General features: G+C 71.7%; 52 protein-coding genes (1 of these 52 running past the window's edge). 26 read left to right on the top strand and 26 right to left on the bottom strand.

Features of this window, described 5'->3' with window-relative positions; translation table 11 throughout:
* The 4 genes from G514_RS0102930 to G514_RS0102945 form a co-directional block, all read left to right on the top strand.
* Window positions 1-671, top strand: a 671-nt coding sequence (locus tag G514_RS0102930; RefSeq protein WP_028650546.1) for a cytochrome c oxidase subunit I, incomplete at its 5' end; no start/stop codon positions are given.
* Window positions 668-1,084, top strand: a complete 417-nt coding sequence (locus tag G514_RS0102935) for a cytochrome c oxidase subunit 4 (RefSeq protein ID WP_028650547.1) — start codon at window positions 668-670, stop codon at window positions 1,082-1,084. The genes G514_RS0102930 and G514_RS0102935, both read left to right, overlap by 4 nt.
* Before the next feature lie 132 nt (window positions 1,085-1,216).
* Window positions 1,217-2,485: a L,D-transpeptidase gene (locus G514_RS0102940; RefSeq protein ID WP_245582083.1), complete on the top strand. Its 1,269-nt coding sequence runs from the start codon at window positions 1,217-1,219 to the stop codon at window positions 2,483-2,485.
* A gap of 513 nt (window positions 2,486-2,998) precedes the next feature.
* A complete protein-coding gene (locus tag G514_RS0102945; RefSeq protein WP_028650549.1) occupies window positions 2,999-3,943 on the top strand; it encodes a hypothetical protein in 945 nt (314 codons plus the stop codon).
* 538 nt (window positions 3,944-4,481) lie between these two features.
* Here G514_RS0102945 and qcrB read toward each other — a convergent pair.
* The 4 genes from qcrB to ctaE are packed head-to-tail and all read right to left on the bottom strand — an operon-like array spanning window position 4,482 to window position 9,074.
* Window positions 4,482-6,245 carry a cytochrome bc1 complex cytochrome b subunit gene (qcrB, locus tag G514_RS0102955; protein ID WP_036563437.1) on the bottom strand — a complete coding sequence of 588 codons (1,764 nt, stop codon included), beginning with the start codon at window positions 6,243-6,245 and terminating at the stop codon, window positions 4,482-4,484.
* 21 nt (window positions 6,246-6,266) lie between these two features.
* Window positions 6,267-7,412, bottom strand: a complete 1,146-nt coding sequence (gene qcrA, locus G514_RS24520; RefSeq protein ID WP_036563439.1) for a cytochrome bc1 complex Rieske iron-sulfur subunit — start codon at window positions 7,410-7,412, stop codon at window positions 6,267-6,269.
* Window positions 7,409-8,416: a cytochrome bc1 complex diheme cytochrome c subunit gene (gene qcrC / locus G514_RS0102965; protein WP_084151740.1), complete on the bottom strand. Its 1,008-nt coding sequence runs from the start codon at window positions 8,414-8,416 to the stop codon at window positions 7,409-7,411. Before qcrC ends, qcrA begins: the two co-directional genes overlap by 4 nt.
* A gap of 19 nt (window positions 8,417-8,435) precedes the next feature.
* Entirely contained in the window at window positions 8,436-9,074 is a 639-nt protein-coding gene (gene ctaE, locus G514_RS0102970) for an aa3-type cytochrome oxidase subunit III (RefSeq protein WP_028650552.1), read from the bottom strand.
* A gap of 74 nt (window positions 9,075-9,148) precedes the next feature.
* On the opposite strand from ctaE, the gene G514_RS0102975 reads away from it, so the two are divergent.
* From G514_RS0102975 to trpD, 3 genes are read left to right on the top strand one after another with little or no spacing between them, the layout of a single operon-like run.
* Window positions 9,149-10,048 (top strand): cytochrome c oxidase assembly protein, encoded by a 900-nt coding sequence (locus G514_RS0102975; RefSeq protein WP_245582084.1) that lies wholly within the window; start codon window positions 9,149-9,151, stop codon window positions 10,046-10,048.
* 10 nt (window positions 10,049-10,058) lie between these two features.
* Window positions 10,059-10,481: an Rv3143 family two-component system response regulator gene (locus tag G514_RS0102980; protein WP_028650554.1), complete on the top strand. Its 423-nt coding sequence runs from the start codon at window positions 10,059-10,061 to the stop codon at window positions 10,479-10,481.
* Window positions 10,482-10,488: 7 nt separating this feature from the next.
* Entirely contained in the window at window positions 10,489-11,517 is a 1,029-nt protein-coding gene (gene trpD / locus G514_RS0102985; RefSeq protein ID WP_028650555.1) for an anthranilate phosphoribosyltransferase, read from the top strand.
* A 2-nt stretch (window positions 11,518-11,519) separates the two neighbouring features.
* Here the strand turns inward: trpD and G514_RS0102990 are convergent, their stop codons facing one another.
* Genes G514_RS0102990 through G514_RS0103000 form a run of 3 tightly spaced genes read right to left on the bottom strand, consistent with a single transcriptional unit; the run spans window position 11,520 to window position 14,042 of the window.
* Window positions 11,520-12,926: a hypothetical protein gene (locus tag G514_RS0102990; RefSeq protein WP_028650556.1), complete on the bottom strand. Its 1,407-nt coding sequence runs from the start codon at window positions 12,924-12,926 to the stop codon at window positions 11,520-11,522.
* Window positions 12,927-12,963: 37 nt separating this feature from the next.
* On the bottom strand, window positions 12,964-13,344 hold the full coding sequence (locus G514_RS24525; RefSeq protein ID WP_051246599.1) for a DUF2304 domain-containing protein: 381 nt from the start codon (window positions 13,342-13,344) through the stop codon (window positions 12,964-12,966).
* On the bottom strand, window positions 13,341-14,042 hold the full coding sequence (locus G514_RS0103000) for a glycosyltransferase family 2 protein (RefSeq protein WP_028650557.1): 702 nt from the start codon (window positions 14,040-14,042) through the stop codon (window positions 13,341-13,343). Before G514_RS0103000 ends, G514_RS24525 begins: the two co-directional genes overlap by 4 nt.
* A 162-nt stretch (window positions 14,043-14,204) precedes the next feature.
* Here G514_RS0103000 and G514_RS0103005 point away from each other — a divergent pair, with 162 nt between their 5' ends.
* Entirely contained in the window at window positions 14,205-15,767 is a 1,563-nt protein-coding gene (locus tag G514_RS0103005; protein WP_028650558.1) for a DUF2142 domain-containing protein, read from the top strand.
* Here the strand turns inward: G514_RS0103005 and G514_RS0103010 are convergent.
* The 6 genes from G514_RS0103010 to G514_RS0103035 all read right to left on the bottom strand — a co-directional run bounded on the left by G514_RS0103010 (window position 15,764) and on the right by G514_RS0103035 (window position 26,112).
* Window positions 15,764-17,014 (bottom strand): hypothetical protein, encoded by a 1,251-nt coding sequence (locus G514_RS0103010; RefSeq protein WP_028650559.1) that lies wholly within the window; start codon window positions 17,012-17,014, stop codon window positions 15,764-15,766. The two genes, G514_RS0103005 and G514_RS0103010, sit on opposite strands and share 4 nt — an antisense overlap.
* Window positions 17,011-17,817 carry a glycosyltransferase gene (locus G514_RS0103015; RefSeq protein WP_051246601.1) on the bottom strand — a complete coding sequence of 269 codons (807 nt, stop codon included), beginning with the start codon at window positions 17,815-17,817 and terminating at the stop codon, window positions 17,011-17,013. The genes G514_RS0103010 and G514_RS0103015 overlap by 4 nt, the downstream gene beginning before the upstream one ends.
* Window positions 17,818-17,849: 32 nt before the next feature.
* A complete protein-coding gene (locus G514_RS0103020; RefSeq protein ID WP_028650561.1) occupies window positions 17,850-19,184 on the bottom strand; it encodes a class I SAM-dependent methyltransferase in 1,335 nt (444 codons plus the stop codon).
* A gap of 99 nt (window positions 19,185-19,283) precedes the next feature.
* A complete protein-coding gene (locus tag G514_RS0103025; protein ID WP_028650562.1) occupies window positions 19,284-23,894 on the bottom strand; it encodes an Ig-like domain repeat protein in 4,611 nt (1,536 codons plus the stop codon).
* A gap of 141 nt (window positions 23,895-24,035) precedes the next feature.
* Window positions 24,036-24,314: an Lrp/AsnC family transcriptional regulator gene (locus G514_RS0103030; protein WP_028650563.1), complete on the bottom strand. Its 279-nt coding sequence runs from the start codon at window positions 24,312-24,314 to the stop codon at window positions 24,036-24,038.
* Between the two features lie 25 nt (window positions 24,315-24,339).
* On the bottom strand, window positions 24,340-26,112 hold the full coding sequence (locus G514_RS0103035) for a DEDD exonuclease domain-containing protein (protein WP_028650564.1): 1,773 nt from the start codon (window positions 26,110-26,112) through the stop codon (window positions 24,340-24,342).
* An 87-nt stretch (window positions 26,113-26,199) separates the two neighbouring features.
* Between G514_RS0103035 and G514_RS0103040 the strand changes: the two genes are divergently transcribed.
* The 6 genes from G514_RS0103040 (at window position 26,200) to G514_RS0103065 (ending at window position 33,537) form a co-directional block, all read left to right on the top strand.
* A complete protein-coding gene (locus G514_RS0103040) occupies window positions 26,200-27,879 on the top strand; it encodes a ribonuclease J (protein ID WP_028650565.1) in 1,680 nt (559 codons plus the stop codon).
* A gap of 253 nt (window positions 27,880-28,132) precedes the next feature.
* Window positions 28,133-29,323 carry an NYN domain-containing protein gene (locus G514_RS24530; protein ID WP_036563445.1) on the top strand — a complete coding sequence of 397 codons (1,191 nt, stop codon included), beginning with the start codon at window positions 28,133-28,135 and terminating at the stop codon, window positions 29,321-29,323.
* Window positions 29,324-29,376: 53 nt separating this feature from the next.
* Window positions 29,377-29,583 (top strand): hypothetical protein, encoded by a 207-nt coding sequence (locus G514_RS0103050; RefSeq protein ID WP_051246606.1) that lies wholly within the window; start codon window positions 29,377-29,379, stop codon window positions 29,581-29,583.
* A gap of 384 nt (window positions 29,584-29,967) precedes the next feature.
* Window positions 29,968-30,960, top strand: coding sequence for a C40 family peptidase (locus tag G514_RS0103055; RefSeq protein ID WP_028650567.1), 993 nt, complete (start codon window positions 29,968-29,970; stop codon window positions 30,958-30,960).
* 46 nt (window positions 30,961-31,006) lie between these two features.
* Complete coding sequence (locus G514_RS28890) at window positions 31,007-32,266, top strand: hypothetical protein (RefSeq protein ID WP_051246608.1); 1,260 nt, start codon at window positions 31,007-31,009, stop codon at window positions 32,264-32,266.
* A gap of 47 nt (window positions 32,267-32,313) precedes the next feature.
* Window positions 32,314-33,537: a M48 family metallopeptidase gene (locus tag G514_RS0103065; protein WP_245582085.1), complete on the top strand. Its 1,224-nt coding sequence runs from the start codon at window positions 32,314-32,316 to the stop codon at window positions 33,535-33,537.
* Between the two features lie 84 nt (window positions 33,538-33,621).
* On the opposite strand, the gene G514_RS24540 is transcribed toward G514_RS0103065, so the two are convergent.
* The 10 genes from G514_RS24540 to G514_RS0103115 form a co-directional block, all read right to left on the bottom strand.
* Entirely contained in the window at window positions 33,622-33,831 is a 210-nt protein-coding gene (locus G514_RS24540) for a Flp family type IVb pilin (RefSeq protein WP_036563447.1), read from the bottom strand.
* A gap of 96 nt (window positions 33,832-33,927) precedes the next feature.
* Window positions 33,928-34,134, bottom strand: a complete 207-nt coding sequence (locus tag G514_RS0103075) for a Flp family type IVb pilin (RefSeq protein ID WP_028650569.1) — start codon at window positions 34,132-34,134, stop codon at window positions 33,928-33,930.
* Window positions 34,135-34,423: 289 nt separating this feature from the next.
* Window positions 34,424-35,080, bottom strand: coding sequence for a response regulator transcription factor (locus G514_RS0103080; protein WP_028650570.1), 657 nt, complete (start codon window positions 35,078-35,080; stop codon window positions 34,424-34,426).
* Window positions 35,077-36,669 carry a sensor histidine kinase gene (locus tag G514_RS28895; protein WP_051246611.1) on the bottom strand — a complete coding sequence of 531 codons (1,593 nt, stop codon included), beginning with the start codon at window positions 36,667-36,669 and terminating at the stop codon, window positions 35,077-35,079. The genes G514_RS0103080 and G514_RS28895 overlap by 4 nt, the downstream gene beginning before the upstream one ends.
* Window positions 36,666-37,586 (bottom strand): type II secretion system F family protein, encoded by a 921-nt coding sequence (locus G514_RS0103090; RefSeq protein ID WP_028650571.1) that lies wholly within the window; start codon window positions 37,584-37,586, stop codon window positions 36,666-36,668. Before G514_RS0103090 ends, G514_RS28895 begins: the two co-directional genes overlap by 4 nt.
* Window position 37,587: 1 nt before the next feature.
* Window positions 37,588-39,498, bottom strand: a complete 1,911-nt coding sequence (locus G514_RS28900; RefSeq protein WP_051246613.1) for a type II secretion system F family protein — start codon at window positions 39,496-39,498, stop codon at window positions 37,588-37,590.
* Window positions 39,495-41,066 (bottom strand): TadA family conjugal transfer-associated ATPase, encoded by a 1,572-nt coding sequence (locus G514_RS24550; RefSeq protein ID WP_084151741.1) that lies wholly within the window; start codon window positions 41,064-41,066, stop codon window positions 39,495-39,497. Before G514_RS24550 ends, G514_RS28900 begins: the two co-directional genes overlap by 4 nt.
* A gap of 2 nt (window positions 41,067-41,068) precedes the next feature.
* Complete coding sequence (locus tag G514_RS28905; RefSeq protein ID WP_051246615.1) at window positions 41,069-42,259, bottom strand: CpaE/TadZ family protein; 1,191 nt, start codon at window positions 42,257-42,259, stop codon at window positions 41,069-41,071.
* Between the two features lie 6 nt (window positions 42,260-42,265).
* On the bottom strand, window positions 42,266-43,021 hold the full coding sequence (gene cpaB, locus G514_RS0103110) for a Flp pilus assembly protein CpaB (RefSeq protein WP_084151742.1): 756 nt from the start codon (window positions 43,019-43,021) through the stop codon (window positions 42,266-42,268).
* A 217-nt stretch (window positions 43,022-43,238) separates the two neighbouring features.
* Window positions 43,239-45,029 (bottom strand): AMP-dependent synthetase/ligase, encoded by a 1,791-nt coding sequence (locus G514_RS0103115; RefSeq protein ID WP_028650574.1) that lies wholly within the window; start codon window positions 45,027-45,029, stop codon window positions 43,239-43,241.
* 156 nt (window positions 45,030-45,185) lie between these two features.
* Between G514_RS0103115 and G514_RS0103120 the strand changes: the two genes are divergently transcribed.
* The 5 genes from G514_RS0103120 (at window position 45,186) to G514_RS24560 (ending at window position 49,254) form a co-directional block, all read left to right on the top strand.
* On the top strand, window positions 45,186-45,626 hold the full coding sequence (locus G514_RS0103120) for an SRPBCC family protein (RefSeq protein WP_028650575.1): 441 nt from the start codon (window positions 45,186-45,188) through the stop codon (window positions 45,624-45,626).
* 11 nt (window positions 45,627-45,637) lie between these two features.
* Complete coding sequence (locus G514_RS0103125) at window positions 45,638-46,837, top strand: ArsA family ATPase (RefSeq protein ID WP_028650576.1); 1,200 nt, start codon at window positions 45,638-45,640, stop codon at window positions 46,835-46,837.
* Window positions 46,834-47,169: a hypothetical protein gene (locus tag G514_RS0103130; RefSeq protein WP_028650577.1), complete on the top strand. Its 336-nt coding sequence runs from the start codon at window positions 46,834-46,836 to the stop codon at window positions 47,167-47,169. The genes G514_RS0103125 and G514_RS0103130 overlap by 4 nt, the downstream gene beginning before the upstream one ends.
* Entirely contained in the window at window positions 47,166-48,107 is a 942-nt protein-coding gene (locus G514_RS0103135; protein WP_028650578.1) for an ROK family glucokinase, read from the top strand. Before G514_RS0103130 ends, G514_RS0103135 begins: the two co-directional genes overlap by 4 nt.
* A 100-nt stretch (window positions 48,108-48,207) precedes the next feature.
* Entirely contained in the window at window positions 48,208-49,254 is a 1,047-nt protein-coding gene (locus tag G514_RS24560) for an ROK family glucokinase (RefSeq protein WP_245582097.1), read from the top strand.
* 9 nt (window positions 49,255-49,263) lie between these two features.
* On the opposite strand, the gene G514_RS0103145 is transcribed toward G514_RS24560, so the two are convergent.
* Window positions 49,264-49,707 carry a hypothetical protein gene (locus G514_RS0103145; protein WP_028650579.1) on the bottom strand — a complete coding sequence of 148 codons (444 nt, stop codon included), beginning with the start codon at window positions 49,705-49,707 and terminating at the stop codon, window positions 49,264-49,266.
* 86 nt (window positions 49,708-49,793) lie between these two features.
* Between G514_RS0103145 and G514_RS0103150 the strand changes: the two genes are divergently transcribed.
* The 7 genes from G514_RS0103150 (at window position 49,794) to G514_RS0103180 (ending at window position 56,279) form a co-directional block, all read left to right on the top strand.
* Window positions 49,794-50,546, top strand: a complete 753-nt coding sequence (locus G514_RS0103150; protein ID WP_028650580.1) for a lysophospholipid acyltransferase family protein — start codon at window positions 49,794-49,796, stop codon at window positions 50,544-50,546.
* A gap of 8 nt (window positions 50,547-50,554) precedes the next feature.
* Window positions 50,555-51,715 (top strand): MacS family sensor histidine kinase, encoded by a 1,161-nt coding sequence (gene macS, locus G514_RS24565; RefSeq protein ID WP_084151743.1) that lies wholly within the window; start codon window positions 50,555-50,557, stop codon window positions 51,713-51,715.
* Window positions 51,712-52,227: a flavin reductase family protein gene (locus G514_RS0103160; RefSeq protein ID WP_028650581.1), complete on the top strand. Its 516-nt coding sequence runs from the start codon at window positions 51,712-51,714 to the stop codon at window positions 52,225-52,227. Before macS ends, G514_RS0103160 begins: the two co-directional genes overlap by 4 nt.
* Before the next feature lie 45 nt (window positions 52,228-52,272).
* On the top strand, window positions 52,273-52,926 hold the full coding sequence (locus tag G514_RS0103165) for a response regulator (RefSeq protein WP_036563518.1): 654 nt from the start codon (window positions 52,273-52,275) through the stop codon (window positions 52,924-52,926).
* The gene (locus tag G514_RS24570; RefSeq protein ID WP_084151744.1) at window positions 52,913-53,776 is read left to right on the top strand and encodes an arylamine N-acetyltransferase family protein; all 864 of its coding nucleotides are present in this window, start codon (window positions 52,913-52,915) and stop codon (window positions 53,774-53,776) included. The genes G514_RS0103165 and G514_RS24570 overlap by 14 nt, the downstream gene beginning before the upstream one ends.
* A 23-nt stretch (window positions 53,777-53,799) precedes the next feature.
* Entirely contained in the window at window positions 53,800-54,684 is an 885-nt protein-coding gene (locus tag G514_RS0103175) for a hypothetical protein (protein WP_028650582.1), read from the top strand.
* A 293-nt stretch (window positions 54,685-54,977) separates the two neighbouring features.
* Window positions 54,978-56,279, top strand: coding sequence for an HNH endonuclease signature motif containing protein (locus G514_RS0103180; protein ID WP_028650583.1), 1,302 nt, complete (start codon window positions 54,978-54,980; stop codon window positions 56,277-56,279).
* Between the two features lie 502 nt (window positions 56,280-56,781).
* Here G514_RS0103180 and G514_RS0103185 read toward each other — a convergent pair.
* Window positions 56,782-57,105: a hypothetical protein gene (locus tag G514_RS0103185; RefSeq protein WP_028650584.1), complete on the bottom strand. Its 324-nt coding sequence runs from the start codon at window positions 57,103-57,105 to the stop codon at window positions 56,782-56,784.
* A gap of 151 nt (window positions 57,106-57,256) precedes the next feature.
* Window positions 57,257-57,671 carry the 3' portion of a glycerol kinase GlpK gene (glpK, locus tag G514_RS0103190; protein WP_028650585.1) on the bottom strand. Its footprint extends 1,055 nt past the window's final position, so the window shows 415 of its 1,470 coding nt (coding positions 1,056-1,470); its start codon lies beyond the right edge, outside the window; its stop codon occupies window positions 57,257-57,259.

The following is a 57,671-nucleotide window of genomic DNA, read 5'->3' on the forward strand; positions in this document are numbered from 1 at the left end:
GCATCATCCTGGCGAGCCCGCCGCTGGACTTCCACGTGTCCGACTCCTACTTCGTGGTCGCGCACTTCCACTACGTCGTCTTCGGCACCGTGGTGTTCGCGATGTTCGCCGGCTTCTACTTCTGGTGGCCGAAGATGACCGGCCGGATGCTCGACGAGCGGCTCGGCAAGGTGCACTTCTGGCTGCTGTTCGTCGGCTTCCACACGACCTTCCTCGTGCAGCACTGGCTGGGTGTGGAGGGCATGGCCCGGCGCTACGCCGACTACCTGCCCGACGACGGCTTCACGACCCTCAACCAGGTCTCGACGATCGGTGCGTTCCTGCTCGGCGCGTCCACGCTGCCGTTCCTCTACAACGTGTGGATCTCCCGCAAGGGGCCGCTGGTCGAGGTCGACGACCCGTGGGGCTGGGGCCGCTCGCTCGAGTGGGCGACGTCCTGCCCGCCGCCGCGCCACAACTTCGTCACGATCCCGCGGATCCGGTCCGAGTCGCCGGCCTTCGACCTGCACCACCCGGAGATCGCAGCCATCGAGCTCGAGGAGAACGACGCGGCCGCCGAGGGCAGGCCCGCCGACGCGCCCGACATGGAGGGTCGCGACAACCTCGTGGCCGACCACAACACGCGGTCCGACGCCGACCCCGACGAGTCCACGGAGGATGAGGGCCGATGAAGGCCGAGGCCTGGATCTTCGGCGCCTGCACGATCTTCCTCGTGCTGGTGACCCCGGCGTACTGGCTGGTGACCGACGCGAGCGACCACGGCGGCGACTGGACCGGCACGTCGGCGCTGGTGATGACCACGCTGCTGACGCTGATGGTGACCATCTACCTCGGCTTCCACGCCAAGCGGATGGACCCGCGGCCCGAGGACCGCTCCGACGCGCTGATCGCCGACGGAGCCGGCGAGCTGGGGTTCTTCCCGCCGTACTCCTGGTGGCCGATGTGGACCGCCCTCACCCTCGGCGTCTGCGTCTTCGGCATCGCCGCCGGCGCCTGGTGGCTCTTCATCATCGGTGGGCTGCTCGGCGCGATGGCGCTGGTCGGCTGGATCTTCGAGTACTACCGGGGTGAGCACGCTCACTAGGCGCAACTCAGTGCCGCCACACGCCGTCTGAACGACATGCGTGATTTCGTGGGTTGTCTGCGCCACCGTCTACTCTGGAAGCGTCCGAGCCGGACGGTTCGGGCGTCTTCGTGGGAGCTCTGGGAGTCGAGCATGTCCTCTCGCACTCGTCGGGTGCGCGGCCTGGTGGTCCTGTCCGCCCTGCTGCTGGGCGTGTCGATGCTGAGCGCCTGCGACAACGGCGACGACATCGCGGGCGGCGGGTCGGCCGACGACACCACCGGCGCCTCCGCCGGCAGCGACGCGTCGTCCGGCGGCTCCGACGACTCCTCCGACTCCGACGACGACGCCGAGGTCGGCACGGTCTCGACCAACATCAAGCGCAAGGCCGACGTCCCGGTCTCCACGCGGCTCCAGGTCTTCGCCCACCACGGCCGGCTCAGCACCGTCACGGTGAGCGGGTCCGGCGAGGTCGGCGCACTGACCGGCGCGATCGCCGGTGACGGCAGCGCCTGGAAGGCCGACGACCTGCTCGAGCCCGGCACGACGTACACCGTCAAGGCGAGCGTCCGCGGCGACGACGGCGACCTGGTCACCAAGCGCCAGAAGTTCACGACCCAGGCGCTGTCGCTGTCGCAGCAGACCTACCCGTCGGTGGCGCCGCTGCCCGGCGAGACCGTCGGCGTCGGCATGCCGGTGATCGTGAGCTTCGACGTGCCGGTCACCGACCGCGCCAACATCGAGAAGCACCTCCACGTCACCACTGCGCCCGAGCAGCCCGGCACCTGGCACTGGATCAGCGACAGCGAGGTCCACTACCGGCCGAAGAAGTACTGGAAGACCGGCACCCAGGTCGACGTCGACGTCGACATCAACGGTGTCGACGCCGGCAACGGCATCTACGGCCAGGAGGACCGCGACGTCCAGTTCCAGGTCGGCGACGCCCACGTCTACAAGGTCGACACCCGCACCGACCAGATGAAGGTCTTCTCCAACGGCAAGCTGCTCCGCACGATCCCGATCACGACCGGCCAGCAGCCCAAGTTCACGACCCGCTCGGGCATCAAGGTCATCATCGAGAAGTTCGACTCCAAGCGGATGAACTCCGAGACCGTCGGCATCCCCGTCGACAGCGCCGACGGCTACGACATCGACAACGTCCAGTGGGCCATGCGCGTCACCTACTCCGGCGAGTTCCTCCACGCCGCCCCGTGGTCGGTCGGCTCCCAGGGCCACGCCAACGTCTCCCACGGCTGCACCGGCATGAGCACCGACAACGCCGACTGGCTCTACCACATGACCATCCGCGGCGACGTCGTCGACTACGTCGGCACCGACCGCCCGATGGAGCCCACCAACGGCTACGGCGACTGGAACATCCCCTGGTCGGAGTACCAGCAGGGCTCCGCCCTCGTCGGCTGAACGTCGACCCGGCTTGGGTCTAACCGCTGCCGGGGGGAGCGGTCAGTAGGCAACCTGCGGACCCCGTTTTCGGGGTGGTGGGGTTGCGGGCTGACCGCTGGGTGGTGGCCCGGGCGCGTGGGCGGTCAGTAGGCAACCTGCGGACCCCGTTTCGGCGTGGTGGGGTTGCGGGCTGACCGCTGGGTGGTGGCCCGGGCGCGTGGGCGGTCAGTAGGCAACCTGCGAACCCCGATTTCGAGGTGGTGGGGTTGCGCGCTGACCGCTGGGTGGTGGCCCGGGCGTGCGAGCGGTCAGTGGGCAACCTCTGAGGTCGGGATTCGAGGGGCGGGGGTTGCGGGCTGACCGCTGGGTGGTGGCCCGGGCGGGCGAGCGGTCAGTAGGCAACCTGTCCTGCGCCGAGATGCCGCGTGGGGGTGGCCACCGATCGCGCACATGCTGCGTCCGCTAGGAGATCCTCCACAGGTGCCGAACGGCGCCCAGCACTGAGAGGCCGGCTGGCGTTCGATCAGCGGCATGAGCGATGACGTGATACTCGGGCCGTTCACGCGAGCCCAGGGCAAGGCCATGGGAGTGACTTCCAGGATGCTCCAAGGGCCGCGCTTCGAGCGGCTGCACCCGAGGGTCTGGAAGTCCACCGACCACGAGATGACGGACGAAGACTGGCTGCTCGCGGCGCGACTGGCTCTCCCGAAGGACGCCCACCTCACGGGCATCACCCGTCTGCAGCAGCTGGGGCTCCACTACGGACCGCGACGCCCGTTCAGGTTCGTCGTCGATCGCGATGTCCATCGAGTGGTGACCCAGGTCTTCCTCCACCGTACGAAGAAGCTGCCGCCCGTCGACGAGGACGGAGTGTGCGTCGAGGCCGCCTTCATCTCCTACTGCTCGCTGTCCCGGGTGATCGACGCGATGAAGGTCGGAGACTGGCTGCTGCACAACGGCCACATGGACCTCCGTCGGCTCGAGGCGCTTGCGGTAGCGGAGCCGTGGCGAGCGGGAGCCCAGGAAGCGATGTGGATCCTGCCGCACCTCGATCCCAGGTCCCGATCGATGAAGGAGACGGAGCTTCGAGCGATCCTGACCTTTGCGGGCCTCCCGCGACCCGAGTGCAATGCCGAGCTCGGCATCTCGGAGGCACAGCGACTCTTCGGCGATCTGGTCTATCGCGAGTGGCGGACGATCGTTGAGTACGAAGGCGAGCAACATCAGGACGACCGCGCGCAGTACTCCAGCGACATCGACAGGTACGAGCTGCTCCGGGACCACGACCGGTCGTACGTCCTGGTGACCAAGGAACGGCTGGCCAACCCCAGGGCGGTGGTGCTCCAGGTCGACCGCACCTTGCGTCGCAACGGGTACGACGGCCCAGCTCCCGTGTTCGGCGAGCGCTGGAAACAGCTGTTCGGGTCGCTCTCGATAGCTGTCGGCCCTCGCGAGTACCCGCGAGCCGCTGGCTGACAGCCGGACCGATCCGGGGTGGCAGTCGAGGTTGCTGGCTGACCGCTGCTCTGCCCGCGCCCCGGGGTGGCGGTCAGTGGGCAACCTCACCGGCCGTCGCGAGGCTGTCCGAGGTTGCTGGCTGACCGCTGCCCGGCCCGCGCCCCGGGGTGGCGGTCAGTGGGCAACCTGGCGGGGCGTCGAGAGGGTGTTCGAGGTTGCTGGTTGACCGCTGGCCTGCCCGCCCCACGGGGTGGCGGTCAGTGGGCGACCTGGCGGGACGTCGTCGGGGTGTTCGAGGTTGCTGGCTGACCGCTGCGCGGCCCGCGCCCCGGGTGGCGGTCAGTAGGCAACCTCGCGGGGCGTCGAGAGGGTGTTCGAGGTTGCTGGCTGACCGCTGCCCGGCCCGCACCCCGGGGTGGCGGTCACTGACCAACCTCACCGGCCGTCGCGAGGCAGTCCGACGTTGCTGGCTGACCGCTCGCCCGGGCAGGGGGCGCCCACGAAACACGACGGCCCGCCCCCAACCAGGGAGCGGGCCGTCGTGGTCGAACGTCGGTCAGTCGTCGGCGCGGAGCTTCTCGCCTTCGACCAGGTGGTGGCCGTCGAACTGGTGTCCGTCGGCGGCGTGGCCCTCCATCGGGGCCTGGAGCTCGTGCTCGTGCTCGGCGTGGTGGTGCGCCGCCTCGAGCTCCGCGGTGGACGGCTTCTGGACGTTGTCGGCGTACATGAGCTTCCGCAGGCGGTGGCGTACGCCGGCGAGCCGCGAGGCGAGGCCGCCCTGGGGCTCGACTCCGTTGGCGTCGGGGCCACCGGGCAGCTCGCCCAGCACGTCGGGGTCGCGGTCGCGAGCCGTCAGCGTGTAGGCGCGCGCCGGGGAGAGCGGCAGGTGCCGCTCGGTGTAGCCACCCTCGGGGGAGCGCATGATGATGCCGGTCTCGTAGCCGTGCAGGAGGTCCTGCTCGTCCTTGCGCTGGAGCGAGATGCACCAGCGCCTGGTGATCATGAAGGCGATCACCGGGCCGATGAACACAGCGGCACGCATGAAGTACGTGATCTGGTTGATCGACAGGTGCAGCCGGATCGCGATGATGTCGTTGCCGCCGGCCGCCCAGAAGAGGCCGTACATCGTCATCAGCGCCACCATCGTGGCCGTGCGGGTCGGGGCGTTGCGCGGCCGCTGGAGCAGGTGGTGGTCGCGCTTGTCACCGGTGATCCACGACTCGATGAACGGCAGCATCAGCAGGATCGTGAACATCAGCATCGGGAGCACGATGATCGGCAGCAGCACGTTCCAGGAGATCGTGTGGTGCCAGATGTGCGTCTCGAGGTTGGGCATGATCCGCAGCGCGCCGTCCGGCCAGCCCATGTACCAGTCGGGCTGGGAGCCCGCGGTCACCTTGGACGGGTCGTAGGGCCCGTACATCCACACCGGGTTGATCGACAGCAGGCCGCCCATCAGCGCGGTGGTGCCGAACACGATGAAGAAGAACCCGCCGGCCTTCGCGGCGTAGACCGGCAGCATCGGGAAGCCGACGACGTTCTGCTCGGTGCGGCCGGGGCCGGGCCACTGGGTGTGCTTGTGGTAGACGAGCAGCAGCATGTGCGCGGTGATCAGCGCCAGCAGCAGGCCCGGGATCAGCAGCACGTGGATGATGAACAGGCGCGGGATGATGTCGGTGCCGGGGAACTCGCCCCCGAAGAGGAAGAACGACATGTAGGTGCCGACGATCGGCTGCGACTTCAAGAAGCCGTCGGCGGCGCGGATGCCGGTGCCGGAGAGCAGGTCGTCGGGGAGCGAGTAGCCCGTGAACCCCTCGAGCGTGCCGAGCAGCAGCAGCAGCGCGCCGATCGCCCAGTTGAGCTCGCGCGGCTTGCGGTGCGCGCCGGTGAAGAACACCCGCAGCAGGTGGACCATCATCGAGGCGACGAAGAGCATGGCCGCCCAGTGGTGGATCTGCCGCATGAGCAGACCACCGCGTACGTCGAACGACAGCCGCAGCGCGGAGGCGAAGGCCTCGGACATCTCGACGCCGCGCAGCTGGGCGTAGCTGCCTTCGTAGGTCGTCTCGCCCATGCTCGGGTTGAACCACAGGCTCAGGAACACGCCGCTGAGCAGCAGGACCACGAAGCTCCACAGGGCGATCTCGCCCAGCATGAACGACCAGTGGTCGGGGAAGACCTTGCGCAGGTTCTTCTTGGCCAGGGTGGCGAGACCCAGGCGGTCGTCGGCCCACTCGGCGATCGCACCCGCCCGGTTCGGCTTCTTGGCGGTGGCGGCGGTCGAGTTCGTCTCGGCGACCTTGCTGGTGTCGATGCTCATGGCTGCCTACTCCGCTTCCGGCTACTTGCTCGTGCTCTGCTGGGAGTCGCGCTCCCAGTAGCTCGGGCCGACGGGTTCCTTGAAGTCGCTCTGCGCCACCAGGTAGCCCTCGTCGTTGACCATGAGGGGGAGCTGGGGGAGCGGGCGGGCCGCCGGGCCGAAGACCACCTTCGCGGCGTCGGCGAGGTCGAACGTCGACTGGTGGCACGGGCACAGCAGGTGGTGGGTCTTGCGCTCGTTGAGCGAGATCGGGCAGCCCACGTGGGTGCAGATCTTGGAGTAGCAGAGGATGCCGTCGACGGCCCAGTCCTCGCGGCCCTTGGCCGGCTTGTTCTCGTCGGGGTCCATCCGGATCAGCACGACCGCGGCCTTCGACTTGGCGATCTGGAGGTGAACGCCCTCCAGCACGTGCTCGCCGTCCTCGTCGACCTCGAAGATGATCTCGGGCTCGGCGTTGATCAGGTCGCCGATCTCGAGGTCGCCCGGACGGATCGGCGTGCCAACCACGTCGCGGACCACGCGCATGCCAGAGGTCCAGACGGTGTGCTCGAGCCCTGCGCCGGGGTACGCCGCCTCGTCGATCACCTCGGCGTTGGTCTTGCCGAGGTCCTTGAGCAGCACGACGACGGGCGCGAGGAGCACGCCGACCGAGAGCAGCAGCGAGTTGCGGACCAGCGGGCGCCGGGCGATGCCGGACTCCTCGGCACCGAGGTTGAGCACCCGGACGGTCTCGGTGCGGTCCTCGTCGGACGAGCGCGCGGGGTGGCGCATCTCGACGATCTCGTGGTCGCCCATCAGCTTGCGGGCCCACTGGATCAGGCCGATGCCGATGAACATCAGCGCGAGGCCGAGCGAGACGCCGAGGGCGACGTTGGACGCACCCAGGCCGAAGACCGTCTGGACCGTCTCGCCGTCGCCGCCGCCGTTGACGTCGAAGACGAGGTAGGAGACGACGAAGAGCACCGCGCAGACCGCGGACAGCCCGAAGAGGGTCGCGACCTGCCGCTCCGCCCGACGCTCGGCCTTGGGGTCGACGTCGGTCGGCCGCCAGGCGTGCTCGGGCAGCCCGGGGTTGACGATCGGCTCGTCGGGGACGAGCGAGGTGTCCGGCGCGGACGCGTCGTCGTTGCCCGGCTCGGCGGGGAGGTGGCTGTGCTCGTCGGTCATGCCGCAGCCTCGTCCTTCCTTCTCGAGGTGCGTGCGGTGTGGGCGGCGATCCAGGTCGCGAAGCAGACCAGCGAGCCGATGCCGACGATCCAGGCGAACATGCCCTCGCTCACCGGGCCCATGCCGCCGAGGTCGAAGCCGCCGTACTGCGGCTGCTCGCGCAGGGAGTAGAGGTAGGCGATGACGTCACGCTTCTCCTCGGGCGAGAGGTTGCCGTTGGAGAAGGTGTCCATCTGGCCCGGGCCGGTCAGCAGCGCCTCGTAGATGTGCTTGGCGCTGGTGTCGCTCAGGTTGGGGGCGTTGCCGCCGCGCGGCATCGCGCCGCCCTTGCCGGCGAAGTTGTGGCACGCCGTGCAGTTGGTGAGGAAGATCTGCCCACCGCGGGAGACGGCCTCCTCGCGCTCCTCCTCCGACAGCCCGGCCAGGCTGTAGTCGGAGGGGTCGGGGACCGACGGGCCGGGCCCGAGGCTCGCGACGAACGCCGCCAGGGCCTTGATCTCCTCGTCGCTGTAGGTCACCGGCTTGGTGGGGTTCTGGGCGCCCGGCTGGGCGGCGGGCATCCGCCCGGTGCCGACCTGGAAGTCGACCGCGGCGGCGCCCACGCCGGCCAGGGCGGGCCCGAGCTGGTCGCCCTCGAGGGTGGTGATGCCCTCGCCGTTCTGTCCGTGGCAGGTCGAGCAGCCGACGAGGAACAGGTTGCGCCCGGTCTCGACGAGCTCCTCGTCGCTGCTGGCCGAGCCGGCCGACGACGAGGGCGCGAACGCCGCGTAGAGGGTGCCGGTCAGCATCAGTCCGAGGACCATCAGCGCGAGCCCCGCGACGGGACGGCGGCGGTGGCGGGACAGGCGACCGGCGAGTCCGTTGAGGGAACGCCGGACGGACCAGGGCCGGGACTCCCGCACCGCGCGGGCGACGGTCTGGCCGAGCACGGCCACCGAGACGAGGGCGCCGACCAGGCCGGCGGCGACCAGGCCGAGGAACAAGTAGAGGAAGAGAGTGCTCATCGAGGTGATCTGCTCGTCCTTACTTGATGAGGTAGATCGTCGCGAACAGACCGATCCACACGACGTCGACGAAGTGCCAGTAGTAGGAGACGACGATCGCGCTGACCGCCTGCTCGTGGGTGAAGCGCCGGGCGACGTAGGTGCGGCCGAGCACCAGCAGGAAGGCGATCAGGCCGCCGGTCACGTGGATGCCGTGGAAGCCGGTGGTGAGGTAGAACATCGAGCCGTAGGCCGAGTCGGAGATCGTCGTGCCCTCCTGGACCAGCGAGGTGTACTCCGTCACCTGGCCCGCGATGAAGATCGCGCCCATGACGTAGGTGAGCATGAACCACTCGCGCAGCCCCCACCCGCGGGGGTCGACGATCGAGCGGGTGCGGCCCACCTGGCCGCGCTCGGCCGCGAAGACGCCGAGCTGGCAGGTCAGCGACGACAGCACAAGGATCGTGGTGTTGACCGCCGCGAACGGGATGTTGAGCTTCTCGGTGTTGGCCTCCCACAGCTCCGGACTCACCGAGCGGATCGTGAAGTACGACGCGAACAGCGCCGCGAAGAACATCAGCTCGCTCGAGAGCCAGATGATCGTCCCGACGCTGACCATGCTCGGCCGGTCGTGGTGTCCGTGCAGCCGCGAGGCCGGGATGGTCGTTGCTGTCGCCACGCGCTCATTATGTCCCGCCCGCTCCCCGGAGCCACCCCCGGGGGCGTGTCCCGGCACGTCTGTAAATTCACAACGTGCCGCCCTTCGACGCAGGCCGTCTCCTGACGGGGTGGGAGCTGGCTCCGGTGCCCCTCGTGGTGACCGTCTGGGCAGTCGGCTTCTACCTGCTGGGGGTGCGCTCGCTGCACCGTCGCGGCGACGCCTGGCCGGTAGGCCGGACGGTCGCGTTCGTGGGCGTCGGGATGGGCGCGTTCTACGTCGCGACCTCCTCCGGGCTGGCGGCGTACGACACCACGCTGCTCAGCGTCCACATGGTCCAGCACATGGTGCTGTCGATGCTCGTCCCGCTCGCCCTGGCCCTCGGGGCGCCCGTGACGCTGGCGCTGCGCACCCTCCCGCGCGCACCGCGGCGCTGGCTGCTGGTCGTGCTCCACTCGCGGGTCGCGAAGGTGCTCTCGTTCCCCCCGCTGACCCTGGCGCTGTACGTCGTGTCGCCCTGGGCCCTCTACTTCTCCTCCTGGTACGACGCCACCCTCAGCCACGTCTGGCTGCACGAGCTGATGCACCTGCACCTGGTCGTGGTCGGCTCGCTGTTCTTCTGGCCGATCGTCGGCATCGACCCGGTGCCGGGACGGATCGGCTACCCCGGCCGGATGCTGCTCGTCGTGCTGACCTTGCCGTTCCACGCCTTCCTGGGCGTCACGATCATGGGCCAGGAGACGCTGCTGGGCGGCGACCACTACCGCGCGCTCGACGGCCAGCCGGGCTACGGCTGGCTCCCGGACCCGCTCGACGACCAGCACCTCGCCGGCGGCCTGCTCTGGTCGTCGGGCGACCTGGTGGGGCTGGTGCTGTTCGGGGTGCTGTTCGCCCAGTGGGTGCGGTCGTCGATGAAGGAGGCCGCGCGCGAGGACCGGCGCCTGGACCTGCTCGAAGCCCGCGCTGCCGAGCCGGGCGCGAGCGGCGACCGGTAGCATCCCGCACGTGGCCGACCAGAACGCCGACCGCGCGAAGAACCTCCGCGTGCTCGTCTACTCCGACGACGTCAACACCCGCCAGCAGGTCATCCTGGCGCTGGGGCGCCGGGTCCACCCCGACCTGCCCGAGCTGACGTACGTCGAGGTCGCGACCGAGCCCGTGGTCATCCAGAACATGGACGCGGGCCAGATCGACCTCGCGATCCTCGACGGCGAGGCCGCGCCGGCCGGGGGCATGGGCATCGCCAAGCAGCTCAAGGACGAGATCTACCAGTGCCCCCCGCTGGTCGTCCTGACCGGCCGCCCCCAGGACGCCTGGCTCGCGACGTGGTCGCGCGCCGACGCCGCCGTGCCGCACCCGATCGACCCGATCCAGCTGGCGGAGGCCGTCACCGGGCTGCTCCGGTCCCGGGTGCCCGCGACCGGCTGAGCCGAGCATGACCACCAGCTGGCCCGAGGTGCTCGGCGCGCTCGTGGCGCGGACCGACCTGTCCGCCGAGCAGGCAACGTGGGCGATGGGCGAGATCCTCTCCGGCGCCGCGACCCCCGCCCAGATCGCCGGGTTCGCGGTCTCGCTGCGCGCCAAGGGCGAGACGGTGCAGGAGATCACCGGACTGGTCGCCGCGATGTACGAGCAGGCGACCCCGATCGAGGTCCCGGGCCGGCTGCTCGACGTCGTCGGCACCGGCGGTGACCGCTCGATGTCGGTGAACATCTCCACGATGGCCGCGATCGTGGCGGCGGGCGCGGGCGCGCGCGTGGTCAAGCACGGCAACCGCTCGGCGTCCTCGCAGTCGGGTTCGGCCGACGTCCTCGAGGCGCTCGGCGTCCGCCTCGACCTGCCGCCCGAGCGCGTCGCGGCGGTGGCCGACGAGGCGGGCATCACGTTCCTCTTCGCCGCGGCGTTCAACCCGGCGATGCGGCACACCGCGGTCCCGCGCCGCGAGCTCGGCATCGGCACGACGTTCAACTTCCTCGGCCCGCTCGCCAACCCGACCCGGCCGGCGGCCAACGCCGTCGGCTGCGCCGACCCGCGGATGGCGCCGGTGATGGCGGGCGTCTTCGCCGAGCGCGGCGCCGACGCGTGGGTCTTCCGCGGCGACGACGGGCTCGACGAGCTGACCACGACCACGACGTCGTCGGTCTGGGTCGTCGCCGGGGGGGAGGTCCGCACCGCCACCGTCGACCCCGCGGTCCACGGGCTCGCCCCGGCGACCACCGCCGACCTGCGTGGCGGCGACGCGGCGCACAACGCCGAGGTCGTGCGCCGCCTGCTCGACGGCGAGCCCGGCCCGGTGCGCGACGCCGTGCTGCTCAACGCCGGCGCCGCCCTGGCCGTCTATGACGCGACGGGCGACAGCGTCGACGAGGTGCTCGACGCCGGCATCGGCCGGGCCCGGGAGGCCGTCGACTCCGGCGCGGCCAGGGCCACGCTCGAGCGCTGGGTCGCCGCGAGCGCGGGCTGACGCTAGCGCTCCTCCCAGTCCGCCGGCGGTCGGAGGAGCTCGAGCTCGTCGCTGTGCCGCACCACCAGCCACCCCTCGACGTCGCGCAGGTTGTAGGCGAGCGGCGACCCGGGCGGCAGCACGGCGTACGCCGCTCCAGTGTCGTGCACGAGCCCGACCCATCCGCCGCGCACGGCCTCGATGTCGGCGTTGCGCTCGAGCTCGTCGTCGGTGAAGAGGTCGCCGTAGCCGTGCAGCACCACGTCGAGCTGGGGGAAGCGCCACATCAGGTAGCCGCCGAACCCGCTGTCGTCGATGACGCGGGTGCCGGCCGGCAGCTCCCCGAGCTCGTCGTCGAGCCACGACGGCGTGTCGAGGGGCTCGTCGGCGGTGCGGGGCACCAGCACGGCGAGCGCGGCGAGCGCGAGCACCAGGCCGCCGGCGACGACGAGCCGCTCGGGCAGCCGGGTGGGGGGACGGGCGCCGAGCAGCGGCTGCACGGAGATCGCCGCGAGCGGCGCGGCCAGGCACGCGGCGACGGGGACCGTGCGCATCGAGTAGATCGCCCACAGCATCGCCAGCCCGAGCAGCGCGAGGTCGAACCACGGCACCCGCTCGCCGCGCCGCAGCCTGGGCACCACCGCCAGGGCCAGGACGACGACGAGGGTGGCGACCCAGGGCTTGGAGTAGTCCGGTGGGTCCCACTCGTAGAAGTACTTGGCCCGCGAGCCGACCCGCAGCACCGCCGGGAACAGGCCCGGTCCGGCGGGGGTGAGCAGCGCGGCGGCCGCGGAGAGCACCGGCACGAGCGCCATCCGTCCCCAGGCCCGCAGCGGGTGCGCGCGGTCGAGGGCCAGCCCGGCGACGGCGACGACGCCGATCACGATGCCGACCGGCCACATCCCGTGGCACATCGTCCAGACCCAGGTCAGCGGCACCAGGAGCCAAGGCGGCCGCCCGGTCTCGCGGGCCTGGAGCCACGCGGCGGTGGTGACCACGACGAGGAGGTAGCTGACCACTTGCGGCCGCATCGAGATGCCCGAGGTGCACGCGATCATGGCGAGGACGACGAGCAGGCCCGCGGCGGCCGGCTCGGCGTGCCGGCGGCAGGCGACGTAGATCGCCAGCGCGAGCGACAGGAACAGCAGGCCGGACAGCCAGGCCACGCCGGCCAGGCCGAACCAGTCCTCGACCTGGGCCATCACGACCTCGGACAGCCACTGGGTGGGCACCCAGTCGGCGGTGGCCAGGTCGGTGACCGAGCCGGGGTGGCGGGGCGACCAGGCCCCGCTCAGGAACTCGTGCCCGAACCGCAGGTGGAAGTAGGTGTCGACGTTGTCCAGCGGCATCGCCGCCCGTCTCACCAGCGCGACGAGGACGCCCACCAGGCAGGCGTAGGCGACCAGGACTCGCGTCCGGGTGAGGATCACGGGGTGAGCGTAGGGCGGGGTCGGCCCGGAACCGCGCTCAGGAGATGTCGACGGCGCGCGGACGCACGATCTCGGCTTGCGCCGCGGGCGCGTCGGCGCGAGCCGCGCCGAGGGCGACCTGCCGGGCCAGCTCGACGTACTTGTCGTGCATCGCGGCCAGGCGCAGGTGCAGGCCGATCGTGGTGAAGAGGAACGCCACGCACAGCAGGTAGACGACGAGGTCGGTGCCTCGGCCGACGCCGACCGCGTGCGCGACCCGCGTGACGAGGTCGGGGAACAGGACGGCGACGCCCCCGGTCGCGAGCGCCAGAAGCGCGATCGCGCGCCGGACGAGCAGGCTCAGCGCGGTCCGCCGCCCGTGCATGAGGGTGTACGCCGCCGCGGCGAGCCCGGCGAGCAGCAGCACCTTGATGATCACGCGGCCGCCCTCATCCGGTTGACCGCCAGGTCGAAGAGGATGTTGAGCGCGTTGTAGCCGCGCTGGCCCTTCGTCCGGGAGTAGTCGGTGTAGCGGATGGTCACGGGGTGCTCCTCGACCGAGAAGCCGCCGCGGGCCAGGAGCGTCAGGATCTCGCTCGCGTGCGACATGCCGTGCAGCCGCAGCCGCACCGCCTCGGCCGCGTCGCGGCGCAGGACCCGCAGCCCGTTGTGGGCGTCGGTGAGCGCGAGGCCGGTCGTGCGCCGCGTGAACCGCACCGCGCCGCTCAGCAGCAGGCGGCGGGCTAGCGGCACCTCGCGCGATGCCCCGAGGAAGCGCGAGCCGAGCACCACCTGGAGGTCGCGGAAGGCCGCGCGCTCGACCATGGCGCGCGCGTCGGCGACGTCGTGCTGGCCATCGGCGTCGAAGGTGACGACGTACTCCGCGGCCGGCAGCGAGAGCGCGAAGCGGATGCCGGTCTCGAGCGCCGCGCCCTGGCCCAGGTTGGTGGGGTGGGGGACCACCACTGCGCCGGCGGCACGGGCGACGGCCGCGCTGTCGTCGGTGCTGCCGTCGTCCACGCAGACGACCACGGGGAACGACGTGAGCAGCTCGGTGACCACGTCGGCGACCACGGTCGCCTCGTTGTGCATCGGCACGACCACGACAGCGCGTGGCATTGCGTGCTCGAAGGTCACGAGAGCCACAGTAGGAACGCCGGCCGGACCCCGTCGGTGCTCTGCGGAAGTCCGGTCGAACGACCGGCCCGGCATGGCCCATCTGGGCCATGCGGTGGTCCGATCGGGGGACTTGGGTCGCGGTCGCCGGTGGACTGGTCCAGTCCTCGCTACCGTCACGGTGTGAGGGCAGGGACCGGGTCGACCACGGGGTCGAGCGCAGCGCCGAGCACGGCGCCCACGACAGGGCACGGGTGGCGGATCGCCGCCCTGTTCCTGCTGGCGACCCTGCTCGCGCAGGCCGCCTGGATCACGGCGGTGCCGCCGTTCCGCGGCATGGACGAGTTCGACCACGCGTTCCGGGCCGCGGGTGTGGCCTCGGGGCAGTGGCGGCTGCACGACGTCGCCGAGGGTGGCCGCGGCCTGCTCGTCGACGTCCCCGCCGAGCTGGTGAAGGCCTCGGAGGGGCAGTGCAGGGAGCTCGCCTACATCGTCCCGGACACCTGCGACGGCGACGGTCCGGGCGGACGCCCGGGCACCGTGCGGGCCACGACCTCGGCCGGGAACTACGAGCCCGTCTACTACTGGGTGGTCGGCACGGCCGGTGAGCCGTTCTCCGGAGCGCACGCGCTCTACGCCATGCGCGCCATGGCCGCCCTGCTCTGCGCCGTGGTGCTCGCGCTCGCCGTCTGGTGCCTGACCACCTGGGTGCGCGGCACATGGGCCTTCGTCGGCCTGCTCGTCGGGCTCACCCCGACGTTCGTCTACTCCACCACCCTGGCGGCCCCCAACGGCCTCGAGATGGCGGCCGGCGTCCTGCTCTGGACGGCCCTGCTCGGGCTGGGCGGCCGCGGACCCGTGGACCACGGGCTGCTGCGCCGCGAGCGATGGCTGCTCGGCGCGGCGGCGCTCGCCGTCGTCCTGCTGGCGGGGCTCCGGACGCTGGGTCCCCTGTGGGTGGTGCTGATCCTGGCGTGCGTCGCCGCGCTGCGCGGTCCGGGCACCGTGCTCGCGATCGCGCTCCGCCACCGGCTCCAGGTCGCACTCATCTGCGTGCTCGCGGTGGCGACCACCGGGTCGGTGCTGCTCTGGAACCAGGGGAAGGTCTCGGTCCCACCCGGGGAGTACAGCGGCGAGATCGAGTCCAACATCGGTCAGGTCTTCCGCTGGCTCAACTGGATCCTCGGCAGCGTCGGCGCCTTCCCCTTCAGGGACCAGCCCGCTCCACTCGAGGTCTACGTCCTCGCGCTCCTGGTGCTGATCACCATGTGGGTCGCCGCAGTACGTCGTGGCGCGGGGGGCGGTCGCGGCTCAGTGCTGCTCGGCACCGTGTTGTTCTTCCTCGCGCCGTCGGTCATCGTCGCCCTCACTCTCGAGACCCACGGCGGGATGTGGCAAGGGCGCTATGCCCTCCCGTTCACCGCCGGCCTCCTGATCATGGTCGGGTTGGTGCTCGATCGCCGGGGATGGCATCCCGCGGCGCACGATGCGCGCCCGTTGGTGCTGGCGATGGCCATGCTCGCCGGCGCGGCCGTCGTGTCCGTGGTCCACGTGCAGCGCGCGGAGCTCGACCGCGCCGTGAGCTCCGACGACGCCGCGTGGCTGCACCCACCGACCGCGGTCACCGGCCTCGTGATTCTGCTCGCGTGGGTCGTGAGCACGTGGCTGGCCCTCGCTCTGGCCCGCGCAGGCTCGACCGCGGCGCCCACGACCACACGTGGGACGGACGCGACCGCTCGGGTCTAGAGGCGCAGGTAGTCCCGCCGCACGCCGACGAGGTGCACGGCGCACCCGCACACCGGCCCCAGGATGACTGCCGTGACGACGCGGGGCTCGAACGGCGCGTCGAGGGTCAGCACTGTCGCGGTGACCACCGTCGCCGCCACCCACCCGGCCGCGCACAGCACCTGACGGGAGACGGCGATCGTCACGGCTCCGGTCGTCGTGAGAGCCGCAAGCGCTACCGCGCCGCAGGCCAGGCCCGCCATGGTCCGTCCGGTGATGTCGAAGTCGGGCCCGAAGACGAGCCGCAGCGCCGGTGGGCCCGCGACGAACGCGGCGGCGACGACGACCGCCGCGATCGACGCGGCCACGACCGTCACCTTCGGCAGGGCGGCGACCAGCTGCTGCCTGTGGGTGCTGAGGTAGCGGATGAGCAGCAGCTGGTACCCGTTGATCGGGAGGAGGAGCGGCGTTCGTGTCGCGATCAGTGCCGCGAAGACCACTCCGGCAGCCCTCGGCAGGTCGTCGCGAGCCGTCACCTGCACCAGGAACGGTATCCCGGTCGCGAGCGCTGCGGCGCATGCGTTGGCCACCATCAGAGCGGTCGTGCCGCCCACGAGCTGTCGCACGGTCCCGGGCAGCTCGGGGAACATCAGGCCACGGATCCCGCGGGACGTCAGCAGCGGCAGGAAGATGAACGACCCGGAGACCACCCCGAGCGCGAGCGCTGTCGTCGACTCGTCGGTGGAGGACGCGAGGACGAGCCCCGCCAAGCGGGTCAGGGCGGCCAGCACGACCATGGCCGACACCAACCCGAACAGGTTCCTGCCGGCGGCGGTGCCGATGAGCAGTGACTGCCACCCCAGCGCCAACATCCCTGCGACCAGCACCGCCAGCGTCGTGCCCGCACCATGGCCTCCGTCCCGGAACAGCCACCACGGTGAGCTCAGCGCAAGGAGCCCGGCTGCGACGACCGCCACGACCGCAGCGCCCCTCGGCGCCGTACGGCGACTCCGGACGACCTCATCCGGTCCAGCGGCCGACGACACCGAGCGGGTGAGCTCCTGCTGCAGGGCGAAGAGAAGCCCGGAGAAGGCGAAGTACGCGCCCCAGATGACGGAGAAGACCCCGAAGCCCTCGGTCCCCAGCAACCGGCCCATGGCCACCAGGGTCACCAGCCCGAGGACCGCGGCCGCCGCACTGGCGCCGCTCACGCTCAGGAACGACCGCAGCGGGCCTCGAGCGCGCGGGGTGGCCGGCACGGCGGTCACGACGCCGTGTCCGCCGGCTGCGATCGGTAGATCCGCGCGTAGGCGTGGCGCATCAGCCTCGGAGGAAGCAGCCTGAAGGCCGTGCGGGCCACCAGGTTGGCCGCTGCCCGCGGAGGCGAGATCAGTCCGTACCGTCGCAGGTTGGCCTGGAGCCGCCACTCGGCGCGCAGGTGCCGCCAGCCCGCCCGTCGCGCGAAGAGGGCATCGTCTACCCGGTAGCGCACCAGCGGCTCGGCCTTGTTGGCGAAGTGGGCTCCGTGGCTCAACAGACGAGCGAAGAAGTCGTAGTCCTCCACGCCGTCGAGATCGCCGTAGCCACCGGCCTCCAGGGCCAGGGACCGCCGGTAGCAGGCGGTCGGGTGGTTGATGGGGTTGCGGGAGCGCATGTAGGCGGCGATGGCCTCGTGGGTCACGGGCATGCGTCGCAGTCCGAGGACATTGCCGCTGGACCCGTCGAACTCCGCCATCGCCGACCCGATCACGTCGACGCCAGTTCGTTCGACCTCCGAGAGCTGCTCGTCGACGCGTCGAGGGCTGGAGACGTCGTCGGAGTCCATGCGCACCACCCACTCGTGGCTGCACGCGTCGAGGCCGGCGTTCAGCGCGCGAGCGATGCCGACGTTGCGGGGGAGTCGCACGACCGCGAGCGGTGCGGACGGCCAACGAGACAGGACTGCCTCGTGGGCCGGCTCGAGCGGGCCGTCGGCGACCACCACGATCTCGTCGAGCGGCCGCTCCTGGTCCAGGAGGCTCTCCAGCGCCGTCGCCAGGTGCGCCGGTGCGACGCCCGCGTGAACGGGCATCAGGGCGGAGGCTCGGACGCGGGAGGGCTGGCTCATCTCCGTATGCAGGCGAAGAGGTGCCGACCGTAGTTGCCCTGGTAGGGGGGCACGTCGTCCTCGTCCGGTCCGAGGTCGATGATCTCGTCGAAGCTCGTGTTGACCTCGAGGAAGGCGCGCGTCCCCTCGGTCGTCCACTCCGGCAGCTTCGCCTCGAACCAGGTCTCGTGGGCCTGACCCGTGTCGAGGAACAGGACCTTGCCGGTGGCCTGGTCGAGCAGCTTCGCGAACTGGGCCGCGTCGACCGACCCGCGGCCCAGGGCGAAGTGGTGCAGCAGGCTCAGGCACGAGACGACGTCCCAGCGGGCGTCGGAGCCGGCCAGGAAGTCGACCGCGTCGGAGACCGTGATCCGCTCGGGGTCGAGACCGTAGACGCCGTGGCCCAGCGTGGGGGCGAGGGGGTCCCGCTCGACGCCGTAGGCGTCCAGTCCCCGCGCACCCATCTCGGCCACGAACCACCCATAGCAGCTGGCGACGTCGAGGTAGCTCGTCTGTGGCGAGACGAGGCCGCGCGGCTCCAGGAACCGCAGCATCTTGTCGCGCCGGTCGGAGCACTTCCGGACGAGGGGCCAGGACGGCGTCAGCTCGGGGGCCGGGATCGGCTGGTAGAGCTCGCGTGCCCCGCCGATCCACGACATGTTGTCGAGCAGGTCCTCCAGAGGCGTCGACACGGGGAGCCACGACTCGCGCACCTGAACCGTGGTCCGGCCCGACACGGCACTGGACGCGACCCGGTGGTGACCGTCGATCACCTGGTACAGCTCGGACCCGCGGATGCGGGCCACCCGGATGCGGCTGGTGGCCGGGCTCCGCCCGACGGCTCCACCGGCGGCGGGCTCGCTCGTGCGGGGCGCGATGAACCTGCGCGCGACGTCGGGGATGTCGCCGACCGTGGTGGCCTCGAAGAAGTTGCCGGTCGCCTCGATCACGCCGAGCGCCATCGCGGCGTACGGCGTGCTCATGATCTGCTCGTCGGTGAGCGGACCCGGCTCGGCAGAGGCTCGTTGCAGCAGGTCCGCGTGAGGACCGTCGATCACGCGGGTCGACGCCCACAGCAGGTCGCCGGTGGCCTCCGAGAACTGCCGGGCAGACAAGCCGTTCTGGCCGCCCAGCATGAGGCGCTCCACCGGCACGGTGACCGTCCAGGGGCGCCACGCCAGCCAGCGGTAGAGGCCGCGTCGCAGCCCGCCGGGCAGGGGGAGCGCGCGCAGCCCTTCCGAGAGGCGCGCGCTGCCGCGAAAGGCGCTGGCCCCGGCCCGGTCCCGCAGGTGCTTCAGCCGCAGCGTGCCGCGATCGACGAGCTTTCGGCTCCTGCCAGTCGTCGCGGTCATCGCCTTAGCCTCGGCACGACGACCAACCTAGATCACTCCTCGAGCCCCGGAGGGGCTCTCCGGCGGAGTGTCCAGGCCGGAAGTGACGCTCTCGCGGCACTACTTCTTCTTCTTGCCCTTGACGACCTTGATCGTCACCTTGTCGGAGGACGCGAGCGTCGACACGCTGCCCAGGTAAGTGATGGTCAGCTTGTGCTTGCCCACCTTCAGCTTCTTGAGCCGGATCGTCAGTACGCCGTTCTTGCCCGTCTGGAGCCCGGGGCTGGCGATGACCTTCGAGCCGTCCTTGACCTGCACCTGGCCGAGCGGGACGCCGAAGTCGAGGAGCGTCACCTTCACGGTGAGCACCCCGCGCTGGCGCTGGGTGATCTTCTTCTTGGCGACGGTCGCGTCCACCTTCGAGGAGAGCTTCGCGACCGACAGCGCGGCGCTGCTGGCGACGCTCGGGGCGAACCCGTTCATCGTCATGGTGACCCGCACCGACACCGGGAGTCCCGCGTCACGAGCCCGGACGACGTACTTGCTGCTCGTCTCCTTGGCCACGGCCTCGCCGTTGACGAACCACTGGTAGGCGAACTTCTGACCGCTGCCCGTGGGCCACACGCCCGGGCTCGCCGTCAGCGTCTCCTTCGCGGCCGGGACGCCTGAGATCGACGGCAGCGTGGTGGGCAGGACAGCGGCCGCCTGGGTGGCCAGGATGCCGTTGCTCGTCGATACGCCGCTGACGTAGCCCGCCTTGGCCGCGGTGGCCTTCACGGTGATGGTCTTGCCCACGTCTCCGCTGGCGATGGTGTAGGTCGTGGCGTTGTTGGTGAACGCCGAGGTGTCCCTGAACCACTGGTAGGTCACCGTGACGTCGGCGGTGTCCCACACCGGCGGGGTCATCGTGATGACCGAGCCGACCTCCCCGGTGCCCGTGAGCGAGACGGGGGTGGTGGCGACCGGCGCCGGGTTGAGCGCGCCCGTGATCGCGTTGCTGACCGACAGCCCGGTGGCGTAGCCCGGCTTGGTCGCCGTGGCCTTGACGGTGATCTCCTTGCCGATGTCGGACGGGCCGACGACGTAGGTCGTGCCGGTCTGGCCGGACACCGACGACGTGCCTCGGAACCACTGGTAGGTGGTCGTCACGCCCGGCAGGTCCCAGGTCGGGGGCGAGAGGGTGAGCGTCGAGCCCTGGAAGCCGGTGCCGTCGATCGTCACCGGCACCGTCGCGACGGGAGCGCCCGCCTGGGTGCCCGTGATCGCGTTGCTGGTCGACGTCCCGGTCTTGTAGCCCTGACGGGTGGCGGTCGCCTTGACGGTGATGGCCTTGCCGATGTCGGCCGCCGTCACGTCGTAGGTGACGCCGGTCGCGCCGGCGACCGCCGAGGTGCCCCGGAACCACTGGTAGGTGATGTCGAGGACGTTGTTCGGCATGTTCCACTGCGCCGGGTTCAGCGTGATCGTCGAGTCCACGACCCCGCTTCCGGTGATGCTCACCGGCACGGTCGCGACCGGGGTGTCGACCACCGTGAACGGGTGCAGCCACGTCGAGTCGGCGAGGAGGTGCCCCGCGGTGTCGTAGGCGGTCACGCGCCACTGCCAGCTGCCGCCCGCGATCGACTGGATCGGCGCCCACTTCGTCGTCGGGGTGTTGACGGTCTCGGTGGCGTTGCCGGTCGTGCCCGGCCGCCGCTCGAACTTGTAGGTCGTCGCGCCCTGCACCGCCTCCCACTGGAAGAGCTGGTCGGAGGGCTCGACGGCGGCGCCGTCCAGGGGCGCGGTCAGGCTCACGCCCGGCGAGGTGACCGAGAAGAGCCGGAACGGGCTCCAGTCGCCGGGGCGGTCCTTGCCGTCGCGTCGCCGGACCCGCCAGGCGTAGGGGCCCTGGGTCGGGTCGAGGTTGTCGAGCACGTACTTGATCTGGACGGTGTTGGCGTTGACGACGCGGTTGACCGTGTTGGCCCCGGTGTCGCCGTTCTTGTAGACCTCGATGTCGTACGACGCGGCGTACGGCTGGGCCGTCCACGACAGCGTGAAGTCGCCGGGCACCGAGGCGCCGTCGGCCGGCAGGTCGAGCTGGGGCACGGGGGACTTCTTCACGAACGAGCGCGGGGTGCTCCACGCGAGCTGGTTGCCCGACTCGTCGACCGCCTGCACCCGCCACCACGTCGTGCCCTCGGGGTAGGTGTCGGAGAAGGACGTGAAGGTCCGCTGGTCCACGTTGTTCGTGACGACGTTCTGGGTGAAGTTCTGGTCCGACGCGGTCTGGACGCGGTAGTACTCCGCCTCGATCTGGCCGGGCGTGTCCAACGGCGTCGACTGGTCGGGGTCGGCCCCGTCGACCACGGACTGGCTGTCGAGGTAGTCGTCCCACGTGAGGGTCACGTCGTTCTGGACCTCGACACCCGGAGCCGGCGAGACCAGCGTCTGCGGACGGCTCAGCTTGTTGAAGGCGTGCGTCGCGTGCGTGAGCGGCGAGCAGTGGCCCTCGGCCGTGCACGGGACCACGAGCCAGAAGTACGCGGACCCGGCCTGGCTGTCGGGGATGGCGTCCTTGTCGAGGTACATCGTGCTGGCGATCGGCTTGGTCTCGATCTGGTTGGTCAGCTCCGCGTCGCGGGACAGGACGAGCTTGTAGTAGCCGACCTCCGGGTCCGGGGAGTCCCAACCGAGGACAGGAGTCTGCCGCAGGTTCTGGCACGTGGCGGGAAGCCCCGCGTTGCAGGTGTCGACGGTGGTGCCGGCGTTGCCCGTCAGGGCGTTGCCCGTGATGGCTGCGCGGTAGGACGTCACGTCGACGTCGGGAAGCTGGAGGATCGTGAACGTGCCGGTCCCACCGGGGATCACCGTGTCGTCGAGACGGACGGCCTCGACCTTCCACTCGTAGTCACCAGGGTCGAGGAACGTGCTGCGGGTGTCCTCGCCGGCCGCGTAGTGGTACTCGTCGGGCAGCTGGTTCCAGCCGGGAGCGCCCACCGGGCGGACGTAGAGGGTGTAGTGGTCGACCCAGGTGACCGGGTCCCACTTCAGCGTCGGGAAGCGGTACGACGACCCGACGTTCGCCGGGTTCGGCGTCGGCGCTCCGGTGGCGGGCAGCGGGTCGGGCACGGGCAGCGGGATGAACTGGCCGGGGTGACTGGGGTCCTCGATGAGCGGATAGGGGCTGATCGTGAAGGAGGGCTGGCTGCTGGGAATGCGACCCGCGCCGATCGCGCCCTCGTGGTCGATGGTGCGGACGTCCCACCGGTAGTTCCCGGGTGCGAGGTCGCGCGGGCTGTAGCTCAGGGCCGAGGTCGTCACGGTCCGGTTGGTCGGCCCGGTGATGGTCAGGCGGTACCTCTCGGCGTTCGCCATGGGGCTCCACCGCAGCACCGGCTGCTTGCCGCTGAGGGTCGGGTCGTCGGGGTGGCTGAACACGGTGCCGGACTGCGTGGTCGTGAGCACGCCCGGGTCGTAGCTGAACCGCCCGACCGGCGCGCTGATCGCGTCGGTGTGGGGCACGGCGTTCGAGAACTCGTCGTAGGCCACGACCCGCCAGTAGTAGTTGCCGAGCGCGGCCGGCCAGCACACGCCGCCGTCGCCGTAGACCAGCGTGGTGTGCACCGTCGTGCAGGAGGTGAACGAGCTGAACGAGGCCGAGGTGCTGAGCTGGACCTCGTAGTGGCTCGCGTGCTTGACCGGGGCCCACTGGTAGTAGAACGGGTCGCCCACCGTCAGGCTGCCGCCACCGCCGCCGAGGACCAGCGGGTAGCCAGAACCCAGGCTCGCCTGGTCGGACCACGCGCGCTTGAAGTGCCAGATCGGCCGGCTGGCCCAGTCGGGCTGGAAGCCACCCGCGTCGGTGGCCCTGATCCGCCAGAAGTACTGGTCGTTGCCCAGCGTCTTCGCGGGCGAGTAGCGGGTGCCGTAGACGACGTTCTGGCTGTCGACGATGGTGTTTGGGGGGAAGAGCTGGTCGGTGCTGATCTGGATCTGGTAGCTCTTGGCGCCCTTGATCGGCGCCCAGTCGAGGACCACGTCGTCGATCGCGAAGTTGGGGTCGTCCGGCGGGTAGGCCGGCGGGACACCGGTGTCGTTGGCCAGGCCCTTGACGATGTAGCTGCGGCCCGGTGAGTACGCCGTGAACACACCGTCCGCCAGCACCCCCCGCACGTGCCAGTAGTAGGTCCCCACGGGCTGGAGGGGCATCACGTAGGACGAGGCCTCGACCGTCTTGGTCGTGGTCTGGTCGACGAAGTTCGGGTCGGTGCCGTACTGCACCTGGTAGGAGTCCGCGCCCGGGACCGGCTGCCAGGCGAAGACGACCGGCTGGTCGGGCTGGGTCAGGTCGGCCCCGTCGGCCGGGCCGACGACGTTCGGCGGCCCGACGACGTTGCGTGAGAACGCCGTGGTCGTCCACACCTCGCCGGCGCCGGTCGCGCGGACCCGCCAGTAGAGCTGCGTCCCGGTGGGCAGCTCCTTGGTCGGGACGTACTGGCGCTGCACCGTCGTCGCGTTGACGAGCGTGCTCGAGAAGCTCTCCGACGTCGAGATCTGGAAGTCGTAGGTCGTGGCCCCCGCCACGCGGTCCCAGGAGAACGTCGGGATGCCGGTCTGGGCACCGCTCGGCGACGGGTTCGTCGGCGCATCGAGGGCCCGCGCGGCAGGGCTCGCGTAGACGGACAGGGTGCTGACGACGACGGCGCTGACGAGCGCGAGCGCAAGGGTGCGCAGACGACGATGAGGCACGGGGGCTCCTCCCGGGACGGACAGACGATCCACGCTAGGTCGGCGTGCAGGTCTGCCGCGGGAAAACAGGGGACCCTATGGCCCGAACGGGCCATGCGACGTGACTGATCGGTCAATCGGCCCGACCGGTCGGGAGCGGGGCTACTCGAGGCCGAGCGAGAAGGCCGCCTCGAGGTCGTGGCGGGAGTAGGTCCGGAAGGCGATGTGGGTCTCGGTCGAGGTGACGCCCGCGACCTTGTTGAGGCGGTCGGCGACCACGTCGGCGACGTCCTCGTGGGCCTTGACGCGGACCAGCACGATCAGGTCGATCTCGCCGGTCACGGAGTAGACCTCGCTGACCCCGTCGAGGGCGGCGATCGCCTCGGCCACCTCGGGGATCCGGGCCACGTCGGCCTTGACGAACACGATGGCGGTGATCACGTGGCCGACCCTACTCAACCCCGGCTCACCGGGCGGGCTGGTGCACCGTGGTGATGTCGCGGCGCTCGGCGAAGGGCACGAGCGAGCGCCGAGACTTGCTCACGGCGTCGTGGACCTCCAGGTGGCGGCTCGCGCCGGCGACCGGGCACGCCCACTCGCCCTCGACGTCGACGAGCCGCACGCCCTCGGACTCGAGCCAGCGCAGCACCTTCTCCATCTCCTCCGCCGTCGCGGCCGGCACCGGCCCGGGCGCGTCGCCGACGGTCTCGGCGGACATCCGGAGCTCGGCGACGAACTGGTGCGCGTCGGCGCCGGGCGGGATCACCCCCGCGGCGGCCAGCCGGCCGTGCCGGACGACGTGGACGGCCCAGCGGCCGTCGTCCTCGCGACGGGTGGCCACGATCTCGGGGCAGCGGGAGAGGGCGGTGAGCCGCTGGGTGCGGGCCGCGGCGCGCACGAACGCCGCCAGCCGGTCGCGGTGCACGCCGGCCTCCTCGAACCGCTCGTCGGCGGCCAGCGACTCCATGCGGCGGTTGATCGCGTCGACGACCTCGTCGGGCCGGCGCAGCAGGGTGTCCTGCAGTAGCCGCACGACTGCGGCGTAGGTCGTGGCGTCGACGCTGCCGTCGCACGGCGACAGGCACCGGCCGAGCGCGGCGAGCACGCAGGGGGTGCGCGAGGGCACCTTGCCGAACCGGTCGCTGCACTGTCGGACGGGGAAGGTGTCGTGGAGCGCGGCGAGGCACTTCTCCGCACCCTTGCGCGACGAGAACGGGCCGAGGTAGTCGGCGTCGTCGTCGAGCACACGGTTCACCAGCGAGAGCCGTGGCCAGGGCTCGCGGGTGAGCTTGACGAAGTGCATCCGCTCGGGGAAGCGCGAGCGCCGGTTGTAGCGCGGCTTGTGCTCGGCGATCAGCCGCAGCTCGCGGACCTGGGCCTCGAGGGCGGTGGCGCACACGATGCCCTCGACCGTGGTCGCGAGCCCGACCATCTCACCCATCCGCGACCGGGTCTCGGAGGCGGTGAAGTAGGAGCGGACGCGGGTGCGGAGGTCGCGCGAGGTGCCGACGTAGAGGACCCGGCGTGCGTCGTCGCAGAAGAGGTAGACGCCGGGGGAGTGCGGCAGCCCCTCGGCGAGGTGGCGCTTGCGGCGCTGCGCGGTCGACACCCGAGCCGAGAACGTCTGGAGCTCCTCGAGGGTGTGGACGCCGAGTCCGCCGAGCCGCTCCATCAGCCCGTGGAGGACGTCGACGGTCGCGCGCGCGTCGGACAGCGCGCGGTGGTTGGGCGTCGTGCTGGACCGGAAGACCCGGGCCAGCGACGAGAGCTTGCAGTTGGGCGCGTCGTCGCGGGTGATCACCCGGCGGGCCAGCTTGGCGGTGTCGACGACCTCGAAACCCGGCCAGCTGCGCCCCTGCTGCTGGTTGAAGTGCTTGAGGAAGCCGACGTCGAACGGCGCGTTGTGCGCGACCAGCACCGTGCCGGCCGCGAACTCGAGGAACGCCGGCAGCGCCGACTCGATCGTGGGCGCGTCGGCGACCATCGCGTTGCTGATGCCGGTGAGCACCGCGATGAACGGCGGGATCTGGGCGCACGGGTTGACCAGGGTCTGGAACTCGCCGAGCACCTCGCCCCCGCGCACCTTGACCGCACCGATCTCGGTGATCATCGACCCCGCCTCGGCCGAACCGCCGGTGGTCTCGAGGTCGACCACGGTGAAGGTCAGGTCACGCAGCGGACGGCCCAGCTCGTCGAAGCTGCGCTGGCTCTCCCAGCGCGAAGGGGCCGTCGTGCTCACACGGCTCACGTTAGGTGCGCGCTCCGACAGTCCGGCGGACCACACGCCAGCGATCAGCGTGCCGCGGACGCTGAGTAGGGTCGGGGCGTGCCCCCGATCGACGAGAAGCCACCACCGCTCCCCGCCGGGTTCCTCCGGGTCATCCCGCTCGGGGGCGTGGGGGAGATCGGGCGCAACATGGCCGTGCTCGAGTACGACGGCCGGCTGCTGATCATCGACTGCGGCGTGCTCTTCCCCGAGGAGCACCAGCCCGGCGTCGACCTGGTGCTGCCCGACTTCACCCACCTGCAGGACCGCTGGGACGACATCGAGGCGGTGATCCTCACCCACGGGCACGAGGACCACATCGGCGGCGTCCCCTACCTGATCCAGGCCGGGCTGCGGGCGCCGCTGGTCGGCTCGCGGTTCACCCTCGGGCTGCTCGACGCCAAGCTGACCGAGCGCCGGCTCGACTCCGACGAGACCGAGGTCGCGGCCGGCCAGACCGTGCGGTTCGGCCCGTTCACCTGCGAGTTCATCGCGGTCAACCACTCGATCCCCGACGCGCTCGCGGTGGCGGTGACGACGCCGGCCGGCACGCTGTTCCACACGGGCGACTTCAAGGCCGACATGACGCCGCTCGACGGTCGCCTGACCGACCTGGCGGCGTTCTACCGGCTCGGCGACCGCGGTGTCGACCTCCTGCTCAGCGACTCGACCAACGCCGACGTCCCCGGCTTCGTCGCCACCGAGAAGGACATCGGCCCGGTCCTCGACCGGGTCATCGGCGAGGCGTCGGGCCGGGTGTTCGTCGTGTGCACCTCGAGCCACGTGCACCGGATCCAGCAGGTGCTCAACGCCGCCCGCAACCGGCAGCGGCACGTCGCGATCATCGGGCGCTCGATGGTCCGCAACGTGCACATCGCCGACGAGCTTGGCTACCTCACGGTGCCGCCGGGGCTGGTGCTCTCGGTCGACGAGGTCAACAAGCTGCCCGACGACGCGATGCTCGTGCTGTGCACCGGCTCGCAGGGCGAGCCGGCCGCGGCGCTGAGCCGGATGGCCAGGGGCCAGCACAAGGACTTCTCGCTGAGCGAGGGCGACCTGGTCATCTTCGCCAGCTCGCTGATCCCGGGCAACGAGAGCGCGGTCTACCGGCTCATCGACCGGCTGGCCTACAACGGGGTCGACGTGGTCACCCGCCAGCAGGCGCCGATCCACGTCAGCGGCCACGCCGCGGCCGGCGAGCTGACGGGCGTGCTCAACGCGCTGCGCCCCCGCAACTTCATGCCGGTGCACGGCGAGGGCCGCCACCTGCGCGCCCACGCCAAGCTCGCGATGCGGGTCGGCGTGCCCGAGGACCGCGTGCTCGTCGTCCGCGACGGCGCCGTGGTCGACCTCGGCGACGGCAAGGCGTCGGTGGTCGGCCGGGTCTCGGCCGGCTTCACCTACGTCGACGGCGGCGGGGTCGGCGACGTGGGGGAGGAGAGCCTGCGCGACCGCCTGATCCTCGGCGACGAGGGCTTCATCTCGGCCGTCGTGGTCGTCGACTCGCGCTCGGGCACCGTGGTGGCCGGCCCGGAGATCTCGGCCCGCGGCTTCGCCGACGAGGACGCCCCGCTCGACGACATCCGGCAGCGGGTCGCCGACGACATCGCCAACTCGCCGCACACCGAGCCCGTCGACCCCGACGAGCTGCGCCGGATCATCCGCCGCTCCATCGGCTCCCAGGTCAACCGGGTGCACCGGCGCCGCCCGATGATCCTCGTCTACGTAGTGGAAACCTGATTTCTGCACCACGCGATTGCGTGAATGAAGCGCAATGGGGGCGGTGGGAGCGCAGCGACCCGGTTTGTCCTCGCGAAGCGAGGCGCCCCGCGATCGGCCTCCGAGCCGCGGCGACCGCGCCGAAGCGAGTGCAGCGAGCGAGGCGCAGGCGAGCGCAGCGAGCAGTCGCCGCGGATTGGGGGCCGAAGCTCGCGGGGGTATGAGGTGAGCAAAGTCGTCGATGCCGTGACCGTCCGGATGAGACGGTTGCCCCATGGAGCTGCCGGACGCGGTGCGGGCGCGCGTGGTGTCGCTGGTCGCGGCCAGCCTCGCCGACGTGTCGCCGCTGCCGGCTGCCCTGAAGCAGGTCGCGGGCTTCGCGCCCGCGCGCCGCGCCCGGCTGGGCGCCACGGCGATCATGTCGGAGCTCGAGCGCGACGACGAGCTGCGCGAGCGCGTCGCGACCCAGGTCCGGGTCCGGGCGAGCGACGAGGCAGGCGACGTGGCCGCGCTGGCCTGGCTGGAGCGCTCCGAGGGCTGGGAGGACGCCGTGCGTTCCGTGGCGGAGCGGGCTGCCCAGCCGAACGACGCGGCCCAGCAGGAGCGGGAGCAGCGGCTCCGCGAACGCGCGGACGAGGCCGAGCGGACCCTGCGCGAGCAGCGGCGCAGCCACAAGGCCGCGCTCGACGCGCTCAAGGCCGAGGTGGCGACCCTGCGCCGCACGCTGGGGGAGACCCGGACCAAGGAGCGCGCCGCCCGCGAGGAGGCCGAGGCCGCCCGCACCCGGGCGGACGAGTCCACGACCCGCCTCGAGCGGGAGGTCCGGCAGCTCCGGGCGCAGGTCGCGAAGCTGGAGGAGGCGGCCGGCGAGCAGCGCCGCCAGGCCCGTACCGAGCGCGACGACGTCACCGTGCGCGCCCGGATGCTCCTCGACACGCTCGGCGACGCGGTCGCGGGCCTGCGCCGCGAGCTGGCCCTCCCGCCGACCTCCACCACGCCGGGGGAGCGGGTCGAGGAGACCTACGCCGACGAGTCGCCCACCACCCCCGGTCCGCCGCTGGTGCAGGACCCGGCCCGGCTCGCGCAGTACCTCGCGATGCCGCGGCCGCGCCTGATCGTCGACGGCTACAACGTCACGAAGGCGGCCTGGCCGACCCAGACCCTGGAGGCGCAGCGCACCCGCCTGCTGGGCCTCCTCGGGGCCCTGGTCGCCCGCACGGGCGCCGAGACCACGGTCGTCTTCGACGGCGCGGCGAGCGACACCCGCGCGACCCTCGCCGCGCCGCGGGGCGTGAAGGTGCTCTTCAGCCCGCCCGGCGTGATCGCCGACGACGTCATCCGCGAGCTCGTCACCGCCGAGCCCCAGGGCCGGGTCGTCGTCGTGGTCACCGACGACCGCGCCCTGGGTGCCGACGTACGCCGGACGGGCGCCCGCGTGGCCGGCGCCCGGGCCCTGGCGGAGTGACCCGGAGCCGCGGCGGAGCAGCACTGTCGGTGGTCGCTGTCACGGTTGTCCACATGACGACGCGAATCGACTGCGACACCTGCGTGGTGCGCGGGCTGGCCTGCCACGACTGCGTGGTGACCGTCCTGCTCGGGCCGCCACCCGAGCTCACGATCGACGACGACGAGAGGCGGGCGCTCGACGTGCTGGCCGACGGCGGCCTGGTGCCGCCCCTGCGGCTGGTCGAGCCGGTGCCCGGCCCGGTCGTCGAGTCCGCGTGACGCCTGTGACCGATGTGACCTCTGTGACAGGAGAGGCTGCACACGCCCTGATTGCTGAAAAAACCGCTGGACACGAACGATTGAGGTTTGGACGACCTGCGGTGAAACCGACTACGGTGCCTGTCCAGGTGCTCGTGGAAGTGGTCCACCAGGTCCGCGCGAGCACCGCGTCGAGCCTCGGGTCGCCCATGGGCGGGCCGGGGGCCGGGGAACCACCGCAGTCCGGTCGGCCACGTGCCGGGCGGGCAGCACTGGGGTGAGTCTCCAGCGAGGGAGCCGACAGGGTCGATGACCCCGGGGCGAGGGAGCTGGAGTAGGGCAAGTCGTGCCCGAACCCGTCAGCTCACCCGGTAGGCGTACGACAACCAAGGAGACCTCCGCCTCGTGTTCCACGGACGGAAGCGACTGGCCGCGGCTGTGTCGTGGCTGGCCCTCGTCGCAGGCGTCGGTGTCGTCGGGCTCGTGCCCGCGCAGCCGGCCCAGGCAGAGCCCGACATCGACGACGTGAAGACGCGCGTCGACACCCTCTTCCACGAGGCCGAGCAGGCCTCGGAGCGCCTCAACGACGCCAAGCTCGAGCTCGCCGACCTGCGCGGTGACCTGGAGTCGCTCCAGGCCGACCAGCAGCGCCAGGACGACAAGCTCGAGACCGCGCGCGAGGACCTCCAGGACTCCATCGTCAGCGCCTACGAGGGCCAGAGCCTGTCCGCGGTCAGCGTGGTCGCCAACACCGACGACGCCGGTTCGTTCGTCTCGACGCTCTCGACGATGTCGGCCTACAACGACCTGCAGGCCCAGCTCTTCGACTCCTTCACGACCGAGTCGAAGGCCCTCGAGATCCGCGCCAGGGCGACCGCTCAGCGCGCGGCCGAGATCGAGAAGAAGCAGGCGCAGCTCGCCGCCGAGAAGAAGACGATCGACTCCAAGCTCGCCGACGCCAAGGACCTGCTCGAGCAGCTGAAGGCCGAGGAGCGCGAGGCGCTGCTGAGCCGCGGCTCGGTGGCCCTGCCCTCCGACGTCGACGCGTCCGGCCGGGCGGCCGTCGCGATCCGCTATGCGATGGCGCAGGTCGGCAAGGCCTACGTCTACGGCGCGGCCGGCCCCAACGCGTTCGACTGCTCGGGCCTGATGATGATGGCGTGGGCGCAGGCCGGCGTCGGGCTCCCGCACTCCTCGGGCGCCCAGTACGGCGTCGGCCGGCACGTCGCCTCGAGCGACCTCCAGCCCGGCGACCTGGTGTTCTACTACTCGCCGATCAGCCACGTCGCGATGTACATCGGCAACGGCCTGATCGTCGAGGCGGCCAACCCCGGCGCCGGCGTCCGGGTGTCGGGCGTCTTCTCGATGCCGTACGTCGGCGCGACCCGCCTGGTCTGACCCGAGCAGGGCGTCGCGGCGTCCGCGCGGCTGACACACTCTCCGCATGGTGGCCGCTCGCCGCACGTGGCTGCTCGCAGGTGCCCTGACGGCGCTGGTCCTCGTGGTCGCGGTCGTGACCTACCTGGCGGTGCGGTCCGACCCCTACGTCGCCCCGCGTCCCTCGGGCACCGTCACGACCGCCGACCCGTCGGGGGCGGCGCGTGCCCTGCAGCGGCTCGAGGGAGCCGTGGACGCGCGCGACGGCGCGGCGGCCGCTGGGCTCGCTCCCGCGGACGACGCAGCGGCGCGCGACCTCCTCGTCGCCGTGGCCGCGAACGCGGACGCGCTGCACGTCGACGACTTCACCGCGCGCTACGTCGACGAGGTCGGCGCGGTGGACCCCGCCGGCCGGTGGCAGGCGGCCGTGGACCTCACGTGGCGCTTCGCCGGGTTCGACGCGGACCCCGTGCACGAGGAGGTCCTGGTCGGCTTCGAGCTGGGCGCCGGGGACCACGACATCGCCATCACCTCGGTCGGCGGCGGCGACCGACGCTCTCCGCTCTGGCTGACCGGCCCGCTCGAGGTGCGCCGCTCCGCCGGCGCGCTGGTGCTCGCCACGACGGCGGAGGAAGCGGACCTGGTGGCGCAGCGCGCCGAGGCAGCGGTCCCGGTCGTGCGCGACGTGCTGCCGGACTGGGACGGACGACTGGTCGTCGAGGTGCCCGGCTCGGAGCAGGCGCTCGACGCCGCGCTGGCGGCCGGTGCCGGCACCTACGCGAACATCGCGGCGGTCACCGCGTCGGTGGACGGCACCGTCGCCGACGGCTCGCAGGTGCACGTGTTCGTCAACCCCGACGTCTACGACGACCTCGAGCCGGTCGGGGGCCAGGTCGTGCTCACCCACGAGGCGACGCACCTGGCCACGGGTGCCCCGCTCACCAGCGGCGTCCCCCTGTGGCTGCTCGAGGGGTTCGCGGACTACGTCGCCCTGCACGCGGTCGACCTGCCGATCACGACGACGGCCGGCCAGATCATCCAGCAGGTGCGGACCTCGGGCGCACCGGACCACCTCCCCGGCCAACCCGAGTTCGACCAGGCCGACACGCACCTCGGAGCGGCGTACGAGAGTGCCTGGGTCGCCTGCCTGGTGCTCGCGGACACGGGCGGCCAGGACGCGCTGGTGCGGCTCTACCAGCGGGTCTCCCGGGGCCAGGCCCTCGATGACGAGCTGCGCCGGCAGGTCGGGCTCACCGAGGCCGGGCTGACCCGCCTGTGGCAGCGGCGGCTCGAGGAGCTGGCCGCGCAGGCGACGAACGGCGCCTGACCGGCCACTCACCGGCGCCTGACCATCGGGCTGCCAGACTGACGCTCGTGCAGGGCAGGAAGGTCGCCGCCGTCGTGGCCGCCGTCGGAGCCCTCGCGTTCGTCGTCCTGGCGGTGCTGCTGGTGCCCTGGGACCCGGTCCCCGGCGGGCCGCTGCACCCGCCGCCGGCGAGCTCGGTGTTCACGACCGACCAGATCGACCGCGCCGAGGACTTCGCGGGCCTCCAGCGCATCTGGAGCTGGTCGTCGCTCGCGGTCTCGCTGGCGGTCGCGTGCGTGCTGGGCTTCAGCCGGCTCGGCGCGGCGTTCGTCGACCGGGTCCGCGGGCCGTGGTGGTGGCGGGCCGTGGTCGCCGTGCTGGCCCTGACGCTGGCCGGCCGGGTCGCCACGCTGCCCTTCGCCGTCCTCCTGCGGCGCCGGGTGCTCGCCTACGGTCTCTCGCACCAGGAGTGGGGCGCCTACGCCGTCGACCTCGCCAAGGGGGTCGCGGTCGAGGTCGTCGGTACGTCGATCGGGATCGTCGTGCTCGTCGGCGTCGCCCGTCGCTGGCCGCGCGCCTGGCCGGCGGTCGCGGGCGTGCTGGTGGCCGGACTGGTGATGCTCGGGTCGTTCGTCTACCCGCTGCTGGTCGAGCCGCTGTTCAACGACTTCGAGTCGCTGCCGGACGGGCCGCTCCGCACCCAGGTCCTGGCGCTCGCCGACGAGGAGGGCGTGCACGTCGACGACGTGCTGGTCACCGACGCGTCCCGGCGCACGACCACGCTCAACGCCTACGTCTCGGGCTACGGCTCCTCACGCCGCGTCGTCGTCTACGACAACCTCCTCGACGGAGGGTCGAGCGTCGACGATCGCGAGGTGCTCTCCGTCGTCGCCCACGAGCTCGGCCACGCGCGGCACGACGACGTGCTCATCGGCTCGCTGCTCGGCGCGGCGGGCGCGCTGATGGGCGTCGGGCTGCTGGGGCTGGTGTTGGGCCGGCGGGGGAGCGGCCCTGCCGACCCGCGGACCGTGCCGCGGGTGCTGGCGCTCGTCGCGCTCGCCTCCCTGCTCGCCAGTCCCGTCCAGAACGGCATCAGCCGGCAGATCGAGACCCGGGCCGACGTCGACGCGCTGGAGGCGACGGGGGACCCGGAGGCGTTCGTCGAGCTGCAGCGCGACCTGGCGCTGACCTCGCTCGCCGACCCCACGCCGTACGCCTGGTCGCACTTCTGGTTCGGCAGCCACCCCACGACGCTCCAGCGCATCGCGCTCGCCCGGCGGTTCGAGGAGTGACCTGCGAAGCTGCCTGAAAATGCACCCACCCCCCGGGGAGCCAGGGCTCTCAGGGGGGTGAAGGGGTCGGTGCAGGCATGCGGGCTACGGACAGGATCCGGCGCCCTGCGACTCGAAGATGTCCGAGCAGCTGCCGTGGAACAGACCGCGGGCGCCGCCACCGAAGGCGAAGACGACCACGACGATGAGCGCTGCGATACCGGCGATCAGCAGGCCGTACTCGACGGCCGACGCACCGCGTTCGCTGCGTTCGCCTTCCTCGCTGCGCTCGCTGGGGAGACGGGGCTCGTGCATGAGCTCACCTAACCGGGGGTTCGACCGAGACGACCGAGAATGGGGACGGGGCGCCACGGCGTGTGCCGCGACGCCCCGCCATGTTCGGAGCTGCGATCAGCAGCCGCCGCCGGAGCCGCCGCTGGAGATCGAGTTGCAGGTGTCCTCGAAGATGGCGCGGAGGTTGTCACCGAAGGCGAAGACGACGACGACGATCAGGGCCGCGATGCCGGCGATCAGGAGGCCGTACTCGACGGCCGAGGCGCCGCGCTCGTCCATCTTGGCGGCGCGAGCGTTCAGCATGATGCGGAGGTAGTCCAGCATGGGTGTTTCTCCTTCAGAAGTGGGTCCCACGAGTCGGGGCGGGGGTGCCCCGGTGAGAACAATCTTGGAACCTGCGTCTGGGCTTCGGAGCAGAATCGGTGAGGTCCAGCCGAGCGGTCGTGGGCATAGCCCGTTCGGGCTATGCGACGAGTCCCCGGATGCCGGTTCCCAGCGTGGTGCACAGGGGCCATCTCGCCCCGAAATGCCCTGCTGAGCAGGCACTTCGTGGCACAGCAGAGCCCCCGTGGCTCCGCCACGGGGGGCTCGCGGTCCCGGGAGTCGACCGGTGTCAGGAGTCGACGGGACGGACGCTGGAGAGCAGCCCGATCCGCATCGCGGTGACGAGCGCCTGGGCGCGGTTGGAGGCGCCGAGCTTCTGGTAGATGCGCGCGATGTGCGACTTGGCCGTCGACTCGCTGAGGTAGAGCTTCTCGCCGATCGCCGCGGCACCGAGGCCGTCGGCGAGGAGCAGCAGCACCTCGTGCTCGCGGTCGGAGAGGCGCGTCGACTCGGCGGCGCTGCGGCGCATCATGGCGCCGACGAGGCCGGTGCAGACGAACGAGCGCGGGGAGACGGCCGCGTGGCGGGCCGCGCGGATGACCTCTCCCGAGGGCGCGTCCTTGCCGACGAAGCCGGAGGCGCCGGCCTGCATGGCCGCGAAGATCTGGTCGTCGCCGGAGTGCATGGTGAGCACGACCAGGCCGGTCGTGTTGCTGACCTTGCGGATCGAGCGCACGATGTCGAGGCCGGTGCCGTCCTGGAGCTGGAGGTCGGCGACGACGACGTCGGGCCGCAGCTCGTCGTACTTCTTGAGTGCCTCGACGACCGAGCCCGCCTGGGCGACGATCGTCATGTCCTCCTCCAGGTCGAAGACGCCGGCCAGTCCGCTACGGATGAGCTCGTGGTCGTCGACGAGGAGGACCGTCGTGGGGGTCGCGGTGCTCATGCAATGACTCTTTCATGGATGGTGTCGATGACGTGGGAGTCTTCGGAGGAGCTGCCGGGGAGTCGCACGGTGACCGAGAGGCCTCCGGACGGCGTCTCGCCGATCTCCAGGGTCGCGTTGATGAGGAGCGCGCGCTCCTTCATGATGTGCAGGCCGTGGGACGTCGACCGCGCGGTCTGGAGGCCTCGGCCGTTGTCGGAGACCGTGATCTCCGCCTCCGGGGCGTGCACGACGCAGTGGACGTCGATCGCGGACGCCTGGGCGTGGCGGACGGCGTTGTTCATCGCCTCCTGGGCGATGCGGAACAGCTCGGCCTCCACCTCGCCGCGCAGGCGCTGGGTGTGCTCGTCGAGGGTGACGTGGATGGGCACGCCGGAGACCTCGGAGAGGTTGCGTGCGATCGAGCCGATGGCGGTGCCGAGGCTCTCGCTCTGCCCGACGCTGGTGCGCAGCGTGACGACCGAGCGCCGGATCTCCGCGACCACGGCCGAGATGCGGTCGCGGAGCATGTCGACGCGTTCGGCCTGCTCGGGCGAGGTGACGCCGACGCGGAGGGTGTCGACGAGGTAGCCGAGGGACGCGATGTCCTGGGCGACGCCGTCGTGCATCTCCCGCGAGAGCCGGCGCCGCTCCTCGGCCGTCGCGGCGTCGCGGAACGCGGAGAACAGCAGGGCGGTGTCGAGGTGAACGGCGCTCGGGCCGAGCCGGCGCATCAGCTTGCGGATGCGGTCCTCGACGCCGATGCGGGCCGGGTCGACTCGGGCCGACAGCACGCCCGCCACGATCGCGGTGGTGCCGGCCTCGGTGTTGAGCGGGAACGCGAAGACGTGGTCGTGGAGCACGGGCAGGCCGACGGCCCACGCCTCGACGGCGATGTCCTCGCACTCGTTGACGTTGACCGAGGCGCCCATCGCCTTGGTCACCAGGGGAGTGAGGGTGTCGCCGCGGGGGACGCTGATGACGAGCGCGGACGTCGGCAGGTCGTCGCGGACCGCGCTGAGGATCGCGCCGCCGAGCGCGACCGGGTCGAGGCCGTTGTCGAGCCCGCCGGAGATGTCGATCAGCTGGCGGATCAGCCCCTGGGCGTAGTGATACGGCGCGAGAGGGTCCGGCTTCTCGTTGAGCGCCGAGTGGAGGAAGGTGCCGACCAGGCCGAGGCCGAGGCCGGTCATGCTCCAGCTGAACGCGCCGAAGCCCTGGTTCTTGTCAAGGCCGCCGAAGGACACGACCGACACCACGACGACGGCAGCGAGCTGGACGGAGAGGGCCAGCGAGACGCCCTGGATCAGCCGGTAGAGGCCGGCGGTGAAGGGCGGGACCGCCAGGGCTCCGAGCACCGCGAGGGTGCTGTCGATCGCGAAGCCGCAGACCGCGCCGACGCAGGCCGCCTCGACGGTGATCACGACCAGGACCGGCAGGCGCTGGCGCCAGTCGGCCAGGGTGCTCAGGGCCCACACGGCACCGATGGCCACGAGGGCCACGAGGGCCGGCTTGTCCTGCGCCCACAGCACGGGTCCGAGCAGCGCGACCAGCACGAATGCCCGTGCAGCGGCACTCAGCTTGACGTGCTGGCGGTCGCGGACCCTCATTTCGAAAAGCTGTCCATGATGCTCAGCACGGCCGGTCCCATGACCGCGATGAACAGGGTAGGAAGGATGCAGAAGATCAGCGGGATGGTGATCTTCACTGGAACCTGCTGGGCCTTCTCCTCGGCCCGCTGACGACGCTTGACCCGCATTTCTGCGGACTGTACCCGCAGGACCTGCGCGACGGGGATACCGAACGAGTCGGCCTGCACCATGGCGCCCACGAAGGTGCGGAGGTCGCCGACCGAGGTGCGCTCGCCCATGGCACGCAGCGCGTCTGCGCGGCCCTGGCCGATCTGCATCTCGCGCATGACGCGGGAGAGCTCCTCGGCCAGCGGGCCCTCGGTGTTGCGAGCCACCTGCTGGAGCGCCGCGTCGAAGCCGAGGCCGGACTCCACGCTGATGGTGAGGAGGTCGATCGCGTCGGGGAGGTCGCGCTGCAACCGCTCCGCGCGCTCGTGCGCCTTCTGGTAGAGGTAGAGGTTCGGCGCGAAGAAGCCGACGACGAGAGCGACGACGACCACGACGATCTTCCACGCGGGCGCGGTCAGCATCAGCTGGAACACCAGCCCGCCGACGAGGCCGGCGATGGCCCCGATCACCTTGCCGGAGAGCACGCGGTCGACGGTCCAGCCGGCAGGGTTGCCGGCGAGGTCGAGCTTGCGGCGGATGCGCTCGGCGGTGTCGGCACCGGAGATCCGGCGGCCGACGCCCACGGCCCGCGCCTGCAGCGGAGCGAGCACCCGCTCGCCGAAGGACTTGTCGAGCTCCTTGTTGAGCTCCTTCGGCGCGTTGGTCATCGCCTCCAGGACCGCGAGCGAGCGCGTCACGCCGCTCTCGGTGCTCGTGCTGAGCGCCGAGCCGACCAGGATGATCGCCAGGAAGACGAGGCCTACGCCGAGTACGAAGAGGATGGCCATCTCACACCTCCACCTTGACCAGTCGGCTCATCCAGAAGACCCCGACCGCGAGGATCGTCGCCGCCCCCGTCAGCATCGCCCAGCCGAGGGGCTCCTGGAACATGACGATGACGTAGTCGTAGTTCGTCAACAGAAGGTAGACCATGAACAGCGGCGGAAGGCCGCCCAACACCCAGGCGGAGAGCTTTCCTTCCGCGGCCAGGGCGGCGACCTGCCGGCGCACGTACTCCCGCTCGCGCATCGTCGCGGCGACCGTGTCGAGGAGCTCGGCCAGGTTGCCACCGACCTGACGCTGGATCTTGATCGCCATGACGACCCACTCGAAGTCCTTGCTGTCGAACCGCTCGGCCACGCCCTCGAGCGCGTCCTCGAGCGAGACGCCGAGGCGGGTCTCGACCAGCACGCGGCGGAACTCCGAGGCGATCGGCTCCGCGCCCTCGCGGACGATGGTGTCGATCGACTGCGCGAGGGACAGACCGGCGGCGAGGGAGCCGGACATCAGCTGCAGCGTGTCGGGCAGCCCGGCGTTGAACGCCTTGCGCCGGCGGCTGCGCCGGATGCCGAGGTAGATCCACGGGCCGAAGATCCCGAGCACCACGAAGAGGAACCCGATGAAGAGGTTGCCCCCACCGAGCAGGAGGCCGGTGAGCCCGGACAGGAAGAACAGACCGCCGTGGACGAGGAGCCACTCGGAGGACTTGAGCTCGCTGCCGGCAGCCTGCAGCCGGTTGCTGATGCGGGCGTCGAGGTCCTGGTTGCGGCGCAGCACGTTGGCCGCCGTCTCCTTCGCCGAGGCGAAGGTGATGTCGGTGTCCATGAGCGACGAGCCGCCGTCGGGGCTGCCGCCCGCCGCCTGGATCTCGGTGTAGCGGGTGACCCGGTCGGCCGCGCTGAGCTGCGCCTCCTTGCGCGGGATCAGCAGCGCCACGAGGAACACCAGCCCGAGCCCGAGGGCCACGGGACCGGCGTAGAGCGCCCAGTCGGGCGGCGTCCAGCTGCCGTCGGCGGCGGCGATCTCGGGCGTGCTCGGCACCGGCTCGACCGTCGAGAACGCCTTGGCCTTCACCGGACCTGCCGACGTCGGCAGCGAGACCTCGATGGTCGCCTCGGTCTTGTCGAAGCCCGAGGGGAGTGACGCGGTGACCAGCACCTGGCGGGCGAGGACGTCGGCCTCGGCCGCGAACGCCGCCTGCAGCGCGGCCGGGTCGGCCGGGATCACCTGACCCTGACCGGCGGTGGCCAGCTTCTGGAGCGCCTCGAGCGCCTTGCCGTCCTGGTCGATCGCGACCACGTCGGCGAGGACCTCGGCGTCCTCCATCTTGCTCGTCGCCGCCTCGATGGGCGTCTTGCTGTTGTCGGCGCCGTCGGAGAGCACCAGGAGGCTGCGCTGCCCCTCGGTGCCGGCCACGTCGACGGCCTGGATCACGCCGTCGTAGAGCCGGGTCTTGCGCGTGAGGGTCAGCCCGTCGAGCACCGCCTGCGCGGACGCCCGGTCGGTCGTCGGCTCGAGGACGGTGTTGACCTCGCCCGCGAAGCTGACGATGCCGACGTACACGTCGGCGGGCACCGACGAGATGAACTCCTGCGCCGCGAGCTTGGCGGCGTCGAACCGGTTGCCCTTCATCGACTTGCTGGTGTCGATGACCATGACGGCGGTACGCCGGACGGTGGTGTCGGCGCCGGCGGGCTCCGCGGTCGCGCTGGCGCTCTTGCCGTCCACGGTGACCGTGACGCCGTCGAGGTCGACCTCGACGTCGGCCGGGACCGACACGAGGATCTGCACCGAGCCGGGCGTGCTCTCGACGTGCGAGATCGTGCCGTCGGCGGCCAGCGCCGCGCTGGGCGCCAGCGCCAGGCCCACCGCGGCCAGCGCGGCGAGGGTGCGAGCGGCGAGACGAGGCAGGGTGGTCATGAGCGCTCCGGGGCGAAGATGAGCGGGTCGACCGTGGTGTTCGCGTAGGCCATCTTCTCCAGGAACTTCGGGCGCAGGCCGGTCGAGGCGAGCCGGCCGAGCGTGCGGCCCTCGCCGTCGAAGCCGCGCGTGCCGTCCCACAGGAAGATGTCCTGGAGGGTGATCACGTCACCCTCCATCTTCTCGACCTCGGTCACGTGGGTGATGCGCCGCGAGCCGTCCTTGAAGCGGGTCTGGTGCACGATCAGGTCGACCGCGGAGGCCACCTGCTCGCGGATGGCGCGCACCGGCAGGTCCATGCCGGCCATCAGCACCATCGTCTCCATGCGGGCCAGCGTGTCGCGCGGTCCGTTCGAGTGCAGCGTGCAGATAGAGCCGTCGTGACCGGTGTTCATCGCCTGGAGCATGTCGAGCGCGGAGGAGTCGCGGACCTCACCGACGATGATGCGGTCGGGTCGCATGCGCAGGCTGTTCTTGACCAGGTCGCGGATGGTCACCGCGCCCTTGCCCTCGATGTTGGCCGGCCGCGACTCGAGCCGCACGACGTGCTCCTGCTTGAGCTGGAGCTCCGCGGCGTCCTCGATGGTGACGATCCGCTCGTCGCCGGGGATGAACGACGAGAGCACGTTGAGCGTGGTCGTCTTTCCGGCGCCCGTGCTGCCGGACACGATGATGTTGAGCCGGCCGCGCACGCAGGCGTCGAGGAACTCGGCGGTGCGCGGGCTCAGCGAGCCGAACTCGATGAGGTTCTGCACCGTGAGCGGATCGGTGGCGAACTTGCGGATGGTCAGCGCGGAGCCGTCGACCGCCAGCGGCGGCACGACGGCGTTCACACGGCTGCCGTCGGGGAGTCGGGCGTCGACCATCGGGCTCGACTCGTCGACGCGGCGGCCGATGCGGGACACGATCTTGTCGATCGTGCGGCGCAAGTGCGCCTCGTCGGTGAAGTGGGCGTCGGCGGGCATCAGCTTGCCCGACTTCTCCAGCCAGACGCTGTTGTAGCCGTTGACCATGACCTCGGAGACGTCCGGGTCGCGCAGGAACGGCTCGATCGGGCCGTAGCCCAGGATGTCGTCGCTGATCTCCTGGGTGACCCGCGCCCGGTCGCTGCTGCTGAGCGGCCGGTCCTGCGAGCCGAGCACGTCGGCGAGGACCTTGCGGACCTCGGAGTCGAGCTCGTTCTGGTCCATGTCCGAGTCGTAGAGGCGCGGGCCCATCTGCTGCAGCAGCTGGACGTGGACGCTGCTCTTCAGCTCCTCGATCCGGTCCGACTGCGCGGTGTTGATGAAGCCGCGGCGCATCGGCGCCTCCGGCGCCGAGGGCGCGCTCGGGCGGGGGACCGAGCCGGGCTGGGCGGAGCCGCCGGTGCCGTTGCCCGTCGCGGCGGGGACGTCGGCGCGACGCTTGCCGCCACGTGCCGCCTCGGCGGCCGCGACGGCGGAGTCGACCGGCGAGACCGGGTCGGGGATGGTGTGGTCGGTCTCCTGCGACTGGAGGAACTCGTCCTGCTGGAGGTCGACGTCACCGCGGGACTCGCGCGCTGCTGCGAGACGTTCGGCAAGGTTCATGGCTACTTACGCCTCCTCGAGCGGCGGCCCTTGGCCTCCGCCTCGCTCTGCGGGGTGCTGGAGTCGGATGCGCCTCCGAGGGAGCTGACGAAGTCTCCGGCCAGGGTGCCGGCCAGCTGCCGGATGGACGCGCTGAGCTGGTGCTCGGGGTCGCTGACGATCACCGGGCTGCCGGCGTTCGTCGCGGCGGCGATCTCGAGCGAGCTGGAGATCTGGGCGTCGACGCTCATGCCGAGGATCCCCTCGACCTTGTCGGCGGTGATGCCGACCTCGTCGTCCGCGCGGTTGAGCACCAGGTGCCGGTTGTCGCGGGCGATGTGGAGGGCGTCGAAGGTCTCGACGGCGACCTTCACGTTCTTCAGCGTCGGGACGTCGAGGGTGGTGACCAGGACGATCTCGTCGGTCTCGTCGAGGGCGGTGAGCACCTGCTCGTCGAACGCCGGGGCGAGGTCGATGACGATGTAGTCGAAGGTCTCGCGCAGCGTGCGGATCACCCGCGACACGAGCAGCGGCGTGATCCGCTCGCGGGTGTCGGGGTGCGGGGGAGCGGCCAGCACCATGAGAGAGTCCTGGTGCCGGGTGAGCAGCCCGTCGAGCATCTCCACGTCGATGGAGTCCTCGGAGCCGATCGCCTGCTCGATCGAGTGCGTCGGGAACAGCTGCATCGTGATCGCGACGTCGCCGAAGGCGAGGTCGAGGTCGACGAGGCACACCCGTCGGGCGCCCTTCTCGGTCAGCGCGAGGGCGAGGTTCACCGAGATGGTGGTCTTGCCGACCCCGCCCTTCGGCGAGAAGACGGCGATGACCTTGCTCATGTGCATCGAGCCGGAGGGACCGCGCAGCGCCACGAACAGCTCGAAGGCCCGGTTGAGCGCCTGGGCGATCGCGTTGGTGTCGGTGTGGTGGACGACGTCGCGCGCACCGGACTTCATCGCCGCCGCCAGCAGCTCACCGGTGAGGTGCTCGCGAGCGAGGATGGTGCTGATCGCCGGGGCGGCGGTCCGCAGCACCTCGCACGTGACGACGGCTTCCTCGTCGGTCAGGGTCGGGCCCAGCACGACGACGTACTCGTCGGAGTGCGCGTTGATCCACGCGTTCAGACGGTCCACGGACTCGACGCCGTGGGACCCCGCCGGCATGGATGCCAGGAGGGTCTCCACGACCATCGGGTCGGGGTCAACGACGACGGGCATCGTGCCTCACTTGAAGAGGTTCTCGAAGGTCATGGGCCCGGAGTCGGGTGCCACCTGGCTCTGGTCGGTGAGGAGGCCGAAGGCGAGCTCGCCCATGCTCTGGGCGAACAGGATCTTCTCGGCCTGGGCTTGGTTGACCGACAGCGTGAGGAGCGTCCGGGGCAGCTGCTCGGTCGTGGAGGCGCCCGACTCGTCGGTCGTGGTGGTCGACACCGGCGTGGTCGAGCCGACACCGAGGACGGTGACCCGCTCGAGCAGCAGCCGGGAGAAGCCGGACCCGGCGACCGCGCCTGCCGTGTCGGTCTCGGTGGTGCCGGTGAGGAAGATCGCGACCTCGGAGCCCGGGTTGACGAAGCCCGCCACACGGGACGGGTCGGTCAGGTTCACCGAGACCGCCATGTTGGCGTCGGGGATCTGGAGCGTCGACGTCACGGCCGCCGAGGTGCCCCACTTCGCCGAGATGATCTGCTCACCCGGGTAGATGGTGCCCAGCGACACGGTGCCGGACAGCGAGTCGGCCGTGGTCTGATAGCCGTCGAGCAGCGCGTCCTTGGAGACCGCCTCCAGCGCCAGCTTGCCGGCGGCCTGGGCGTCCTCGAAGGTCTCGCCAGGGGCGATGACCGCGGTGGCCTCGAGCACCTTGACGGTGTCGAACCTCTTCTCAGCCCGGGTGTCGGCACCCTTGGTGTAGAGAAAGACGAGTGCGGAGCCGAGTGCTGCCACGAGCACGGCTACGACCAGAAGAATCCTACGACGGTCCATCGGCGAGACCTTTCCGTCCCTTGCGGGAGGCAGGCTGATGTGCCCGCCAGCCCTGTCCCACGAGTGCTGTCCCTCGGTCTAGAACTGTAGGAACGAGCGGGGTGGCGCGTACGCGTTTTGGCGGAACTCGTGTGACTAGGGGCGAAGGTGCTACGCGGGTGGCGCGAACGTGTTAGAGGCGCTGTCTCCGCTGGCCGCCACACGAGCGCCCGGGACATCACCCCAGGTAGAGCGCCGCCACGTCGTCCTTGTTCTCGCGCATCACGACGTTGCGCTTGAGCTTGAGGCTGGGCGTGAGCTGACCGCCCTCCTCGGTCCACTCGTCGGGGAGGATCCGGAACTTGCGGATCGCCTCGGCCTTGGAGACGGCCTTGTTGGCGTCCTCGACCGCGGCCTCGATGGCGGCGTGCAGGTCCGCGTCGTCGACGAGGGCCTCGATCCTGGCGGACTTGCCGTGCTGCTCGGCCCAGGTGGCGACCGCCTCGCGGTCGAGGGTGACCAGCGCCGCGATGAAGGGCTGGCCGTCGCCGACGACCAGGCACTGGTCGACGAGGGCGTGGGCGCGGACGCGGTCCTCGAGGACGGCGGGGGCGACGTTCTTGCCGCCGGCGGTCACGAGGATCTCCTTCTTGCGGCCGGTGATCCGGACGAACCCCTCGTCGTCGACCTCGCCGACGTCGCCGGTGTGGAACCAGCCGCCGTCCTCGAGCACCTCGGCGGTCGCCTCGTCGTTGCGCCAGTAGCCGGTGAAGACCTGGCCGCCGCGGAAGAGCAGCTCGCCGTCCTCGGCCACCCGCACGGCGGTGCCGGGGATCGGCCTGCCGACGGTGCCGATCTTGAGGGCGTCGGGCTGGTTGACGGTGAGGGCGGCGGTGGTCTCGGTGAGGCCGTAGCCCTCGAGCACGGTGACGCCGATGCCGCGGTAGAAGTGGCCGAGCCTGTCACCCAGGGGAGCGCCCCCGGACACGGCGAACTCGCAGCGGCCGCCGAGCGCCTCGCGGAGCTTGCCGTAGACCAGCCGGGAGAAGACGGCGTGCTGGGCGCGGACGGCCAGCGACGGCTTGCCGCGGTCGAGACCGCGCGAGTAGGCGATCGCCACCTCGGCAGCCCGGTCGAAGATCGCGCCCCGGCCGTCGGCGGTGGCGCGCTGGGAGGCGGTGTTGAAGACCTTCTCGAAGACCCGCGGCACGGCGAGCACGAAGGTCGGGCGGAACGCCTGCAGGTCGGCGACGAGGTTCTTGATGTCCGCGCTGTGGCCCAGGCGCGCTCGCGAGCGGACCGCGCCGACCTGGATGATCCGCGCGAACACGTGGGCCAGCGGCAGGAAGAGGAGCGTGGAGGCGTCGTCGGAGTCGAACAGCTCGTGCAGCTCGTCGACGGCCACACCGAGCTCGACCATGAAGTTGCCGTGGGTGAGCATGCAGCCCTTGGGTCGCCCGGTCGTGCCCGAGGTGTAGATCAGGGTGGCGAGGTCGCCCGGCCCGGCCGTCGTTCGCCGCTGCTCCAGCGCCTCGTCGGTGATGTCCTGCCCGAGCCGGGTCAGGATGTCGACGGCGTTGTCGGTGATCGACCAGACGTGGTTGAGCTCGCCGAGCCGGCCGCGGACCTCGGCGACCCGGGCGACGTGATCGGGGGTCTCGGCCACCACGGCGCGCGCGCCGGAGTCCTGGAGGATCCACTCGACCTGCTCGGTCGACGACGTCTCGTAGATCGGGACCGTCACGGCGCCCGCGAACCAGATCGCGTAGTCGAGCAGTGTCCACTCGTAGCGGGTCTTGGAGATCAGCGCGACCCGGTCGCCGGTCTCGATGCCGGCCGCGACCAGGCCCTTGGCGACCGCCACCACCTCGGCGTGGAACTCCGCGGCGGTCACGCCGTCCCAGCCGTCGGCGCCCCGGCGGCTGAACACCACGTCGGATCCGTGGTCGCGCGCGTTGGTCACGACGTCGTCGGTCACGTTGCCTGTCGCCGGGAGCTCGAAGGTCGGCGGCGTCGAGTACTCACGCACGTGCGGCACGTTACCGCCGGGTCAGGTGCGGCGGGTTTCCGGTCCGGAGCATCCGGTACGCTCGCTGACCGGCGATCCGGCCGCTCGTGCGCACTCCCTCGGTAGGGGTCGACGAGGTACGACGGGGTCGGGGAGGACGAGCGCAGGGAGTTCGAGATGGCCGAGCAGACCACTTCCTCCATCACCGTCGACGCGCCAGCGTCCGCGGTCATGGACGTGATCGCCGACTTCGACGCCTACCCCCAGTGGGCCAAGGGCGTGACCCGGGCCGAGACGCGCTCGACGTTCGACGACGGCCGGGCCGAGCAGGTGTTCTTCGCCCTCGACGTCAGCCCCATCAAGGACGAGTACACCCTCGAGTACACCTGGGACGGCGACCGCGAGGTCACCTGGACCCTGGTCCAGGGCAAGATGCTGCGCGCCCTCGACGGCGCCTACGGGCTCCGCGACCTGGGCAACGGCAGCACCGAGGTGACCTACCGGCTCGCGCTCGACGTGTCGATCCCGCTGATCGGCATGCTCAAGCGCAAGGGCGAGAAGATCCTCATCGACACCGCGCTCAAGGGGCTCAAGAAGCGCGTCGAGTCGCTCGGCTAGCCCGGCCTCACGTGCGCATCATCCTCTTCACCGGCAAGGGCGGCGTCGGCAAGTCGACCGTCGCCTCGGGCACCGCTGCGCTCGCAGCGGCCGAGGGTCACCGCACGCTCGTGCTGTCGACCGACGCGGCGCACTCGCTCGCCGACGCCTTCGGCACCCCCGTCGGCGCCGAGCCGACCGAGGTCGCCGAGAACCTCTTCGTCCAGCAGGTCGACGCCCAGTTGCGCTTCGAGCAGTCGTGGGCCGAGATCCAGGGCTACCTGCTCTCGGTGCTCGACACGACCGGGATGGACCCGGTGGCTGCCGAGGAGCTGACGGTCATCCCGGGCGCGGAGGAGGTGCTGGCGCTGCTCGAGCTGCGCCTCCACGTGCTCTCCGACGACTGGGACGTGGTCGTCGTCGACTGCGCCCCGACGGCCGAGACGCTGAGGCTGCTCGCGCTCCCGGAGGCCCTCGGCTGGTACATGCAGCGCGTCTTCCCCGTCCAGCAGCGCGTCGTGAAGGCCCTGCGGCCGGTCCTGACCCGGGCGGCCGGCGTGCCGATGCCGGGCGGCGGCGTCTTCGAGGCGGTCGAGCGACTGCACGCCGAGCTCGACGAGGTCCGCACCCTGCTGACCGGGCCCGACGCCAGCGTGCGCATCGTGCTGACTCCCGAGGCCGTCGTCCTGGCGGAGGCCCGGCGGGCCTACACCACGCTCTCCCTCTTCGGCTACCGCGTCGACGGAGTCGTCGCCAACCGGGTGTTCCCGACCGAGGGTGCCGACGACTGGCGGGCCGGCTGGGTGATGGCGCAGGACGCCGTCCTCGCCGAGGTCACCCAGTCGTTCGCCGGCCTCCCGCTGTGGCGCTCGGAGTACCTCACCGGCGAGCCGGTCGGCGTCGCCGCACTCGAGGCGCTCGCCCGCGACCTCTACGACGGCACCGACCCGCTCGCCTCCTCGGGGCTGCGCGGCCCGTTCGAGGTCGTCTCGGTCCGCTCGGGCGTGCAGCTGCGGCTCCGGCTGCCCTTCGTCACCCGCGACCAGGTCGACCTCGCGCGCAGCGGCGACGACCTGGTGGTCACCGTCGGTTCCTACCGCCGCCTGCTGGCCCTCCCCGCGAGCCTGGCCCGCCTCCAGGTGTCCTCCGCCCGGGTCGACGACGAGGGGGTGCTCCGGGTGTCGTTCCAGGACCCGACCGGCAGCACGGCGACGAAGGAGCGTGCGGGATGACCCCGCCCCAGGACGACCCCGTCGGCAACCTCGGCGACGAGGCCTCGAAGCTGCTCGGCGCCCTGGCCGACTGGGCGGGTGAGCATCTCGGAGACCGGGCGCGGGAGGTCAGCGAGCACCTCGCCACCGGCGGCGCGGAGTGCCTCTACTGCCCGATCTGCCGCACCGTCCACGCGGTGCGCGGGGCCAGCCCGGAGCTGAAGAGCCAGCTCGCGCAGGCGGCGTCCACCTTCCTCGAGGCCGCGGCCGGGCTCCTCTCGGCGGCCGCCGCGACGGAGCCGCAGGCGTCGCGCGTGCAGCACATCGACCTCGACGAGGACGACGCCCCATGAGCCTCTCGTGCGGCATCGACGTCGGCGGCACCAAGATCCTCGGCGGTGTGGTCGACGACGACGGCGCGATCGTGGAGGAGCTGCGGGTCGAGTCGCCCGCCACCGACACCGAGGCGATCGAGAAGGCCATCGAGCACCTCGTCACCCAGCTGAAGTCGCGCCACGAGATCACCGCGGTCGGCGTCGGGGCTGCCGGCTACATCGACAAGGCGCGGTCGACGGTGATGTTCGCCCCCAACATCGCCTGGCGCGACGTGGCGCTGAAGGCCGACCTGGAGGCGCGGGTCGGTCTGCCGGTCGTCGTCGAGAACGACGCCAACGCCGCCGCGTGGGGTGAGTTCACCTTCGGCGCCGGCCACGACGTCGACGACCTGCTCCTGGTCACCGTCGGCACCGGCATCGGCGGCGGCATCGTCCACGACGGCGAGCTGCTGCGCGGCGCGTTCGGGGTGGGCGCCGAGATCGGCCACATGCGGGTGGTCCCCGACGGCGTCCTGTGCGGTTGCGGCAACCGCGGCTGCTTCGAGCAGTACGCCAGCGGCAACGCGCTCGTCCGCGAGGCGCGCGCGGCCGCCCGGGCGGGATCGCTGCTCGCGCAGGCGCTGGTCGACCGCGCCGGCGGCGACGCCGACGAGATCACCGGCCCGCTCATCACCGAGGCGGCGCGCAGCGGCGACCCGTTCGCGGTCGAGCAGCTGGCCGCGCTGGGTCGCTGGCTCGGCGAGGGCATCGCCTCGCTGACGGCCGTCCTCGACCCCGCGGTCGTGGTGATCGGCGGCGGCGTGGGGGAGGCCGGCGACCTGCTGCTCACACCGGTGCGGGCGGCGTTCCAGTCCCAGCTGACCGGGCGCGGGCACCGGCCCGTGCTCGAGATCCGCAAGGCGCGGCTCGGCAACCGCGCCGGGCTGATCGGTGCGGCCGACCTGGCGCGGCGATGAGCGCCGGGTGAGGTAGACAAGCACCGTGTCCGATCGCTCCACGCGCGCCGCCACCCGGGCCAGCCGACGGGCGCGGGTCAACCTCTGGGACCCGCTCACCATCGGCATCGACATCGGCGGCACCAAGATCCTCGCCGGCGTCGTCGACTCGAGCGGCAGCGTGGTCGAGCTGCGCCGCCGGCCGACCCTGGGCCACGACATCGTCGGGGTCGAGAACACCATCGTCGAGCTCGTCCACGAGCTGCAACAGCTCTACGACGTGGCCGCGGTCGGCATCGGCGCCGCCGGGTTCGTCGACGCGAGCCGGTCGACGGTGATGTTCTCGCCGCACCTCGCCTGGCGCGACGAGCCCCTGCGCGCCCGGGTGTCCGACCGGTTGACGATCCCGGTTGTCGTCGACAACGACGCCAACACCACGGCCCTCGGCGAGAGCCGGTTCGGCGCCGGCGTCGGGCACCGCTTCGTCCTCTGCGTCACGCTCGGCACCGGCATCGGCGGCGCGATCGTCCTCGACGGCCGCGTCTACCGCGGCGCCAACGGGATGGCCGGCGAGTTCGGCCACATGCAGGTGGTCCCCGACGGGCACCGCTGCCCGTGCGGCAACCGCGGCTGCTGGGAGCAGTACGCCTCGGGCAACGCCCTCGAGCGCGAGGCCCGCGAGCTCATCGTCGCGCGGTCGCCGGTCGCCCACCGGCTCGCCGAGATCTGTGACGGCGACCCGGCGAGGCTCAGCGGACCCCAGGTCACCGACGCGGCCCGCGAGGGAGATCCGCTCTCGATCGAGCTGCTCGCCGACGTGGGCCGCTGGCTCGGCACCGGCCTGGCCGGCCTCGTGGCGGCGTTCGACCCCAGCTGCGTGATCGTCGGCGGCGGCGTCTCCGACGCCGGCGACCTCCTCCTCGAGCCGACCCGCGACTCGATGGTGCGGCACCTGGTCGGCCGCGGTTACCGCGCCGAGCCGCCGGTCCTGCTGGCGCGGCTCGGCCCGCAGGCCGGGTTCATCGGTGCCGCCGACATGGCGCGCTCGGCCGCGCGGCGTTCGCGCCGGGCCGACCGCCGGCGTGCCCGCCAGCTCGAGCGCCAGCAGCTGCGCCAGCAGCTCCGCGAGCAGCGCGGCGAGGGCTGGTTCCGCCGCCCGGCCCCCTAGCGGCGGCGGCTAGAGGCGGGCCCCGTCGTCCCAGGGGTCGATGTCGGTGCTGCGCGGCATGTTGACGACGAGGTAGACGAACCCGCCGATGAACGCCGCCACCAGCAGGTAGCCCAGCCACGGAGCGAGGTGGACGCCGAGCACCAGGCACACGAGCAGGACGCTCGGCGACCCGAAGAGCCCGGCCCACGCCAGCGCCCGGTCGGGCGGGAGCTTGGGCAGCGGCGGTGGCGTCGGCGGCACGAAGTCGTCGAGCTCGTCGTCGACGGCCGCCTCCGGCTGGGGAAGCGGCCGGAACAGCCGCTGCAGCCCCGCGCTGCCCGCCGCGTCGTAGCCCTGCCGGTCGTCGGGGTCGACGACCGGGTCGGCGACGGGCTCGTCGTCGAGGGCGGCTCGCTCGCCGTAGTTGTCGACGATGGCGCGCCAGGCGTCCTCGTCGCTGTCGCGCTGCACGGGACCGAGCCTACGCCGGTTGCGGAGGGGGTTAGAGTCTGGCCGACGGGCAGTCCCGTTGGCAGTCATTGTGGGAGGTCAGCGGAGTGTTCTACTGGTTCCTCAAGTGGGTGGCTCTCGGACCGGTCCTCCGGCTCGTCTTCCGGCCGCAGATCAGCGGCGCCGAGAACGTGCCGGCGTCGGGACCGGCGATCCTCGCCAGCAACCACCTCTCCTACGCCGACTGGCTGTTCATGCCGCTGACGCTGCCGCGCCGGGTCACCTTCGTGGCGAAGGCGGAGTACTTCAACACCCCGGGCATCAAGGGCTGGTTCCAGAAGAAGTTCTTCTCCGGCGCCGGCCAGGTGCCGATCGACCGCTCCGGCGCCAGCGCTGCCGAGGGCGCGCTCTCGGCGGCCAAGCGCATCCTCACCGAGGAGGGCGACCTCTTCGGGATCTACCCCGAGGGCACCCGCTCCCACGACGGCAAGCTCTACCGCGGCAAGACCGGCGTCGCCCGGCTCGCGCTCGAGTGCAAGGTGCCGGTGATCCCGGTGGCCGTGGTTGGCACCGACGTCGTGGCGCCGCCCGGCCAGACCTTCGGCAAGTTCACCCGGCCGATCGTGCGCTTCGGCAAGCCCCTCGACTTCTCGCGCTACGAGGGCATGGAGAACGACCGCTACATCCTGCGCTCGATCACAGACGAGATCATGTACGAGATCATGCGCCTCTCCGGCCAGGAGTACGTCGACATGTACGCCAACCGCGCCAAGGAGGAGCAGAAGAAGGCCGCCGAGGCGGCCGAGACCGCCGCGGAGTCCGAGGCGGTGCTCGACGAGCTGAACCAGAAGGCGTCGTAGCGCTGGCCGTGCCCGGGGTGCCCGCGCCGGTCCGACGGGCCGCGACGTGGTGGTTCGGCCCGCGCGGCACCGTCGAGGACCGGCTGTTCTCGTGGCTCGCCGTGCTCCGGGTGGTGCTGCTGGCGCACGCGATCGCGCTCAACGTCTACCGCCGCGACAACTTCGTGCACCCGCTCGGCGGCGCGGCCTGCCTGGCCGCGATGGCGGCGTGGACGGCGTTCGCGATCTGGGCCTACGACGACCGCACGCGCCGGGAGCCGTGGCTCCTCGGCGCCGACCTGGCGACGGCGGTCGGCGCGGTCCTGCTCTCGCCGGTGCTCAAGGGCGACGGTCTGTCGGCCACCGTGCCGGCGTACTGGGTGATGGGCGCGCTGCTGGCGTGGGCGATCCACTGGTACTGGCTCGGCGGCCTGGCGGCCGGGGTCTGCATCACCGTGTCGGACCTGTCGATCCGCCAGCACGTCACCCAGGCCAACTACGGCAACGCCTTCCTGCTGCTGATCGGCGGGCCGATCGTGGGGTTCGCGGTCGAGTCGCTGCGGCGGATGGCCGAGGAGCGCGACCGCGCCCAGCGTGACGCGGCGGCTGCGGCCGAGCGGGCGCGGCTCGCCCGGGCGGTGCACGACGGGGTGCTCCAGGTGCTCGGGCTCGTGCAGCGGCGGGGCGCCGAGCTCGGCGGCGACGCGGCCGAGCTCGGCCGGCTGGCCGGCGAGCAGGAGGTGGTGCTGCGCACCCTGATCCGCGAGCAGGACCAGGTCGCGCCCGGTGCGGCCGGCACCACCGACCTCGCGGCCGCGCTGGTGCACCTCGAGAGCCGCCCGGGGGTCCAGGTCGTGACGTCGGGCGCCGTCGAGGTCGCGGCCGAGGTCGCCACGGAGCTGGTGGCCGTGGTCGCCGCCTGCCTCGACAACGTCGCCCGGCACGTCGGGCCGGGCGCGCCCGCCTGGGTGCTGGTGGAGGGGTTCGCCGACCGGGTCGAGATCTCGGTGCGCGACGAGGGGCCGGGCATCCCGGAGGGTCGCCTCGAGCGGGCGGCAGCCGACGGCCGGCTGGGCGTGAGCCAGTCGATCCGCGGGCGGATCGCGGACCTCGGCGGCGAGGCGCGGCTCACCACGGGCGCCGAGGGCACCGAGTGGGAGCTCAGCGTGCCGCGGGTCGAGGCACCGTGACCATCCACTCCGACCACCCCTTCGCGGACCCCGACCCCGACCCCGCCCGCCGGCTGCGGGGCCGGATCGGCGGCGCGGCCACGCTGTGGACGGCCGGCAGCGGGGCCGACCGCGCCGGTCTCACCCTCACCTCGGTGCTGGTCGTGCTCGGCGAGCCGGCCCGCGTGCTCGGGTTGGTCGACCCCGACTCCGACCTCGCCGACGCCGTCGCCGAGACCGGGCGGGCCGTCGTACAGCTGCTGGGGTGGCCCGACCGCGACCTGGCCGAGGGCTTCGCCGGTACCGCGCCCGCGCCGGGCGGGGTGTTCCGCCAGGCGGAGTTCGCGGACACCGAGTGGGGGCCGCGGCTCGCCCACGCGACGAGCTGGGCCGGCGTACGCCTCGAGACGAGCAGCGAGGTCGGCTGGTCGCGGCTGCTGACCTGCACCGTCGACCACGTCGAGGTCGGCGACGATCTCGACCCGCTGGGGCACCGGCGGGGGAGGTGGGTCCGGCTCGGCCAGGGCGTCTAGGGCGTGCCCTAGGGTCCCGATGTGGACGAGCCGCAGATCAAGGTGATGGTGGTCGACGACCACCCGATGTGGCGCGATGCCGTCGAGCGTGACCTCCAGGACGCCGGCTTCGACGTGGTCGGCGTGGCCGCCAACGGCAGCGAGGCGCTCGCGCGGTTCCCGGCGTGCCGGCCGCACGTCGTCGTCCTCGACCTCCAGATCCCGCCGCCGAACGGCGTCGAGTGCACCGCCGAGATGCTGCGCCAGGACCCGTCGGCGCGCGTGCTGATCCTGTCGGCGTCCGGCGAGCAGGACGACGTCCTCGAGGCGGTGAAGGCGGGGGCGACCGGCTACCTCGTGAAGTCGGCGTCGCGCGGCGAGCTGCTCGACGCCGTACGCCGGGTCGCCAACGGCGACACCGTGTTCACCCCCGGTCTCGCCGGGCTGGTGCTGGGGGAGTACCGCCGTCTCTCGGAGCCCGCGACCGCCGGCCCGGACCAGCCGGCGCTCACCGAGCGCGAGACCGAGGTGCTGCGAATGGTCGCCAAGGGGATGTCGTACAAGCAGATCGCCGAGCGCCTGGTGCTCTCGCACCGCACGGTCCAGAACCACGTCCAGAACACGCTGCGCAAGCTCCAGATGCACAACCGCGTGGAGCTGACCCGCTACGCCATCGCCCAGGGGCTCGACGAGGGCGACGAGGCCGATGCCGCTGAGTGAGGCCGTCTCGGCCTACCTGCGGCGGGTCGGGGTCGACGACGAGCCGCCCCCGACCTACGACACCCTGCGGCTGCTGCACCGCGCGCACCTGGACGTCGTGCCCTACGAGAACCTCTCGACCATGCTCGGCCGGCCGCCGTCGCCCGACCCTGCGGCGAGCCTCGCGCGGGTGGGCGCCGTCGGCCGGGCCGGCTACTGCTTCCACCAGAACGGCGCGCTCGGCGCCGTGCTGGCCGAGCTGGGCTTCGCGGTCGACCGCCGGCACGGGCACGTCTACACCTCGGCCGAGGACCGCGACGACGCCTTCCTCAACCACCTGGTGCTGGTGGTGGACGGGCTCCCGACCGACGCCAACCCAGGCGGCAGGTGGTGGGTGGACGTCGGCCTCGGCGACGCGTTCCGCGACCCGTTCGCGGTGACCGTGGGACGGCACGACCAGGACGGCTTCCGCTACGAGATCACCGAGGTGCGCGAGGACGGCTGGTCGTTCCTGCACGACCGGTCCGGGACATTCGCCGGCATCGAGGTCTCGTCGCGGCCCACCGACCAGCGGGCCGTCGACGCCGCGCACGCCACCCTCACCACGCCGCCCGGCGGCCGCTTCGCGCAGCTGCTCGTCGTACAGCGCCGCGACGGCGCCGGTGTCGACACGGTCCGCGGCTGCCTGCACCACCGGACCGTGCCGGACGGCCGCACCAAGACCGAGCTGGCGTCGTACGACGCGTGGCGGGAGGCGCTCGTCGACGGCACCCGGCTCCCGCTCGAGGGCGTCGACGAGGACGAGCTGCGGGCGCTGTACGCCGCCCAGTGGGACAAGCACCTCGCCTGGACCGCGGCCGGACGGCCCTGAGCAGGGTTTGCCACAATCCGCCCATGGCCGAGCAGCTGCTGGAGATCGCCGACGAGCTCTACGCGCTCCCGCTGCCCGACTTCACGCCCGCGCGCGACGCCAAGGCGAAAGAGCTCAAGGGCACCGACCTCGCCAAGGACGTCAAGGCGCTGAAGAAGCCGTCGCTGGCCGGGTGGGTCGTCAACCTGCTGGTCCGGCACGAGGCCGAGCAGGTCGACCAGCTCCTCCAGGTCGGCGCCGCCCTGCGCGCGGCCCAGGAGTCGATGTCGGGCGACGAGCTGCGCCAGCTGACCCGCCAGCGCCGCCAGGTGACCGCGGCGGTGACCACCCAGGCCCGCCGGCTCGCCCGCGAGAACGGCCAGAAGGTCACCGAGGCCGTCGCCGCCCAGGTCGAGGCCACCCTCACCGCTGCCATGGTCGACGAGGACTGCGGCAAGGCAGTGCGCAGCGGCATGCTGCTCACCGCCCTCGAAGCCACCGGCGTCGACGCAGTCGACCTCGACCGCGCCGTCGCCCTGCCCGACGCCCTCGGCTTCGTGGCTACCACCCGCGACGCCGCCCCCACCAAGCCCGAGCTCCACGTCGTCCCCGACCCCGACCGCGACGAGAAGGCCCTCGCCGCCGCGCGCGAGGCCCTCGAGGCCGCCGAGGAGGAGCTGACCGAGGCCACCTCGGCCTACGACGAGGCCGCCCAGGCCCTCTCCGACCTCGAGGCGAGGTCGATGCAGGTCCAGGCCGAGATCGACGAGCTCAAGCGCAAGATCGCCGAGCTCGAGGAGACCGGCGACGAGGTCGACGACGAGATCGCCGAGGCCGAGGAGGCCCGCGACGAGGCCCAGGCCGCCGTCACCGAGGCCACCGAGGCCCGCGACGCCGCTGCGAAGGCGCTGGCCAAGCTGGAGAAGTAGGCCGCTGGTTGAGGAGGTCGCGCAGCGACCGTCTCGAAACCTCTGCAAGCGTTGGAACCCGCCGGGCCGTCGCCGATCGAGCTTGTCGAGATCACCGCAGCGTAGGCACCCGCTCGCCCACCGCTGGTTGAGGAGGTCGTGCAGCGACCGTCTCGAAACCACCGAAACCTGGGCACCTGCCCGCCTCCGATCGCACCCACGAGCGAAAGTTGAGAAAGTTCCGCCAGCCCTTGTGGACAAGGCCTGTATGGGGCCCGGGACTGTCGGTGGTCGATGGCAGGGTGGGACCCACGATGACCTCCACGATCAGCCCGCCCCAGCACACCACCGGCGACGACCCCGCCGCCGTGCTGGCCTACGCGCGGGAGCAGAAACAGATCGAGGAGGACGCCGCCCGCGAGGTCATGAAGGCCGCAGCCCAGTGGGCCGCGATGCACTCCGCCCACTCGTTGGTCGGGCCGTTGGACTCCTGGCACGAGACCGCGCTGCCGCTCGGTGGCGAGGGCTGCCCCGAGATCGCGGAGTTCGCGGTCATCGAGTTCGCGACCGCGCTCGGCTGGTCCACCGAACGAGGACGCCGCTACCTCACCCAGACGATCGAAGCCCGCTACCGCCTCGAGCGGTGCTGGAAGCAGCTCGCCGCTGGCCGCCTGCAGGCGTGGAAGCTCGGCACCATCGCCGAGGAGACCATCTGCCTCTCACTCAAGGCGGCCGAGTTCGTCGACCGCCACGTCGCCCCGGTCGCGCACAAGGTCGGCCACGCCCAGCTGCGCCGGCTCATCGCCGAGGCCAAGGCACTCTTCGACCCCGACCAGGTCGAAGCAGACAGGCTCGCGGCCGCCGAGACCCGCCACGTCGACGTCCGGCTCGGCGACGTGACCATCGCCGGCACCGTCCACATCGACGCCGAGCTGGATCTGGCCGACGCGCTCGACCTCGACGCCGCCCTCGCCGCCGGCGCCGAACAACAGAGACTGCTCGGCTCCACCGACTCCCTCGACGTACGCCGCGCGATCGCCCTCGGCGACCTCGCCCGCGGCCAGACCGCACTCGACCTGCCGACCGAGGGGCCGAAGCCGTGGACCAAGCGGCAGGTCGTGCTGCACGTTCACCTCAGCGAAGCCTCACTGCGCGGCGCCGGCGGTCTGGGTCGGGTCGAGGAGGCCCGCGGCCCGATCACCACCGAGCAGATCCGCGAGTGGTGCGGCAACCCCGACACCACCGTCACGGTCCGACCGGTCATCGATCTCGCCGAGCACATCCACGTCGACGCCTACGAGATCCCCGACCGCCTCAAGGCCCAGATCGACCTCCGCGACCACACTTGCGCATTCCCTCGGTGCACCAGACCCGCCCGCCGCTGCGACCACGACCACCGCGTGCCCCATGAGGACGGCGGAGCGACCTGCTCCTGCAACATCGCGCCACTCTGCCGAAGACACCACCGAGCCAAGACCACCGGCGGCTGGACCTACACCAGTCCCGAGCCGGGCACCTACCTGTGGCACAGCCCCTTCGGGTACCTCTACCTCCGCGACCACACCGGCACCACCGACATCACCCCCGACGTCACCCCCGACGACCCCGAACCCTGACCACCACGCCCCACACCCCGCCCGGCGATCGGCCAGCGGGGTCATCGGCCCGCCCAGCAGCGACCGCGCATCGTCGTGCACCATGTCGTCATGGGGGAGAGGTGGGGCTGGTCCGCCGTCAGGCGCGACGGCGAGCGCAGTTGGTTCGGCGGCGGCACCCGGTGGCGAGCTGAGCCTGACCCGTGAGAACGGCGGCCCGTTCCGGACCGAGGGCGGACCGTGCGGCGCCGACCGCGACGTGCTGCGCGAGACCTACGGGCTGCCCGACGAGCTCATCGACGACGTGCTGGCGTGGTGGTCCGACTACGAGCGTCGACCGATGCCAACTCCGGACGACTGGGACTACCAGCGCCGCGAGCGCGAGCACCTGCTGTGGCAACGGCTCCGAGCGGTCGTCCCCGCGGACGTGTTCGTCCGGCCGGCGGACAGGTGCTCGAGCGAGCGTGGGGTCCGGGCTACTACGTCCGGCCCTGGCGGGCAAGGTTGCCCCAGCCGGGCCGGCTCAGCCGGACGTCACCGAGATCGTCGTGCAGGCGAAGCCCGAGGACTCACAGAGGACGTAGTCCCCGGGCGTCGCGACGTCAGGGACGACGGCCGGCACAGGGTTGCGTCGTCGCACCCGGTCCAGCACGAAGGTGCTACGGCCGGAGACCTCCGCCCAGTGCGTGCCGTTGCTGTCGGTGTAGACCGCATAGTTCTCACCACACCTGTTGCCGCGGGCGCCTGCGCTCCTCAGCAACAGCATCGAGTCGTGCGGTGCGAAGTTCGAAAACCCCACCTCGAACGAGTCGCCTGGGTGGAGGGTCGGCGGCGAGACGTCGAGCACCGGAGCGCGAGCCGATGTGGGGGGAGTGGGCGCATCCGGGCACGGAGAGGCATCTTCGCCGCGGCCTCCGTCGCGACAGCCGCCGACCGCGCCAGCGACGAGGAGGGCGGTCACCGCAGCCAGCCGTCGGCCGGCCGTGGTCGGCACGGCCCTACGCCCAGCCCTTCGCGCGCTCGACGGCGTCGAGCCAGCGCTCGTGCGCGGCGTCCGCGGTCGTGCGGTCGGCGGCAGGGGTGAAGGCGCGGTCGAGCTGCCAGGTCTCGCGCAGGTCGTCGGTCGAGGACCAGACGCCGGTGCCGAGCCCGGCGAGGAAGGCGGCGCCGAGGGCGGTCGTCTCGACGAGCTTCGGTCGGCGCACCTCGACGCCGAGCTGGTCGGCCTGGAGCTGGCAGAGGAGGTCGTTGGCAGAGGCGCCGCCGTCGACGCGCAGGGGAGCGCCGTGGTCGGGCATCGTCGCGAGGACGTCGCGGACCTCGAAGGTGATCGCCTCGAGGGTGGCGCGGACGACGTGCGCCCGTGTGGTGCCGCGGGTGATGCCGATGATCATCCCGCGCGCGTTCGGGTCC

This window comes from Nocardioides halotolerans DSM 19273, from assembly GCF_000422805.1.
Classification (GTDB): Bacteria; Actinomycetota; Actinomycetes; order Propionibacteriales; family Nocardioidaceae; genus Nocardioides; species Nocardioides halotolerans.

Bases quoted from the DNA above. Each gene is read 5' to 3' on its own strand.
- G514_RS28905 (WP_051246615.1), bottom strand. From the start codon at position 42,259: ATGCCCGTCGTCGTTGACCCCGACCCGATGGTCGTGGAGACCCTCCTG.
- qcrB (WP_036563437.1), bottom strand. From the start codon at position 6,245: ATGAGCATCGACACCAGCAAGGTCGCCGAGACGAACTCGACCGCCGCC.
- G514_RS0103180 (WP_028650583.1), top strand. From the start codon at position 54,978: ATGACCTCCACGATCAGCCCGCCCCAGCACACCACCGGCGACGACCCC.
- G514_RS0103175 (WP_028650582.1), top strand. From the start codon at position 53,800: ATGGCCGAGCAGCTGCTGGAGATCGCCGACGAGCTCTACGCGCTCCCG.
- G514_RS0102945 (WP_028650549.1), top strand. From the start codon at position 2,999: ATGAGCGATGACGTGATACTCGGGCCGTTCACGCGAGCCCAGGGCAAG.
- G514_RS0103080 (WP_028650570.1), bottom strand. From the start codon at position 35,080: ATGAGCACCGCGACCCCCACGACGGTCCTCCTCGTCGACGACCACGAG.
- G514_RS0102940 (WP_245582083.1), top strand. From the start codon at position 1,217: ATGTCCTCTCGCACTCGTCGGGTGCGCGGCCTGGTGGTCCTGTCCGCC.
- G514_RS0103015 (WP_051246601.1), bottom strand. From the start codon at position 17,817: ATGCCCGTTCACGCGGGCGTCGCACCGGCGCACCTGGCGACGGCGCTG.
- G514_RS0102935 (WP_028650547.1), top strand. From the start codon at position 668: ATGAAGGCCGAGGCCTGGATCTTCGGCGCCTGCACGATCTTCCTCGTG.
- G514_RS0103120 (WP_028650575.1), top strand. From the start codon at position 45,186: ATGGCCGAGCAGACCACTTCCTCCATCACCGTCGACGCGCCAGCGTCC.
- G514_RS0103075 (WP_028650569.1), bottom strand. From the start codon at position 34,134: ATGCTGGACTACCTCCGCATCATGCTGAACGCTCGCGCCGCCAAGATG.
- G514_RS28890 (WP_051246608.1), top strand. From the start codon at position 31,007: ATGGTGGCCGCTCGCCGCACGTGGCTGCTCGCAGGTGCCCTGACGGCG.
- G514_RS0103050 (WP_051246606.1), top strand. From the start codon at position 29,377: ATGACGACGCGAATCGACTGCGACACCTGCGTGGTGCGCGGGCTGGCC.
- qcrA (WP_036563439.1), bottom strand. From the start codon at position 7,412: ATGACCGACGAGCACAGCCACCTCCCCGCCGAGCCGGGCAACGACGAC.
- G514_RS24570 (WP_084151744.1), top strand. From the start codon at position 52,913: ATGCCGCTGAGTGAGGCCGTCTCGGCCTACCTGCGGCGGGTCGGGGTC.
- G514_RS0103135 (WP_028650578.1), top strand. From the start codon at position 47,166: ATGAGCCTCTCGTGCGGCATCGACGTCGGCGGCACCAAGATCCTCGGC.
- G514_RS24530 (WP_036563445.1), top strand. From the start codon at position 28,133: ATGGAGCTGCCGGACGCGGTGCGGGCGCGCGTGGTGTCGCTGGTCGCG.
- G514_RS24540 (WP_036563447.1), bottom strand. From the start codon at position 33,831: ATGCACGAGCCCCGTCTCCCCAGCGAGCGCAGCGAGGAAGGCGAACGC.
- G514_RS28895 (WP_051246611.1), bottom strand. From the start codon at position 36,669: ATGAGGGTCCGCGACCGCCAGCACGTCAAGCTGAGTGCCGCTGCACGG.
- G514_RS24550 (WP_084151741.1), bottom strand. From the start codon at position 41,066: ATGAACCTTGCCGAACGTCTCGCAGCAGCGCGCGAGTCCCGCGGTGAC.
- G514_RS0103020 (WP_028650561.1), bottom strand. From the start codon at position 19,184: ATGACCGCGACGACTGGCAGGAGCCGAAAGCTCGTCGATCGCGGCACG.
- G514_RS28900 (WP_051246613.1), bottom strand. From the start codon at position 39,498: ATGACCACCCTGCCTCGTCTCGCCGCTCGCACCCTCGCCGCGCTGGCC.
- G514_RS0103090 (WP_028650571.1), bottom strand. From the start codon at position 37,586: ATGGCCATCCTCTTCGTACTCGGCGTAGGCCTCGTCTTCCTGGCGATC.
- G514_RS0103165 (WP_036563518.1), top strand. From the start codon at position 52,273: ATGGTGGTCGACGACCACCCGATGTGGCGCGATGCCGTCGAGCGTGAC.
- trpD (WP_028650555.1), top strand. From the start codon at position 10,489: ATGACCACCAGCTGGCCCGAGGTGCTCGGCGCGCTCGTGGCGCGGACC.
- cpaB (WP_084151742.1), bottom strand. From the start codon at position 43,021: ATGGACCGTCGTAGGATTCTTCTGGTCGTAGCCGTGCTCGTGGCAGCA.
- qcrC (WP_084151740.1), bottom strand. From the start codon at position 8,416: ATGAGCACTCTCTTCCTCTACTTGTTCCTCGGCCTGGTCGCCGCCGGC.
- G514_RS0103130 (WP_028650577.1), top strand. From the start codon at position 46,834: ATGACCCCGCCCCAGGACGACCCCGTCGGCAACCTCGGCGACGAGGCC.